Annotated in this window: 48 protein-coding genes and 2 tRNA genes (2 of these 50 only partly in view); 8 read left to right on the forward strand and 42 right to left on the reverse strand. The window is 65.7% G+C overall.

Translation table 11 applies throughout. The features are described from left to right. A protein-coding gene (locus ABIC21_RS08445; protein WP_354350159.1) for a DAK2 domain-containing protein crosses the window boundary here: on the reverse strand, positions 1-392 show its 5' portion. The gene continues 670 nt to the left of window position 1, outside the view; only the first 392 of its 1,062 coding nucleotides appear in the window; its start codon is at positions 390-392; the stop codon falls past the left edge of the window. A gap of 22 nt (positions 393-414) precedes the next feature. Further along, the gene (locus ABIC21_RS08450) at positions 415-1,455 is read right to left on the reverse strand and encodes a thiamine-phosphate kinase (protein ID WP_354349962.1); all 1,041 of its coding nucleotides are present in this window, start codon (positions 1,453-1,455) and stop codon (positions 415-417) included. Positions 1,456-1,586: 131 nt separating this feature from the next. Between ABIC21_RS08450 and ABIC21_RS08455 the strand changes: the two genes are divergently transcribed. From ABIC21_RS08455 to ABIC21_RS08470, 4 genes are all read left to right on the forward strand, one after another. Then, entirely contained in the window at positions 1,587-2,183 is a 597-nt protein-coding gene (locus ABIC21_RS08455; RefSeq protein WP_354349963.1) for a YdcF family protein, read from the forward strand. Between the two features lie 411 nt (positions 2,184-2,594). Then, positions 2,595-3,740: a non-hydrolyzing UDP-N-acetylglucosamine 2-epimerase gene (gene wecB, locus ABIC21_RS08460; protein WP_354349964.1), complete on the forward strand. Its 1,146-nt coding sequence runs from the start codon at positions 2,595-2,597 to the stop codon at positions 3,738-3,740. 144 nt (positions 3,741-3,884) lie between these two features. Then, positions 3,885-4,739, forward strand: a complete 855-nt coding sequence (locus tag ABIC21_RS08465) for a glycosyl hydrolase (RefSeq protein ID WP_354349965.1) — start codon at positions 3,885-3,887, stop codon at positions 4,737-4,739. 183 nt (positions 4,740-4,922) lie between these two features. Then, positions 4,923-5,786, forward strand: a complete 864-nt coding sequence (locus ABIC21_RS08470; protein WP_354349966.1) for a glycosyl hydrolase — start codon at positions 4,923-4,925, stop codon at positions 5,784-5,786. A gap of 115 nt (positions 5,787-5,901) precedes the next feature. On the opposite strand, the gene ABIC21_RS08475 is transcribed toward ABIC21_RS08470, so the two are convergent. Next, positions 5,902-7,248, reverse strand: a complete 1,347-nt coding sequence (locus ABIC21_RS08475) for a UDP-glucose dehydrogenase family protein (protein ID WP_354349967.1) — start codon at positions 7,246-7,248, stop codon at positions 5,902-5,904. Between the two features lie 413 nt (positions 7,249-7,661). On the opposite strand from ABIC21_RS08475, the gene ABIC21_RS08480 reads away from it, so the two are divergent. Continuing rightward, the gene (locus tag ABIC21_RS08480; RefSeq protein ID WP_354349968.1) at positions 7,662-8,963 is read left to right on the forward strand and encodes a glycosyltransferase family 4 protein; all 1,302 of its coding nucleotides are present in this window, start codon (positions 7,662-7,664) and stop codon (positions 8,961-8,963) included. 95 nt (positions 8,964-9,058) lie between these two features. Here ABIC21_RS08480 and ABIC21_RS08485 read toward each other — a convergent pair whose 3' ends face one another. The 15 genes from ABIC21_RS08485 to ABIC21_RS08555 form a co-directional block, all read right to left on the reverse strand. Then, the gene (locus tag ABIC21_RS08485; RefSeq protein WP_354349969.1) at positions 9,059-10,141 is read right to left on the reverse strand and encodes a glycosyltransferase; all 1,083 of its coding nucleotides are present in this window, start codon (positions 10,139-10,141) and stop codon (positions 9,059-9,061) included. Positions 10,142-10,163: 22 nt separating this feature from the next. Continuing rightward, complete coding sequence (locus ABIC21_RS08490) at positions 10,164-10,829, reverse strand: hypothetical protein (protein WP_354349970.1); 666 nt, start codon at positions 10,827-10,829, stop codon at positions 10,164-10,166. Positions 10,830-10,831: 2 nt separating this feature from the next. After that, a complete protein-coding gene (locus ABIC21_RS08495) occupies positions 10,832-12,979 on the reverse strand; it encodes a glycosyltransferase family 2 protein (protein ID WP_354349971.1) in 2,148 nt (715 codons plus the stop codon). Further along, on the reverse strand, positions 12,976-13,443 hold the full coding sequence (locus ABIC21_RS08500) for a hypothetical protein (RefSeq protein ID WP_354349972.1): 468 nt from the start codon (positions 13,441-13,443) through the stop codon (positions 12,976-12,978). Before ABIC21_RS08500 ends, ABIC21_RS08495 begins: the two co-directional genes overlap by 4 nt. A 188-nt stretch (positions 13,444-13,631) precedes the next feature. After that, a complete protein-coding gene (locus ABIC21_RS08505; RefSeq protein ID WP_354349973.1) occupies positions 13,632-14,543 on the reverse strand; it encodes an alpha/beta hydrolase family protein in 912 nt (303 codons plus the stop codon). Next, on the reverse strand, positions 14,540-16,831 hold the full coding sequence (locus tag ABIC21_RS08510) for a glycosyltransferase family 2 protein (protein ID WP_354349974.1): 2,292 nt from the start codon (positions 16,829-16,831) through the stop codon (positions 14,540-14,542). Before ABIC21_RS08510 ends, ABIC21_RS08505 begins: the two co-directional genes overlap by 4 nt. Positions 16,832-16,843: 12 nt before the next feature. Beyond that, positions 16,844-18,736: a glycosyltransferase family 2 protein gene (locus tag ABIC21_RS08515; protein ID WP_354349975.1), complete on the reverse strand. Its 1,893-nt coding sequence runs from the start codon at positions 18,734-18,736 to the stop codon at positions 16,844-16,846. 4 nt (positions 18,737-18,740) lie between these two features. Further along, positions 18,741-19,577, reverse strand: coding sequence for a hypothetical protein (locus ABIC21_RS08520; RefSeq protein WP_354349976.1), 837 nt, complete (start codon positions 19,575-19,577; stop codon positions 18,741-18,743). Beyond that, positions 19,570-20,880 (reverse strand): UDP-N-acetyl-D-mannosamine dehydrogenase, encoded by a 1,311-nt coding sequence (gene wecC, locus ABIC21_RS08525; protein ID WP_354349977.1) that lies wholly within the window; start codon positions 20,878-20,880, stop codon positions 19,570-19,572. Before wecC ends, ABIC21_RS08520 begins: the two co-directional genes overlap by 8 nt. Before the next feature lie 6 nt (positions 20,881-20,886). After that, on the reverse strand, positions 20,887-22,809 hold the full coding sequence (locus ABIC21_RS08530; RefSeq protein ID WP_354349978.1) for a glycosyltransferase family protein: 1,923 nt from the start codon (positions 22,807-22,809) through the stop codon (positions 20,887-20,889). 3 nt (positions 22,810-22,812) lie between these two features. Beyond that, positions 22,813-23,703, reverse strand: a complete 891-nt coding sequence (locus ABIC21_RS08535) for an ABC transporter ATP-binding protein (protein WP_354349979.1) — start codon at positions 23,701-23,703, stop codon at positions 22,813-22,815. After that, entirely contained in the window at positions 23,690-24,568 is an 879-nt protein-coding gene (locus ABIC21_RS08540; RefSeq protein WP_354349980.1) for an ABC transporter permease, read from the reverse strand. Before ABIC21_RS08540 ends, ABIC21_RS08535 begins: the two co-directional genes overlap by 14 nt. Beyond that, the gene (locus ABIC21_RS08545) at positions 24,565-26,277 is read right to left on the reverse strand and encodes a glycosyltransferase (protein ID WP_354349981.1); all 1,713 of its coding nucleotides are present in this window, start codon (positions 26,275-26,277) and stop codon (positions 24,565-24,567) included. The genes ABIC21_RS08540 and ABIC21_RS08545 overlap by 4 nt, the downstream gene beginning before the upstream one ends. A gap of 23 nt (positions 26,278-26,300) precedes the next feature. Then, complete coding sequence (locus ABIC21_RS08550; protein ID WP_354349982.1) at positions 26,301-27,536, reverse strand: glycosyltransferase family 4 protein; 1,236 nt, start codon at positions 27,534-27,536, stop codon at positions 26,301-26,303. Positions 27,537-27,559: 23 nt separating this feature from the next. Then, complete coding sequence (locus tag ABIC21_RS08555; RefSeq protein ID WP_354349983.1) at positions 27,560-27,718, reverse strand: hypothetical protein; 159 nt, start codon at positions 27,716-27,718, stop codon at positions 27,560-27,562. 693 nt (positions 27,719-28,411) lie between these two features. On the opposite strand from ABIC21_RS08555, the gene ABIC21_RS08560 reads away from it, so the two are divergent. Beyond that, a complete protein-coding gene (locus tag ABIC21_RS08560; protein WP_354349984.1) occupies positions 28,412-28,915 on the forward strand; it encodes a DUF3515 family protein in 504 nt (167 codons plus the stop codon). 4 nt (positions 28,916-28,919) lie between these two features. On the opposite strand, the gene ABIC21_RS08565 is transcribed toward ABIC21_RS08560, so the two are convergent. The 6 genes from ABIC21_RS08565 to leuC form a co-directional block, all read right to left on the reverse strand. Next, positions 28,920-30,065 carry a D-alanine--D-alanine ligase family protein gene (locus ABIC21_RS08565; RefSeq protein WP_354349985.1) on the reverse strand — a complete coding sequence of 382 codons (1,146 nt, stop codon included), beginning with the start codon at positions 30,063-30,065 and terminating at the stop codon, positions 28,920-28,922. A gap of 2 nt (positions 30,066-30,067) precedes the next feature. Further along, positions 30,068-31,120, reverse strand: a complete 1,053-nt coding sequence (locus ABIC21_RS08570) for an NAD(P)H-dependent glycerol-3-phosphate dehydrogenase (protein WP_354349986.1) — start codon at positions 31,118-31,120, stop codon at positions 30,068-30,070. After that, complete coding sequence (locus ABIC21_RS08575; protein WP_354349987.1) at positions 31,117-31,911, reverse strand: lysophospholipid acyltransferase family protein; 795 nt, start codon at positions 31,909-31,911, stop codon at positions 31,117-31,119. The genes ABIC21_RS08570 and ABIC21_RS08575 overlap by 4 nt, the downstream gene beginning before the upstream one ends. A 10-nt stretch (positions 31,912-31,921) precedes the next feature. Beyond that, positions 31,922-33,247 (reverse strand): UDP-N-acetylglucosamine 1-carboxyvinyltransferase, encoded by a 1,326-nt coding sequence (gene murA, locus ABIC21_RS08580; protein ID WP_354349988.1) that lies wholly within the window; start codon positions 33,245-33,247, stop codon positions 31,922-31,924. Between the two features lie 218 nt (positions 33,248-33,465). After that, positions 33,466-34,068 carry a 3-isopropylmalate dehydratase small subunit gene (leuD, locus tag ABIC21_RS08585; protein ID WP_024367317.1) on the reverse strand — a complete coding sequence of 201 codons (603 nt, stop codon included), beginning with the start codon at positions 34,066-34,068 and terminating at the stop codon, positions 33,466-33,468. 9 nt (positions 34,069-34,077) lie between these two features. After that, a complete protein-coding gene (gene leuC, locus ABIC21_RS08590; protein ID WP_354349989.1) occupies positions 34,078-35,532 on the reverse strand; it encodes a 3-isopropylmalate dehydratase large subunit in 1,455 nt (484 codons plus the stop codon). A gap of 124 nt (positions 35,533-35,656) precedes the next feature. Between leuC and ABIC21_RS08595 the strand changes: the two genes are divergently transcribed. Next, entirely contained in the window at positions 35,657-36,376 is a 720-nt protein-coding gene (locus ABIC21_RS08595) for an IclR family transcriptional regulator (protein ID WP_056426387.1), read from the forward strand. 71 nt (positions 36,377-36,447) lie between these two features. Here the strand turns inward: ABIC21_RS08595 and ABIC21_RS08600 are convergent, their stop codons facing one another. Beyond that, the gene (locus ABIC21_RS08600) at positions 36,448-38,064 is read right to left on the reverse strand and encodes an HNH endonuclease signature motif containing protein (RefSeq protein WP_502935982.1); all 1,617 of its coding nucleotides are present in this window, start codon (positions 38,062-38,064) and stop codon (positions 36,448-36,450) included. A 404-nt stretch (positions 38,065-38,468) separates the two neighbouring features. Between ABIC21_RS08600 and ABIC21_RS08605 the strand changes: the two genes are divergently transcribed. Beyond that, positions 38,469-39,005 carry a DUF1697 domain-containing protein gene (locus ABIC21_RS08605; protein ID WP_354349990.1) on the forward strand — a complete coding sequence of 179 codons (537 nt, stop codon included), beginning with the start codon at positions 38,469-38,471 and terminating at the stop codon, positions 39,003-39,005. 66 nt (positions 39,006-39,071) lie between these two features. Here ABIC21_RS08605 and ABIC21_RS08610 read toward each other — a convergent pair whose 3' ends face one another. The 17 genes from ABIC21_RS08610 to ABIC21_RS08690 all read right to left on the reverse strand — a co-directional run. Further along, positions 39,072-40,688: a GTPase gene (locus ABIC21_RS08610; protein WP_354349991.1), complete on the reverse strand. Its 1,617-nt coding sequence runs from the start codon at positions 40,686-40,688 to the stop codon at positions 39,072-39,074. Next, positions 40,685-42,430, reverse strand: coding sequence for a dynamin family protein (locus ABIC21_RS08615; protein ID WP_354349992.1), 1,746 nt, complete (start codon positions 42,428-42,430; stop codon positions 40,685-40,687). Before ABIC21_RS08615 ends, ABIC21_RS08610 begins: the two co-directional genes overlap by 4 nt. Before the next feature lie 98 nt (positions 42,431-42,528). Next, positions 42,529-42,601, reverse strand: a tRNA-Glu gene (locus tag ABIC21_RS08620). A 130-nt stretch (positions 42,602-42,731) separates the two neighbouring features. After that, positions 42,732-42,803: transfer RNA gene (locus tag ABIC21_RS08625), tRNA-Gln, on the reverse strand. A gap of 161 nt (positions 42,804-42,964) precedes the next feature. Continuing rightward, on the reverse strand, positions 42,965-44,377 hold the full coding sequence (locus ABIC21_RS08630; protein WP_354349993.1) for a sialate O-acetylesterase: 1,413 nt from the start codon (positions 44,375-44,377) through the stop codon (positions 42,965-42,967). A gap of 187 nt (positions 44,378-44,564) precedes the next feature. Then, positions 44,565-45,311, reverse strand: coding sequence for an HAD family hydrolase (locus ABIC21_RS08635; RefSeq protein WP_354349994.1), 747 nt, complete (start codon positions 45,309-45,311; stop codon positions 44,565-44,567). Continuing rightward, entirely contained in the window at positions 45,311-46,843 is a 1,533-nt protein-coding gene (gltX, locus tag ABIC21_RS08640; RefSeq protein WP_354349995.1) for a glutamate--tRNA ligase, read from the reverse strand. Before gltX ends, ABIC21_RS08635 begins: the two co-directional genes overlap by 1 nt. Before the next feature lie 129 nt (positions 46,844-46,972). Continuing rightward, positions 46,973-47,749 carry a fumarylacetoacetate hydrolase family protein gene (locus ABIC21_RS08645; RefSeq protein ID WP_354349996.1) on the reverse strand — a complete coding sequence of 259 codons (777 nt, stop codon included), beginning with the start codon at positions 47,747-47,749 and terminating at the stop codon, positions 46,973-46,975. Positions 47,750-47,776: 27 nt separating this feature from the next. After that, positions 47,777-48,550, reverse strand: a complete 774-nt coding sequence (locus ABIC21_RS08650) for an MBL fold metallo-hydrolase (protein WP_354350161.1) — start codon at positions 48,548-48,550, stop codon at positions 47,777-47,779. Between the two features lie 66 nt (positions 48,551-48,616). Further along, entirely contained in the window at positions 48,617-48,991 is a 375-nt protein-coding gene (locus ABIC21_RS08655; RefSeq protein WP_354349997.1) for a DUF1304 family protein, read from the reverse strand. A 151-nt stretch (positions 48,992-49,142) separates the two neighbouring features. Then, on the reverse strand, positions 49,143-50,255 hold the full coding sequence (locus tag ABIC21_RS08660; RefSeq protein ID WP_354349998.1) for a branched-chain amino acid aminotransferase: 1,113 nt from the start codon (positions 50,253-50,255) through the stop codon (positions 49,143-49,145). A 125-nt stretch (positions 50,256-50,380) separates the two neighbouring features. Continuing rightward, positions 50,381-51,433 (reverse strand): 3-isopropylmalate dehydrogenase, encoded by a 1,053-nt coding sequence (locus ABIC21_RS08665; protein WP_354349999.1) that lies wholly within the window; start codon positions 51,431-51,433, stop codon positions 50,381-50,383. Positions 51,434-51,515: 82 nt separating this feature from the next. Beyond that, positions 51,516-52,298: a sortase domain-containing protein gene (locus tag ABIC21_RS08670; protein ID WP_354350000.1), complete on the reverse strand. Its 783-nt coding sequence runs from the start codon at positions 52,296-52,298 to the stop codon at positions 51,516-51,518. 99 nt (positions 52,299-52,397) lie between these two features. Continuing rightward, positions 52,398-53,570, reverse strand: coding sequence for a hypothetical protein (locus ABIC21_RS08675; protein WP_354350001.1), 1,173 nt, complete (start codon positions 53,568-53,570; stop codon positions 52,398-52,400). A 476-nt stretch (positions 53,571-54,046) separates the two neighbouring features. Then, on the reverse strand, positions 54,047-55,606 hold the full coding sequence (gene metG, locus ABIC21_RS08680; protein ID WP_354350002.1) for a methionine--tRNA ligase: 1,560 nt from the start codon (positions 55,604-55,606) through the stop codon (positions 54,047-54,049). A gap of 9 nt (positions 55,607-55,615) precedes the next feature. Then, positions 55,616-56,383, reverse strand: coding sequence for an ABC transporter ATP-binding protein (locus tag ABIC21_RS08685; RefSeq protein WP_502935976.1), 768 nt, complete (start codon positions 56,381-56,383; stop codon positions 55,616-55,618). Beyond that, on the reverse strand, positions 56,380-57,671 hold the 3' portion of the coding sequence (locus ABIC21_RS08690) for an ABC transporter permease (protein WP_354350003.1). It continues 1,498 nt past the right edge of the window; only the last 1,292 of its 2,790 coding nucleotides appear in the window; its start codon lies off the right edge, out of view; its stop codon occupies positions 56,380-56,382. The genes ABIC21_RS08685 and ABIC21_RS08690 overlap by 4 nt, the downstream gene beginning before the upstream one ends.

Genomic DNA, 57,671 nt, shown 5'->3' on the forward strand with positions numbered 1-57,671 from the left:
AGCTGGGCCCGGTTCAGCGCGGCGGCCAGCAGCGGGGCGCTGAGCCGGGGGTGGCCGGCGAGGGGTTCGGCGGCGGCGCACAGGAACACGGCAAACAGCGTGCCGGAGTTGCCGCGGGCCGTTTCCATGGCGGCCAGGCCGGCCCTGGCGAGGAGGGCGCCGACGTCGTTTTGGGCTGGATCCGGCGGACCAAAGGAACGGACCGGCGCATCGGTGGTGATCTGGGGTATCGCGGCAGTGTCCAGGCCCTGGAGCGACTGGGCGGCGGCGCGCACCGTGAGGTAGAGGTTGGTGCCGGTGTCGCCGTCGGCGACCGGAAAGATGTTGATGGCGTTCAGGCGGTCGCTGTGGTTCCCAAGCGTCGTTTCTGCCTTGCTCAACCACCGCTTCATCGCTTGCGCGTTGGCGGCAATTTTAGTCTGCAAAGTGATCCCATCCCACAGTGTCAGCGGGCCTGCCCGCTATCTTGACGCCCGTGCTGTCCGTTGGTGCAGGGGCTTCTACCGAGCCTATCGCAGTGAAACCGTGAGGCAGCTGAAGACCTGGTGGGAATGTGGCCAGCAGTCCGTGGTCTTCCCCGCCGCCCAGGACCCAGGCCATCGGATCAATGCCGAGCAGTCCGGCGGCGGGCAGGAGCGGAACCGCAAGTTGCTCCAGTACCGCCGCGTCCAGGTTCAGGACGGCATGGCTGGCGGACGCCATCCGGTTGCCGTCGCGGACCAGTCCGTCGGAAATGTCCATCATGGCCGTGGCGCCCGAATCCCGGGCCAGCGGCCCTCCCGCCAGCGGCGGCAGGGGCCTGCACTGGGAGTCCATGAGGGCGCGTTGGTCCTTGGTCAAGGCCTCAACGGGGATGGCCGATTCCAGCAGCGCCAGACCCGCCGCGGCACGCCCCACCGTGCCGGCCAGCGCCAGGGTGTCCCCCGCGCGGGCGCCGGAGCGCAGCACGGGGGACCTGCCGTCGAGGGTGCCCAGAATCGCCACACTGACAGCAAGCTCGCGGCCCCGGCCGAGGTCGCCGCCTGCCACGGCACAGTCCGGGGCGCCCAGTTCCCGGATGCCGGCACTGAGTCCGTCGGCGAAGTCCTCGACCCAGGCGACCCGGGTGTCCGGGGGCATCGTGAGGCTGACGACGAGGGAGGTGGCCCGGGCCCCCATGGCGTTGATGTCACTGAGATTTTGCGCGGCGGCCTTCCAGCCGACGTCGTAGCCGGTGGTCCGGTAGCCGTTGGCCCATTCGAGCCGGAAGTCCTGGTCGGCCACCTGGGTGTCGATGCTGAGGACTGTCCGCCCGTCCGGGGCGGCCACGATGGCGGCGTCGTCGCCGGGGCCGAGGATCAGGGACGGGTTGTGTTCCTGGCCGTAGTGCAGGCGAGGGAAGATGCGTTCCAGGAGTTGTGATTCGGAGAGCTCGGCTACGGTCAGGGGCGCTGGTCTATTCAGGCGTTCAGGCACAGCCCTACGCTACAGCGGCAGGGTGACAACGGCGGCGGACCGGGACATAAGGCGTCCGTGACACAGCGCCGGGACGCCCTGCGCTGAACCGCTTTTCACCGCACAGCAATGCGCATGCGAAACTCATAGGCATGCCCCCGCCACTGCCCGCGCTGAATATCCTGCCCCGGCGTGTCCGCTGGGGTTTGGCCTTTGCCTCCGGCGGAGCGGCGCTGTGGCTGATAATCGCAATCCAGTTGTTCGTCAATGTGGACCCTTTGAGCGCGCACCGCACGGATGCCGTGATCATGCTCGGCGGCGCCGCGGCCGAACGGCTTCCGGCGGCGCAGAGAATCCAACACGACCTTGGCGTCCCCGTGCTGGTGCTGTCCACCACAGATACGTTCGGCAACCGGGCCGCGGACGGTATCTGCAGTTCGGCCGCCTTCCCGAACGCGTCGTTGATCTGCTTCCGGCCCTCGGAACTGGACACCCGGGGCGAAGCGCAGTCAATATCCCGGCTCGTGGCGATCAACGGCTGGAAGTCCATCACCGTGGTCACCTCGAGCTACCACGTGACCCGCGCAGGACGGCTGATCAACCAGTGCACGACGGCGGACGTCCAGATGGTTGCTTCGCACCCGCAGCTGAGTTGGGGGCAGTGGCTGAGGCGTTTTGTTGTCGAAACCGGGGGGCTTGTAGACGCTTCCCTGCGCCCCGAATGCGCGGATCAGCCAGCAGCAATGTAAGAATTGAAGCTCATCCGGTTGAACTGGTCAGCCGGTTCGGGATTCCGGCCGAGGCGAGGAGGTCATGTTGGAGCACACTCCGGACGACGCTCCTCCGCCCGTGGCCGCACCGCGGCACCTCCGCCGGCGGCGTTTTCACACGGAGATTCCGGACACGCTGCTGGTGCCCGACGCCGAACCCGTTTCCCTTTCGCCCCCGGCCCCCCCGCCGCGGGCGAAACCAGCGCAGAGTTCCGATGCCGGGCTGCTCTCCCGTGATGCGGTCCACCGCCGAAAGCGGCAAGTTGCCCGTCTCATTGTTCTCTTCGTCGCAATTATCGTGCCCGCCCTGGTGCTGGCGCTGCTGTTGTTGGGGTGAACCCGCCCCGACGCCCTGCCGACCACCGCTCGCTTACCAATGGGGAAATATCCATGCACAGCATCATGCCAATCTTCGGAACCCGGCCGGAGGCCATCAAAATGGCTCCGATCGTCAGCGCTCTTCAGGAGTCCCCGCATTTCCGCTGCGTTGTCACCGTCACGGGTCAGCACCGCGAGATGCTGGACCAGGTCAATGACCTCTTCGGCATCGTTCCCGACCATGACCTGAACATCCTGCAACCGGGCCAGTCCCTGTCGGGCATCATGACCCGCACCATCGACGGCCTGGAGAAGCTCTTCGCCGAGTCCAGGCCGGACGCCGTCGTTGTCCAGGGCGACACCACCACCTCCACGGCCGCGGCCATCGCGGCGTTCTACCACGGGATACCGGTGGTGCATGTGGAGGCCGGGCTGCGCAGCGGAGACCTGCTCTCGCCGTTCCCCGAGGAAGCCAACCGCAAGATCACCAGCCAAATCACCCGGCTGCACCTGGCACCGACCGCCACCAGCCGGGCCAACCTGGTGGCCGAGGGCATCAACCCTGCAGACATCGTGGTCACGGGTAACACCGTCATCGACGCCCTCCTGGCCACGGTGGACAAACAGCTCCCGTTCACGGATCCCCGCCTGGAATCGCTGGCCGCCGACGGCCGCCGGATCCTGCTGGTCACAACGCACCGCCGTGAGAACCAGGGCGACGCGATGCGCGGCGTCGGCCGGGCGCTCGCCCGGCTCGCCGAGGCAGAGCCGGAGCTCATGATTGTCCTTCCGGTCCACAAAAACCCGGTGGTACGCGAGGCGGTGCTGCCTGCGCTGGAGGGCAGGACCAACATCCTTGTCACCGAACCGCTGGCCTACGGGGAATTCACCCGGCTCCTGTCGCTGGCCCACCTGGTGCTGACCGACTCCGGAGGCGTCCAGGAGGAGGCTCCCAGCCTGGGCAAGCCCGTGCTGGTGATGCGGGACAACACGGAGCGGCCCGAGGCGGTCGACGCCGGAACCGTGGCACTGATCGGCACGGACGAGGAGCGGATTGTTGCCGAAGTGACCCTTCTCCTGAACGATGACGGCCATTTTTCCGCCATGGCGAACGCAGTAAACCCTTACGGAGACGGCAAGGCGGCCATCCGGACGGTGGCAGCCATCGAGGAACTGCTCGGCGTGGGATTCAGGACGGCGGAGTTCACCGGATCGTAGGAGACGCCGGGGTGCTGTACTCGGCAGTACCCCGGCCGATTCCCGCAGGTCACACGGGTGCTCCGTGGGCCCACGAACTGACAGCGGCCGGTCAAATCATGGCAGAATAAATCACAGCCGGGGGAAGCGAGAGTGGACGTGGGGATGGACCGCAGGAACTTCTTACAAGTGTCATTGGCGGCGGCTGCCGCCGCAGCTCTGGCCGCCTGCACTCCGGACCCCAATTTCGTTGGTCAGGGCCGGGAGGCCGGACCGCCGATCCCGTTTGGGGCACGCAAGGGCATTGGCCTGGGCGTGGGCAAAACGCACCGGATCGAGCAGCTGGATGCCTTGGACGTGAACTGGTTCTATACGTGGGGTTCCTCCTTTCCCGCGGTCCGCCCGACGCAGGATTTTGTCCCGATGATCTGGGGCCGGGAGAGCGTCCGCCGCAACGATCTCGAAGAGATTCAATCGGAACTCCACCTGACCCGTGCCTCGGAGCTGCTCGGGTTCAACGAACCGGACCATCCCGAGCAAGCCGACATGAGTGTGTCCTCGGCCATCAAGCACTGGCCGGAACTGGAGGCGTCCGGGCTGCGGCTGGGTTCCCCCGCACCTGTACGGGCCCTCGGCGACTGGCTGAAGGAGTTTATGGATCGGGCTGCTTCGGAAGATCTCAGGGTCGACTTCGTCGCCATGCATTCCTACCCCTCACCCGACTCCGAGTCCTTCCTCGACAGCGTCCGGCAACTCTACGATCTGTACGGCAAGCCTATTTGGATCACCGAGTACGCCGTGGCGGACTGGGAAGCCACGGCAAACTCCCCCAGCCGGCATTCGGAAAAAGACATCCTGGCCTTCATGAGCGAGACGGCCGCCGGGCTGCGGCAGATGCCGTTCGTCGAGCGGTTCGCCTGGAAGACCCGCGCCGAGGGTGACCCCATCATGGGTGCCTCGGCGCTGTTCCGGAAAGACGGATCCCTCTCACCCGCCGGTGAGCTCTACCAGTCCCTTTAGGCCCGGTCACGGCTGCCCGGCACCACGCGGAGAGCCCCGGGACGGCACTGCGGGACGTCACAACTGACTCAACGGGACTGGGCAACTCCTGCGTTTCGCTGGTGGGTTCCCTGTGTCTTTTCTGTGCTACTTTGGCTCGGACCGTAGCGCTGCTGACGATTCAGCCACTATTGAAAGGCACTCATGGAACGCCGCAAGTTTCTTACCGTGCCCTTGGCGGCGCTGGCCGCCCCCGGCGCCCTGCTGGCCGCCAACACAGGATCGGCCCAGGCGGCTTCGGCCCCGGCCGCAGTCTCCGCGTATACGTCCCCTGCCAACACCCTGAAGGGTTTCGGGCACGGCGGAAAGGACGCCCTGGCGCTCACGCAGATCAAGAGCCTGAACCTGGACTGGCACTACACGTGGGGCTCGCACCCCAATGTTACGACCACGCCGCCCTTCGTCCCCATGATCAAGAGCGCCAGGACCCTGCTCGAACAGGACGCAATCGGCTACGTCACCCGCCAGCTGGCGCAGACGAAGACGAAGCACCTGCTGGGCTTCAACGAGCCCGACGTCAAGGCCCAGGCGAACATGAGTGTGGACCAGGCAATCAGTCTGTGGCCCAAACTGCAGGCGACGGGACTCCGGCTCGGATCTCCGGCGACGGCCAGCCCGGGCAGCGCGTGGCTGGCGGATTTCATGGCTAAGGCCAGAAATAAGGGCCTTCGCGTGGACTTCGTGACCACGCACATTTACGCCTGGCCCAGGGCCGACGACTTCCTGAACAAAATCACGATGCTGCACGAGAAGTACGGCAAGCCGATCTGGGTGACCGAGTATGCCGTGGCCGACTGGGGCGCGACCGCAGCAAACCCGTGCAAGTACAGCCGGGCCGAAACCGAGGACTTCATGCGGGCCACCGTCGCGGGGCTGCGCGCGATGCCGTTTGTGGAGCGCTTTGCGTGGAAGACCCGGCCGGCCGGCGACATCAAGATGGCCTGCTCATCCCTTTTCCATACCAGTGGCAGCCTCACCAGCACCGGACGCCTGTACGCGTCGCTGTAAGAGTCCTGGAGCCTCCCGGCGAGGCCGGGCACGCGTTAACGACAGAGGCCCGGTCCGGACGAGATGATCTCGTCCGGACCGGGCCTCTGCGTATGCTCGGGTTTGGGCGCTGCCCCTAGAGGGCCGGAGCGACTTCCAGGAGTTCGCTCTTGTGGCCAAGGGAAACGACGTCCCAGCCGGCCGCGTTCCAGACCCCATGGTCCAGAACGTTGCGTCCGTCAACCATCTTCTTGTGCGTGACCGCACTGGAAAGCTCGGCGGGGTCGATGTTCACGAATTCGGACCACTCAGTCAGCAGCATGACCAGATCCGCGTCGGCAACCGAGGTAGCCAAGGAATCAACGTAGTTCAGCCGCGGGTACCGCTTGGCAGCGTTGGCGTTGGCCGCGGGGTCGTAGACGCTGACGTCTGCACCGCTGTTGAAGAGCCTTGCCGCTACGTCCAGCGCCGGAGAGTCACGGACGTCGTCGCTGTTGGGCTTGAACGCGACGCCGAGGACCGCAATGCGCTTGCCCTCGAGATCGCCGAGCAAAGTCTGCGCCACGTGGACCGCGCGGTCACGACGGCGGAGGTTCACTTCGTCGACCTCGTTCAGGAAGCGCATGGTGCTGTCCAGTCCAAGTTCGGAGACCCTGGCCTGCAGTGCCCGGATGTCCTTGGGCAGGCAACCGCCGCCGAAGCCAATGCCGGCATTGAGGAAGCGCCGGCCGATCCTGGCGTCGAGTCCGATCGCGTCCGCGAGTGTCCGGATGTTGCCGCCGACGGTCTCGGTGACCTCAGAGAATGCGTTAATGAAGGAGATCTTGGTGGCCAGGAACGCGTTGGCCGCGACCTTGACCAACTCGGCCGTCTCGAAGTCGGTGGAGATGAACGGGGTGTTCCGGCTGATGGCATCGGCGTAGACCGTGCGCAGGATCTGCTCAGCGGCTTCGGAGTCTCCACCAATGACCAGGCGGTCAGGACGGAGGGTGTCCTCCACGGCAAATCCCTCACGCAGGAATTCCGGATTCCACGCGAAGTTCACGGTGACGCCCTCGCGGGATTCCTCGGCAACGAGGTCCCTCAGGCGGCGCGCAGACCCCACAGGAACAGTGGACTTCCCGACGATCAGGGAATCCTTGGTGGCGGCCCGTGCGATCGCGGTGACGGATGCATCCACGTAGGTCATGTCAGCCGCGTGCTCGCCCGCCCGCTGCGGTGTGCCGACGGCGATGAAGTGGACGTCTCCGAATGCGCCGGCCTCTTCGAAGGAGGTCGTAAAGCGAAGCCGTCCCGAAGCCGTGTGCTTGCGCAGGAGCTCCGGAAGGCCGGGCTCGTGAATGGGCAACTCACCCCGGCTGAGGCTGTCGATTTTTTCCTTGTCCACGTCAACGCCCAGAACTTCGAATCCGAGTTCTGCCATGCATGCCGCATGGGTAGCGCCAAGGTATCCCGTACCGATCACGGTTAGTCGTAGTGTCACTAGTCCCCCAGTAGCCGCCGTTGATTTCTTATCTTGGGCGCAGGAAGCGCAACCAAACGCGTCCCACTATATATCGTCCGCACCGGATAACCCATCTCGTGTCGCTGGAGGTGGGTGGGGTTGACTTCCTCAACCGGCCGGCCGCCGGGGTTTTTCCGCTCTTGGGACCGTCGGAGGAGGTCCGCCGGAGATGCTCGTCACGTCCCGTGGCGGGACTACGATGGATCCGTGCTCCAGGCGCGGTCCGCCGGCGGTTCCCGGCGGCCGATGTCGCCGCACATTCGGACCTGGCCCGGCCCCACGCCGGGCACGCACCGGTCGGGCCCCAAGGTACACAGTGGCCTTACTCCGGTGACGCAACGCACATTCACCGGAACTGCAGCTCTTGAATCAAGAAAAAAGGATAACTCTAAGTGGTCGAAGACAGGCATTTGATTATCGCCAACGCTTACCCTGATGATCTGAATATTTACAACTATGGGTTTCTTCATCGGCGCGTCAAGAACTACCTGACATCGGGATTGAGCGTCGATGTATTCCGCATAGACACGAATGAGTCAGGGTTACGGACCTACATTTTTGATGGCGTCATGGTCACAACGGGGAACAGAGATGATTATGAGCAGTACATCTCAACATCCACCCATGCGAGTTTTCTGATCCACTTCCCGCTGGAATACATCGTTGCACCGATACGTCGCCATCGATCATCCACGCCGATCATTGCCTGGCTTCATGGCTATGAAGCCCTGAGCTGGCACCGGCGATGGTATGACAAAGTCGACTCGCCCGTTTTTATGGACAGGGTGAAAAGCCTTCGAACCAACGTAGAGAATTACCGGGTGCCGTTTCTTCGCGGGCTGTATCGCGCCAAGGATCTGGACATCCGGTTTGTCACAGTCTCCGACTGGTTCCTGAAGCACAACGTCGAACCTGATGCAGGGATCCGCGTTGCCAACATCAGCGTCATTCCGAATGTGGTTGACGCCAAAGTCTTTCCCTATGTCGCAAAAAGTCCTGAGATGCGCTTCAGGGTACTGGTCGTCAAACCCTTCACCGCGCAGAAATATGCCAATGACCTGGTAGTGAAAACCATCCTGGCCTATCGGTCGTCACCGAACTTTGACAAAGTCCAGTTCACAATTCGGGGCGACGGACCGATGTTCGATGAAATCCTGGAACCCCTCCGCGGCCTGGAGAACGTCGACATCGCCAAGTCGTTCCTCCGCCAGGACGAGATAGCCCGGCTTCACCATGATCACGGGGTTTTCCTGAGTCCCACGCGCTGGGACTCCCAAGGAGTCTCCATTGGGGAAGCCATGAGCTCTGGATTGGTGCCGGTCTCCACGGCAATATCTGCCATTCCGGAATTCGTTGCCCACGGAGAGAGCGGCCTGCTGGCCGGTCCAGAGGACCCCGAAGGTCTGGCGGCCTGCCTGGAACAGCTGGTCGGATCACCCGAGACGTTTAGTCGCCTGTCCGAACAGGCAGCGCGCCACTCCCAGGAAAAGTGCGGCACCCACGCCACGACCGACAGGGAAATTCAGCTCATCCAGGATTCGAACTTGGGGAGGACCGAGGAAGAGGGCGACGTCGCCTGGGACGTCGCCTACGCAGACCTGCAGGATGAGCTGTTCTCGGTCTTCCAATACTTCTCTGACCGGCTTGCCGCCCTTGACGTACCGGACTCTGGCCAAACCCCCACGAGTACGTAGCCGGCGTGGGCCCGGGCCGGGCGGGCGTGGTCGCCCGGCCCGGCGTCCGGCGTGTCCGAACGCGGCAGCAACGACTCGTCAGTTAGCCCTGGGTGCTAACCGGAAGCTATATCCGTCAGCGCCTTGACCATCAACTCGGCGGTACTCTGCTGGCTTCTCTCCGCAAGCATCCTGGCACGTCCTTCGACCTGCGCGGCAGCGTATGCTCCGGAACTCAACATGCGTCCCAAGTCGGACTCCAGATCGGAAATCTCGCGGCCGACCAGCGGATAGTCCGCAAAGTTGGACCAGACGCCTACATCAAGGTTTGGCCCGACCTGAAGTCCCGCAATGCCCCGCGCCCCGGCGGCCAAACACGGCGTTCCGACGGCCAGGCTCTGCATTGCTCCGCGCCCGGCAGAGACACTGAAGACTGCCCTGTTGAGCAGGAGCGGCACGACGTCGGCACCCACCCACCCACACATCTCCAGAGTCACGTTCGGGTGGTCGGCGAGGAACATGTTCAGTTCCCGCTCCACCCGGTGGCGTTCGGGTCCGTCGCCGAGGATTTTTATGTCCCACTGGATGTTGCTGCCCAGGTTTGAGAGCCCGCCAACCAAGTGCTTGAGAGCAGTCACCTGGCTGCGTTTGTCCTTGTCGATTCTCGACGCCATGACAATCGAACCGCGTCCGTCCGTTATCTTCTCATCAAGGCTAAGGAGTGGATACTCGAACCGGTCCATGCCTACACCGTTGGGGGCGACGTGGACGCGTTCAGGCTCTATTCTGCACAGATCCACGAGCAGATCGCCGATCTGCTCAGTGGTCACCAGGAACCCGTCGACCAGGTGCTGCCACGTGTAGACAAAATCGTGGTGGAACCCATGGAACATCGCGACCACTTTGGTCTTCATGACCTCGTTGACGAACAGGGCGAACTTCCGCGACTGGAAGGGTTGCGCGAACACCAAGTCATATCGGGGCCCGTTCCGCACTTCCTCGGCAACGTCGGTCCAGTCGGCCCAGTCAACGCGGATCACCCGGGCGCCGGCTTCCTCGCCCTTCTCGGCAACGAGTCCGTCCTGCACCACCAGGGTTACGTCGTGGCCCCGGGCCAGCAGCGTTGCTGCGGCACCGATGACGTATTCGTGGAGCCCACCCCACTCGGCAACCGTATAGGCCGGTATTAGAATCCTCACGAGTGCTCCTCTTCGATCACGGTCAGCGGGCGGGCTCGGGGCGGTCAAACTCCAGACCCAGGCCGACCGACCCCAGGAGATCAACGAGAGCCGCTATCTGGCCGTCAGAGTTCGTGGCCCCGGGCCCGCACACGATTGTGGACACCTGGAGATCGGCAGCGAACAGGACGGCGACGGCAAGGAACGGGTACAGCTGTTCAACCCCGGAACGCTGCTCCGCGTGCAGCCAGGCGTTACTGGACAGTGTCAGACGGTCGAACGAAAAGAAGCGGCCGGTTGCCAGATCGGAACGCACGACGTTCAGGCCGATTCTCCGGGTCTCATCCAGCGTATTAATTCGCTCCGACCCCATGGCAGCGTCTTTTTCCAGCGCAAGCTCAAGTCCGCCCAGCCACGTGAGCGTTCCCGCGCCGGAAGATACGTTGGTGGGCACGATCGGCCCGTTACAGGAAAACCGGCTAATAGCACTTGCAACAGCCGACGACATGGCGAACGGCGCGTGGAACCGTCCCCCCATGTGCTGGCCGAAGACCAAAGTTGCGGCCACTGCCGCCCTGTCGGCCCAGTTTTTTGTCGGCGAGGCATCCATCCAGAATTCCGAGACCACCGGGTAGGTGTCGAAAGATTCCAGGTCATGTGCCACGAGCCCACTGCGCCCTGACTTGTCATTGGTCCAAGAAATCTTCATTATCAGTTCACCAATTCCTGAATGCGCAGTCCTGTTACTTCCGTGTCCAGCCCATCGCCGTTACGCCGGTAGAGCGCCAGATCGGCCTCACTCCGGCCGTCCACCGCAAGGGCAAAGGCCTCAAGCGCCTTTGGCTCATCCTCGAAGACATAGACGGTGAAGGCGAACCTGTAATCGTGGGAGATGGACAGCGTGATCTGCCGTTTGCGGTCGGCCACCTCCGCCACCACGGCCGGCGGTTCGGCGTCGTCGGAATTGGTCCAAATGATGGCTGCCGGTACCCGGCCCGGCTTCGCCAGGCTTCCGGTCAGCCCTTGGAGCCGGCCGCGAAGGGCCCGGTCCAGGATCTCCGCAGGGGACTCCGTCGGGAGCTCCGTTGAAGGGCTAAGCATGCCCTCCAGCCGGCCGACTACGCCCAACTGCCGCATGGCGGCGAGGTCCTCCAGCGTGACGTTAAGGAAGTCGGCATACTCGCCGACGACCTTTCCGGTTTCATCTTCCTCACACAGGATGTAGCTCGTGCTCTTGAGCTTCTGCAGGCGGCTGGCCTTGTTGGCTACATTGCCCTGGACGTGAAGTGAACGCACCGCGAGATGGTCGGGCAGGTACTTTCCGAAGCTTTCCTCGAGCTTGCCTTTCTCCGCGATCTTGGGCCAGAGGATAGCCTTGCTGTCTTCCTTAAGGGAGGCGATGTCGCTATCAGAGCCGGCGAACTGGAGCATAAACCGGGACAGTTCGGCAGCATACTTCTGCCGTGTCCCGTCAGAGTTGCTGACCTGGGTGGGGTGCATGCGGCGCAAAAACAGCACCCTGCCCGTGTGCACCCACGACACGCCGGACCTCATCATGCGCAGCGCCAAGTTGTGATCCACGGCGCTGGAGATTGTCTCGTTGTAGCGGAACTGCCGGATGAGGCGGGTTTCCACGAGCCACGTGGCGTGGCCCGGAGTTTGACCGGTCGTCAGGGACACGGGCATGCAAAAGCGTTCCCTGATGACATGGAGGACCATTTCGCCGGTGACGTCATCGAAGTTGACCCAGGAACCGTAACTGGCCTGCACGCCGGCCTTGATCCCGGAAAGGCTAACTTCAAGCCGCCATGGCAGCATGATGTCGTCGTCATCGTGGACGGCGGTGAAGGTGCCCCGGGAAATATCGGCGACTGCGTTCCGGGCTGCGGCGATTCCGAGGTTTTCCTGGTGGACATATATAACGCGCTCGTCGTCGAACGACTCGACGACGCTCCGCGTGTTGTCAGTAGATCCGTCATCAACGACGATGAGTTCGAAGTCGCCCACCGTCTGCATCAGGACGGAGTTGATGCTGTCCCTCAGGTAGTCCGCCCGGTTGAACGTTGCGATCGCGACTGTCACCAGCGGAGGCGCATCAGCCGGGCGGTTCTTCCAGCTGGTCACGTTGCGGATGTAGGACTCGTCCTGCTCAAGGGCGGTGAGCCGTTCCGCTATGTCTGCGGCCGAGTCCGCCCTGGCCGCGACCGTGTCGGTCTCGTCCACAGTCGGTGCAACGAAGCAACGGACGGCTTCGGCGGCGCGCTGATCGAAGACCACACCCATGCGCTTCATGCGCAGCTTCAGGTCGCAGAAAGCGCGGGCCGTGTCTTGTTGCTTTTCGTCAAACCCGCGGAGGCGCAGCAGCGAGCCGCGGTCAACGATGATGGGGCTGCCTGGCGCCCAGACGGAACGGCTGGCAGGGACGAGGGCTGCATCAGTCCAGTCCAGTGTGTTTTCCAAACCGGCGGCGAGCTGAGGCGAAAGTTCCCGGCCGGGGATGAGCACCATCCGGCCCGGTGCAGACCGGACCCGCTCGACGACGTCCCTCAGTCCGTCCGGACTGAACATCAGGCAATCGTCCAGGGCGAGGATGACCTCGCCGGTGGAACTGGACAGGCCGTTGTTCAGCCGGACACCGGCACTGTCCTCAGGGCCGCATCCGACGACCTGCAGCCCGGTCGTTGACTGTGACCCCAGTTCCCGTTCGATATCGTCAACAAAATCGTCTTCAACCAGCAGGATAATTTCGTGATTAATCCCGGCGAGTGCGGCTTCGATTGTTTTCGTCGTAAGTCTTATTCGATTTGCGCCAGAGCTTGTGGCATTAACAATGACCGAAGCCGTCACTCGCGTGCTCAATTGAAGCTCCCTAGTGGAATAGTGCGAACTATGCTGTGGACCGGACCCGAAGCGGTGGTCACGCTTGGCAGGTCCAGTTGGGAGTACCAGAGCCGGCTTATGACGGTCGGAATCAGCTCGGGGGCCAGCTCCGTCCGCCAGGCCCGGACGCCGATCCGCACGGAGTCAAACGGCGTCTCGCTGCTGAGGAGGCGCGGAATTCTCGTGACCGTCCCGGACTGCATCTCCGGCACATAGGCGAAAGCCCGCTGCAGTCCCTTTGAGTAGTTCCAGTTCATGTCCCGGGGATCCAGCGGCTGGGAGCCGCTCAAGACGTCCTCCAGTGTGAGGACAAACTGCTTGTCGGCACGCACATCAGCCCGCGCCTGGATCCCAATCGATAAGGAAGTCCTCGGCACAAGGAGTTTTATTTCGAAGCTGTGCAGGCATTCATTGTCGCCAGTCAATCTGTATTCCCTCGTCATAGTAGATTTCTTCGGCGCGCGGCCGATCTGCAAATCCGCATGTTAAATAGGGAGGACCCCCAGAATGTCATCGCCATCCACCCTACACGATGGCGCTGAAAGACCCTGAACAGCGTTTCGCATGCACTTTGCATTCGTTCGGTCGCGCGCCCGGCACTAGATGCCCGATCTATTGAGCAGAGAAATTTTCATTCACTGTTCATCTTGGAGTCGCCGAGGGGTGTCGCGAAGACTTCCTCATGCGCCTCTTTGAGATGCCGCAGGAATCGGCCCCGCGAGGGCGGCTCGTGCCCTTGCTGCATCGGCTCAAGCACGAGGCGCAGTCGCCCGTTGGGATCGACACCACCCGTCGCTGGATCCATGAACCGCGCTGCGGCGAAGGGTGCATAGTGATCCTCCACATGGCCCGTGTCATTTGAATTCTGGACGTAGCGCACGTAGTTGGGGATCTCGGGATTTGCGTAGAGCCTGCGGAGGTTGACCCTCTCCGGAAACTCCTCTTCGACTGCGTCGATTGTGTCGTAGCCGGGGAACGCCGCGTTCACGAAAACCTTGTGGACCCAAGGGATGTAGTCCCCCACACGGGTCTGCGGGGAGAAGCTCACTGCCAGGGAACCCGGCAGCCGGTGCGAAACGGCCATTGCCGCAAAGCCACCGCCGCTGGATCCGGTGAGGACTACGTGTTCGTAGCCGCCGTCGGCCGCCACCTGCCGGACAAGGTCCGCAATGTCGTCGGGAAGGTTCTGCTCCGCGGTTCCGATGTACCAGCACAGCGGCAGGTTTTCGCCCAGCTCGAGGGTCGAGTCCGCTATGAGGAGGACACCGGCGTCCAGGTCCGTGAGCGTGCGCCGCCATTCGAATCGGGGGAGCTGGTACTTGGACCGCTGAAGCGAGCCGTGGAAGGTTACGATCAGCGTCTTCGACGCGCTGGGGGCGTAGAGACCGACAATGTCCAGGGGCCCGCCGGAGAGGCCCGGCACGACGAATTCGTAAGGCTCCGCCGGTTCGTGGCTGATCTCGCTGGCCGAGCCGATGCGGCGGATCTCTACATTGTTTCGTTCATCCCAGGCCGTGTCGGCGGTGGTGTTCGGTAAATTCACGGAGTCTCTCCTGCTTCGAAAGCGCCCACATTGGAGCCTGTCAGTGCCAGCGGAGCTTCCTCCGCCGGGGAATCGGGAATTGTCAGCTTATTCGGTTTTTCAACGTGGTCGCCGATGGACTTTTGTCCGTGCCCGGACTGCAAGATGATCCGCTGTGTCCGTTCGTTGAGCGGAACCCACCGAATGGAGCCGTTGAATACGGACAACAGGTTGCGTTCAACCGTCCCGACCTCGTACTTGTGTTCGTCCGTTTCCCAGTTGTAGGGCGGTTCGTCCGTCCACACGGACACGCGGTCCGCCGCATGTCCGCTGCGCAGCTCGCGGCTGTACTGGAAGGCTGTGGGATCGTACACGTTGACCACCGCGGACCGGACACGGTCCGTCACTTCGACCCGGATAAGACGGCCGTCATGGAAGGCGTCCTTGAGGCTCCTGGAAAATGACCGGTCGATCGAGGCGGTATGGAGGATGCTCGGATAGTGCATAAGGCCGACCCGTTGCCCCTTTCCGCCCGCAGCCGAAATATGTTCCAGCATTAGCTGGGCCACCGCGGTTTCGGCGCCGAAATCGCCGACAAACAGGATATCAAGTTCCAGGTCCTGCTGTTTCGCACCCGTCGGGAGGAACCGGGACGGTGCCGGGAACGCCCGCTCGGCAAGCGGGAAGTCCAGGTAGCCGGAGTGTTCCCCGGAATGGATCTTCTTGTGCCAGTGTTCGTACGAGTCCCGGTACGAGACCCGGTCCGGAGACCGGTAGCCGAGCCGGAAATCTTCCATGGAAAGGTTCGACTCTCCGACCAGGGACAGCGTCAGGGGCGCCTCGCACACTTCCAAGGGTTCCTCGCCGTTCACGAGTGCCTGGTAGCGGAGAATGAACTCCGTGTCCGCGGCCTTCCGGACGGAGTCCCAGTGGCCAAGGTGCTCGCGGATGGTGGGTGTGTGGAACATGGTGGAGACGTGGGCCGGCGTGATGAACGCCCCACGCCATCCGCGGTAGTGGAAGAACAGGTCCTCGTCCGCGCGCGTCCATGGAGCGGAGACGAGCCGTCCATCGGTCTGCTGCTGGGCCCCGCGGACCAGGAGCTCAATCTTCTGCGGGTGCTGCCAGTCGTCGCCGTCGAAAATCGTGATGTACTCGCCGTGGGCCATCGAGTAGCCGATGTTACGCGACGTGTAGGCTCCGGCGTTGGGCTCGTTGAGCACCACCTGGATGCGCCGGTCCACGGCCAGCCATTTGTTCAACCGCTCAGCGGCGTCCCCGCCGGAGCCGTCGTCGACAATGATGATTTCAAGGTTCTGGTAGCTCTGGTCGATCGCGGACTGAATGGCGAGATCGGTGAACTCGTCCGGCCGGTAGACCGGCATCACGATGGTGACGAGGGGTCCGTCCGTGACAGGGGCGGGGGTTTCCGCGCTGAGGCGGAGGAAGGCGGAGGACGGGCCGTCCGTCAGCGTGATCCGTGACAGTCCTGCCCGCTGGTACATGTCGTTGATGCCGATCAGCCAGGCGTCGAGGCTGGCTGTTCTGTCCTTGAACGGATTGGACGCGTTGGCAAGATACAGGTGCAGGTCATTCGAATTGTTTTCGTCGGCGTTGTAGAGACTGAGAAACCGCACGACGTCCTCCCCCTGCCCGGTCCGGGCCAGGGCGTCGAGGAAGAACTCGGCACGCCGCTTTTCTCGGAACGGCTTCGCTCCGAGCCGCTGGAAGACGTACTTGTACAGCGTCGCCGCATTGAGGATGTCGTCCTGGAGAATGTTCTGGCGGAAGCACAGGTCGCCCAGGTGCAGCAATACCGAACGCGGTGTCTTGTCCAGGATGGGCTGTACTGTCCGCCGGCTCTTGCCGCCGATCCGGTACATTTCCAGGGCAACTGACATGTCCCGCCAGCCCCAGCGGCCCATGGTGGCCGAGGCGACCAGGACATCACGGCCGTCAACTGAACGCAGCTTGGTCAATCGCTGGGCAAGCCTTGCCTCGGGGATCCGGGCGCGGGCGCCCCATTCAACAAGTGCCCCGGGGCGCGGGTCCTGAAGAGGAGCCGGCTTGGCTAACTCCGCGGCTGCCCGCTGCGCTGCCCGCCGGGACGTCTTGAGAAGCCTGTCCATGTACAGTGCTCCCACGGCAAGCGCGGCCGCGAAGGCCAGGCCCAGCAGCCCCAGGAGCCACGGATTGCGTGCATAGGCAGCGACGACCACCAGGGCAAAGAGGATGGCAAAGACGGCGGCGGCCGCCTTCTTTTTTGGGGACAGGCGAGCAAGCCTGCGGAGAGTTTGTTGGAGTTTCATTCCGTGAGCCTTCTAAAGATTCGGATGAGTCAGGTGGGCGGATTGATCCGGGTGCTGGACCTGGAGTGCGGCAAAGTGGCTCCGCATGGCATCGAGCCGCGTTCCGCAGGGACCGCCCGGAACGGTGCCGATCTGCGGCGGCGGCCGGAACCCGTCCCATTGTTCGGCCACGCTTTGCAGGAACACGCTGTCGTCGGGATTCCAGGTATGTCCGCCATGCGAATCCGCGCCCGAGCGGCGATGCATGACGTAGTTCTGGCCGTGGGAGCGGTACACCAGACCTCCCGCGGCCTGGACGGCTTGCAGGAGGCAGCGGTCGACGGCGCGGTGCACCGGCCGCCATCCCCCGAGTTGGCGCAGATCGTCCCGGCCCAGGAGCATAGTGCCGCCTGCCACGTGGTCCGAGTACTGTTCCCCCTGCGGTGGCCTCCGCGTGGTGATGTCCAGGCTTTCCAGATAGACGAATTCGACCTGCGCACCGACCAGGGCTGCACCACTGAATTCCTTCGCGTGGACAAGGTCGCGAATGTGGTGCCGGCCGTACCAGTCGTCGTCGTCCATCTTGCACACGAAGTCGCCGCTCGCGGCACTGACCCCTGCGTTGAGCACGTCGCCGAAAACCATGTCGGCGGGTACCGACCGGACCTGCAGCTCGCCGCGATAGCCGGCGATGGCGCGCCGGATCTCCGGTTGCCCGGCGTCGAAGCCGTGCAACACCACCACGACTTCCAGAGCATCCCAGCTTTGGCGGGAGAGCTGGTCCAGCGCGGATGCCAGCTTCTCGGGCCGTCGCGTGGCCAGGAGCACACTGACCGAGGGCACGGGCATCGGCGGCTTACCCAGCTGGCCCAGCAACGTGTTCCACACCGCCCGGGGACTGTGGAGATCCAGTGCCGTCCGGCGCAGGTCGATCGATTTGGATTCACGCACGACATTCGGATCCGTGATGTCGAAAACCTGGAACCGATCCACCAGCTGCTCCCCCAGCAGGGACCGGACCGGTGCTGACAGCGACCGTGCCAGGACAGGCACGCCGGCGACGGCGAGCTGCGTCAGGCGCTGTGCCAGCGGTCGGTCCAGTTCGCCGAACCGGGCGCCGTCGACCTCCAGATAGCTGTGCGGCCTCAGGGCGGCGACGTCGGCCTCGCTCAGCCCCCGGCCAAGCTCGAGGGGGTTCAGGGCGCGCGTCGGCTTATCAGGGTAGGGCAGGAACCCCATGGGTGAGATGACAGCGGTGTCGACAGGAGGCAGTGCTGCCACCGGTGGAGTCAAGACCGCCGGGGTCACCCGTCCTGGCTGGTGCGTCAGCGCCCCGCTCCCGAGGACGATATCGACGGAATAGATGTCATCCGGGTCCGGCTGCAAGAGCTCTTGCGTCATGTAGCTCGCCATCGGATCGCCGGCCAGCCAGTCCGCTGCCAACGGATCCGTGATGCCGACGCGCAGTCCGCCAAGCACGGTCCGCGGCGCGGCAACAGAACAGCAGTTCAGCGCGGCCACAGCCGCGGCATGGACGTTGAGCCATTTGCCGCCTTCCACGACGACTGCGGTGCCCAGCCCGGGGACGGTCAGGGCCGCGGTGCTGGCCTTGACCTGCAGCATGCGGGGATTCCAGACCTGGAAGTCGTCCGCCGGGAAGTACCCCCGGATGACAAGGACGAAGCGCTGTGCCCTTCCCTCGCTACGGAACATGGGCAGCAGCTTTCGGGCTGCGGCCAGGGACTCCGCCTGGACAACGTAGTTGTGCCACCACAGCTGATCCGCACCGACGGCGTGCTCCCAGTCGGATCCGATCTGCGGATCGCGGTGCTCCCAGTCCGTGCGGGCGTAGTCCAGGCCCAGGTCCAACGCCAACTGGGCCATGGGATAGTCTCCGGAACCGACGGAGACGCTCTTGATGTGCATGCGGCTAGCTCCCCGACCGGCCGGCGCGGGACTTGAGCCGGTTGAGGACATAGGCCGGCCCCTTGCGGGCAACCGCGCGGACGCGCGAGAGTCCCCGGTTCGGCGCGATCCCTTGTTCGAGGCGCCGGCACTCGACAGCCGACCTCTTCAGCCGTGCCTCCAGTTGCCGGATCTGCTGCTCATAGTCCAGGCGCGTGGCGCTGTCCGCCAGGTCCCGGACCACGATATTCAGGTCAAGGGTCGCTGCAGCGCCTTTGCGGAGATGCAGTTTGGGCTTGGGACGCCGGTAGTCGTACAGGCCCAGGGCACTGCCGGACGCCCACCGCTCTCCCCCGGCGCTGCGCGCCGATTTCTCCGGGTCCCCGGTTGCCGCAAGGGTCCGCAGGGTGGCCGTCTGCCACAGTTCGACCGCGCCTGGTTGTCCGTCGACCAGGGCCCGCAGGACCAGCGCGTGCGTCTGCTGCAGGCTGTCGATCATCGCCTCCAGGGAGTGCGTGCCCAGGGCCGTGCCGGCCCAGAGGACCAGCGTATAGGTGGCCTCCGCAACCTGTTGCCCGTCGGTCCGGACGAACGAAAAGCGGCTGTCGGTCGCCAGCCAACCCTCCAGCCTGGGCCTGCGCCCGTCCGCCACGAGAATGTCGACTGCGAAGTCCTGGCAAGCGGACCCTAAGAGCGACGCCACCGTCCCCGCAATCTCAAGATCGGCCGCTTTCGCGGCCCGGACCAGGATCCGGACAAGCGGAGTCCCACGCCGCGGTGTGTGCAGCGCTTTGAGGTCAAAGCCGGCCAGGCGCAACTCGTCTTCGATGGACTCTGAGGCTGTTTGGTTTGTCCTATCCACCAACGTTGGCCCCTACGGGGACAGGCGTCCAGGCGGAGTCCACGGGATCGGCCTCGTTCCAGATCCCCTTGGTGTCGATGACCAGCTTCCCCTCCAGCGACGCGGGCTGGATCGCCAGGAACTCGTCATGGTCCACCAGAAGCAAGACCAGGTCTGCGGCCGCCAGGGCCTCATCCGTTTCGTGCAGCCGGGAGATGCCCGTCGTGGCCAGGGCCGAGGGGAGTTCGTCGACATTGGGATCGACCACCAGCACTGTGCGACCCGGCAGCTGCCGCACCAGCTCCTCGACGATCGTCACCGACGGCGATTCCCGGACGTCGTCGATGTTTGCCTTGAAGGCCAGTCCGAGGACGGCCACGGTGGCTTCCGGCATTTCCGCGAGGGCCTCGACGGCCTGGCGCACGACGTGGTGCGGCTTGGCGTCGTTGACTTCGCGGGCCGTCCTGATCAGGTCGGAATGCTCCGGAACTGCGTCCACGATGAACCACGGGTCGACGGCGATACAGTGGCCCCCGACCCCGGGGCCGGGCCGAAGGACGTTAACACGGGGATGGTGGTTCGCCAGTTCGATCAGCCTCCACACATCGATGCCCAGCTTGTCGCAAATGACGGAGAGCTCATTGGCAAAGGCGATGTTGACGTCACGGAAGGTGTTCTCCACCAGCTTGGTCATTTCGGCCGTGGTGGCGTCCGTCAGCAGGATTTCCCCCTGGCAGATGACCTCATAAAGCCGTTTCGCGAGCTGGGCGCCCTCATCGGTGAGCCCGCCGATGACGCGGTCGTTCGTCACCATTTCAATCATGATCCTGCCCGGCAGAACGCGCTCGGGCGAGTGGACGATATGCACCTGTTTTTTGCCCGGGGCGTCTTCGAGTGACAGGTCGGGGCGCAGCTCCATAAGGAACGTTCCCAGCCGCTCCGTGGTGCCGGGCGGGGACGTCGATTCCAGCACGACAAGCTCACCCCCGCGGAGCCTGGGCGCAAGGGCCTCAACGGCGCTGTGGAGATAGGAGAGGTCAGCGCCCTTGCCATCCGCCAGGGGCGTGGGAACAGCGATGATGAACGCGTCGGCCTGGGGGACAGTGGACATGGCGACCAGGTTTCCAAGGCTCACCGCGCCGGAAACGACCACGCCCATGTCGGGTTCCACAAACGGAACCTCGCCACGGTTGACGGCGTCGACCGTTGCCTGTTTGACATCGATACCGGCCACGCGCTTGCCCTTCGCAGCAAAACTCGCCGCGGTGGGCAGGCCGATGTATCCAAGTCCGATGACCGCAATATCAAAAACCGTCTCGTCCATGTCTCCCTAAACTAAAATATGATCTGCGGGCGAACCGAAGAATTGGATCTGTGAAGTAGCCAACAGCTCTTCATTGGTAATGGGCCAGGTGTGCGACGCCACATCGGAGCCGCGCATCTGGCAGTAATTAAACCGGTCGGCGGAGTAGATTCTTGCCCCCGACTCGACGATGTCCTCGAGAAACCCCGAGTCTTCCCCCCGCTGGACCTGCCGGAAGGGAAAGCCGCGGAACGTTTCGGTGGCCGCGAAGATGGTGGGCCCCGACACGGCACTTACGAAGCGGTGCTCAAGGTGGGGGTTTCGAAGGATCGTGGCCCCCGGACCCGCCAGGTGCATGAAATGGGCACGCTTTCCGACGACTTCGGCTTCGGAGTACATCATGGTGTTGACCTGATCGGCCAGGTACAGCGGACTGTACAGGTCGTCGTCGTCCCATTTCGTGGCGAGGCGGCCGTCGGCATGCGCCACGAGGGAATTCAGGCAGGCCCCCAGTGGGGTTTGCTTCGGTTCGTGGAGAACCACGACGTCGGCGATGCCGGCGAGCTGGCACTGCCGCCGCAAGGCGGCTTCATCGACGTCGAACCCATGCGCCAGGTAGACCAGCTGGACGTCAACCCCGTGCTGGGCGCCGACGCCTGCAACCACGTGCTGCAGCTGCTGGGGGCGGAAACTCGAGACCAGCACCGACACCTGGGCGCGGGAGGCGTCCACGGCCAGCTCGGGGCGGGCTTTGGCAATAATCGACTCGGCCCGGTGGCTGAACGTATGTTCCGCCCAGATAATGCGCTGGGCCTTGTGGACGAGGCGCTGGGCGTAATCCGGGTTGGCTGTCAAAGCTTTCAGGAGATGCGTGGCCTCGTCCCGCGTGGTCGCCGTGGGAATTTCTTGGTCCGGGAAGAACTCAGCAATTGCGGCACTGGGCGTCGAGACAACGCAGGAGCCAGCGGCGGTGATCTCGAAAATTCGCCGTGCGCACATCGACGGCGAGTCCGTCACCGAATTGACGTTGAGGAACACTTTGTACGCCTTGTAGGCAGTGAGCATCTGTTTGTAGGAAAGCGAGCCCACCACGTGTTTCTTGAGGATTCCGGGAAACTGGTACTGCGGCTGCTTTCCCAGTTGCCTTGAGAAGATCTCAAATCCGGACTTCTGGCCGGCGGTGGCGTCGACGGCGGCGCCCAGAAGGTAGTCCATCTGCCGCCGGCGGTCCTCGTATTTGTGCGCAAAATACATGCCCGCAAAAGCGATGTCCCGGGCCTGCCACCCGTGTCTGGGCCTCACGGGGTTGTGGATGCGGGGCTGCGCGGCAAACGGCAGCACGGAGATCCGATCGTGGCCAAGATCCGACCGGTAACGGGGCAGCATGTTGGCATCGGTGGTGAAAACGTGGTCGAACAGTTTCGCAGCGGGAAGGAAGTCCTCGTAGTGGGGCGGGTCTTCCTTGTTCCAGAAGACCGCCGGAAGGCCGGCGGCCCGGCACCCCCCGACCAGTTCACAGAGTGCCGGCGAAGGTCCGGCCGGGCCGGTGATCTTGCCGCGCCACAGTCCGCTGTTGCCGGCCCAGGCCGATTCAACCACAACAAAGGACAAGTCCTCATCGCGCAACTGTTGCTGCCAGGTGTCCGGCCGGAGGGCCACGACGGTCCACTCGGCGGCAAATGCGGCCACGGAGAAGTCGTCCATGATGATTCCGACGCGAACGGCTGAATTTCTGGGAGCGGCAACGTTGGCGGCCGCCTCCCGGAAAATCAGGTGGCGGCCCCGTCCGAAGCCGCGCCAGGCACCTTCCGCGCCGCGCACGCCGGACAGGCTCGCTTCATCCCGTTCCGTTGTACTGCGGTGCAGGTAGCTCTTGACCTGCCCCAGGCCGCCCTGGCGGGCGTGCCACAGCGCGCGGCGCCAATACACCGCCCTGTCTCGAAGTCCCATGTCCTATCGGGCCCGTTTCCAGCCGTTGGGAAGCAGGGTGGTCCGAATTTCCGGGAGGCTGGCCATGAGGTCGGCCCGGATCTTGCGGCCATAGTCTGCGTTGCCCTCGTTGATGCGCCAGATGAAGTTCCGGTACTCCTTGACAACGTCCTTGGGACTTCCGTCCATGATGAAGTCCCCCTTATCGATCCAGAAGGCACGGTTACACGTTGAGGTAATGGTGTCGAGGCTGTGGCTGACGACAAAGACAGTACCGGCGTTGCTCGTCACCTGCTTCATCCGCTTCTTGGAACGCTCCTTGAACTGTGCGTCGCCTGTGTTGAGCGCCTCATCGACGAGCAGGATTTCGGGGTCCACGGCAGCCGCGATCGCGAAGCGGAGGCGTGCACCCATGCCCGACGAATACGAGTTCATGGGGTGGTAGATTTCGTGCTCCAGCCCGGACATCTCCACGATGTCGTCAAACTTCGCATCGATCTCGGCGTGGCTCATGCCCATGGCCAGGCAGCCAAGCCGAATGTTCTGGGCGCCGGAGATGGAATTGATCAAAGCCGCGTTGACGCCGAGCAGGATCGGGTTACTCGCCGCGTAAACGCTGCCGGAGTCCGGGATGATCAGTCCGGCGAGGACCTTCATCAGGGTGCTCTTGCCTGAGCCGTTGCGGCCAATGACGCCGATGGCGTCGCCTTGGTTGGCGACGAAGGACAGCTTGCTCAAGGCAGTGGTTCGGACCGCGCCATCACCGCGTCGCGGTCTCCGCAACGTCTGGAGTATGGAGTTCCTGCTGTTCGTCCTGCCCCCGGACTGGTTCTTGGTTCTGTAGACGACGGAGATGTCGTCCACCACCACGGTGGGCTCCGAAGCCGGGCTCACGGTCAACTTAGGCACGTCCATAGCTTTCCTCTCCACGCCAGAAGACAAAGAGCCCGGCGGCCACGGAACCCAGCGCCCATACCGACAAGACAGCCCAGGTGCGCCAGGACGGCGACGTGTCGTAAAGAACTGAATCGCGAATAATCTTGATCACCAGAAATATCGGGTTAAAGTCCATCAGCGTGCGGATTACGGGGTAGTTGTCGAAACGGTCCTCCGAGAAAAATACCGCGGAGGCGTACATCCACAGGCGCATCACGAAAGACAGCAGCATTCCGAAGTCCTGGACCCGAAGGATCAGTGGAGCGAGCAGCATGCCGATCCCGAGGTTGAGCAGAAACTGCAGCAGGATCGCCGGCACCATCAGCAGCCACCGCCAGGAGATCACCTCGGACGGCGCCGCGAAGATGATCAGAATCAGCATAACGATGGTGACGGGGATGTTGGACAGCAATTCCCGCACATTGAGGGCTATGGGCAGGGCCGCCCGGGGAAACTGGAAGGCCCGGATCATGGACGTGTTGCTGGTGAGCGATTTTGCCCCGCCAATGATGGACCGCGTGGACATCTGGAATGTGAAGACTCCGATGATCAGGTAGCCGATGAAGTTCTCGATGCCCTTGCTGGTGTCCAGGAGAAGACCGAAAATCAAGTAGAAACTGAGGCCGGTAAGCAACGGCGTCAATACCAGCCACGCGACTCCCAGGTTGGTCTTGTCGTGGCCGCTTTGAACGCGGGCGCGGGCGTCGAAGAAGATGAAGCTCCGGCGGTCCCACAGTTGCACGATGTAGTCGAGCAAGTCGGGCCTCTGTCCGACCTTGCTGAGCCGGACGAGGTTTACAGGCACAGAGACTGCGGGCGCCTTGGTTTGTTCTTTGGTGCTCATTTGATAGTTACTCCCAGCATTTCCAACTCTCGTGCCAGGGCAACCGCGTTGGCGGCCCATGTCCTGTCGCGCAGCACGCGTTGCCGGCCTGCTGACCCGAACTCGGCTGCGAGCTGCGAATCTGCCAGCAACGCCCGAATGGCGGCGGCGAACGCCGCCGGCTGCCCCGCAGCCGCCAGGAAGCCTGTCACCCGGTCCTCCACAATCTCGGCCAAAGCGGGCAAGTCGCTGGCTACTACGGGCCTGGCGCACGCCATGGCTTCGACGGGCTTGAGCGGTGTCACGGAGCGCGTCACGTCCAGATCCTTGCGCGGCACCACGAATACATCCAGCGCTCGATGATACAGGGCAGCGTGGCTCCGTGGCACACGTCCGGTGAATATAACCCGATCGGCGTACCCGCTCCGGAGCGCCTGGATCTCCAGAGACGGCCTGGCAGACCCGTCTCCAACGATCAAAAGACGGAGTCCGGGCATGTCCGGCGCGAGCAGGACGAACGCCGCCAGAAGATCATCAATCCCTTCATAGGCTACCAAGCTGCTCACGGTGCCGATGAACTGTCCGTCTTCCGCGAGACCAAGCTCACGCCTGGCGCTGGCCGTATCCAGCGGATCGGAGAGATAGTCACCGCCCACAGCATTCGGGGCGAGGAGGACCTTTTTTTCAGGGATGCCGGCAGCAACGATGTTGGCCTTCATGGCCTCCCCGAGAGTCAGCACGAGGTCCGCGTCCTGCATGACTTCGGTTTCCCGGTCCTTGAACAGACGGTACTTCTCGCTGCTGAGAGCCTCGGGTCCGCGGGTGGAAGCCCACGTGTCGGCAAGTTGCCCGCGGACCTCGTAGACCCACGGGATTCCAAGGGCCTCGGCCACGGCCCGGACCACCAGCCCATTGACGTAGTGCGTAGTGGTCTGCAGTACGCTGGGCTTGAATTCCAGCGCCACGGCAAGGAGCTCCTCGGCCTGCTGCTGCAGCCGGGCATCCGTGGTTGGGGCCATCTTCGCTGGAAGGAGCCTGAGGTAGCGGACGCCGTCCACCGTGTCGGCGGCTTTCGCCAGGAGCTTCCCCACCATCACGGGATAGCCCATCCTGGTGACCGCCAACACCTCGAATCCGGCCTCCTGCTGCGCCAGCAAGGTGGAATGGGAGCGCTGGGCGTAGCCGCTGGCAGTGTGCGGCAAGGAGTTCGTCAGAAGGTGAAGGATGCGGCCCGGAACGGGTGCGTAGGGGCGCCGTTCCAGCGACGGGGACGCGTCCTGCAGAACCGCCGCCTCTGCAGCCAGCCGGGACTGCTGCCTCAATCCTGCCGTTCCCGAGCCCGTCAGCGCCTCGACAGCCCCGGTGATGGAGCCGTCGTGCCACAAGCGGCGGGCGCGCGTCTGCTTCAGGCGCTGCGCGCCGCCGGCCTTGGCAAGGAAACCGTCCGACAGCACAGGAAGGTTGGCGGCGAGGGCGATATCGGCCAAGTGCCGCGCGTGCTCGCCCCCGATGCTGTTGGCGGCTGCCAGACGCAGACGGCGCTCCACATCGGCGTTGTCTCCAGCCGCAAGCGCGGCGAAGAGAACAACCGTGGCGGCGGAGTCCCTGGGCGCCCAGCGGCAGAGCCGCTTCGCCAAGGGCATCACCGCTGCGGGAAGCCGGCGGGAGATTTGCAGGAAAAGAATGACGGGATCATCAGTGAGCTGCTGCCGGACAGAGCTCCCTGCCAATCGCGCGTTTTTGAAGAGCTGCATCATGCTTTCGAGCGGGATTCCGCGACAAGTTCGCTGATCAGCCCCAGGTACCGCCCGGCCAACTGGCCGTATTCGGCGTTGGCTTTGACCCACTGCCGGCTGTCCCCATTGCGGACCAGCCGCCCGCGGTCCGCTGCCAGCTCGCGCCACAGGGCGGCCAGGGCTTCGGGGTCGCTGGCCACGATGTCCCCGGCTTCGGCGTCGGAGATAATCCGCGCCGCCTCCCCGCGCACGACGGCCGTGACGTGTCGTCCGATCGACAGGACCTCGTAGGTCTTGGATGGAACAGTAGTTTCGAAGGATTTCCAGTCATCACGCAGTGACACCAGGCACGTATCGGCGGAAGCGTAACGATCCATCATGGCGTCGCCGGTGAGGGGTGCATGAAAAGTCACCGGAGCGTTGAGCTCGCGCGCCAGTTTCTCCAGTGCGGGGCGCTGCGTGCCGTGGCCCACCATGTGCAGATGCATGGAGTTCCCCACCAACGCGCTGGCCCGGATCGCGACGTCCAGCCGTTGGCTTTCGCCGTGGTTTCCCAGGTACAGGGCCTCAAACACAGCGCGTTCCGGGTCGGGAGGTCCGACGACGGCAATGGCGTCCAGGTGAACGCCGTTGCTGACTGTTGCCACGTTGCGGATGCCGCGGGACCGCAGCGTGGCTTCGAATCCCTCCGTGACGGTAACGACGAGGTCGGCGCGGTGCTGGACGAAGTCAACGACGTGCTCGATGACGCTCTTGACCTTTCCTTGCACCAGGCGGGCGTCGCGGGCTAGGTCCGGCCAGGCGTCCCGCATCTCCACGATCAACGGCACGCGGCGCAACTTGGCCAGGGCATATCCGGCGGCCAGTGAGGGCAGACCGGGGGCGGTAACAATGACGACGTCGGGTTTTCGGACCATGAGTCCAGCCGGGACCGACAACGCGGCGGAGAAACACTGGTCCAGCAGGCGTGCGACACGGGAGTTTCCATGACGCAGGTACGGGACGTGGAGGATCTTCTCGGTGAACTGGCCGTTGCGCAGATGGAATGGCCTGCCCGCCATCCAACGCGGCAGGGCACGCCGGCCGAAGGGATAGTGGGCCACCGGGGTAATGACATCGACGTCCCAGCCCGCATGCGAGAACTCTTTGATCATGGCCGTCCAGCGGCGCTGGGGAGGGCTCTGTTCGGGCCAGTAGGAGTGGGTGATAAGCGTGATCTGCAGCCCCTCCAGCTTGGGCGCAGGTGAGTTCACTGAAACGTCATCCTGCATGGCTCTCAGGACTTACCGGTTCCGGGTGAGCCGCTGACTTTTTTGGAACCGAGGAAGCGGAAATAGGCGTAGCCCAAACCCAGGAGGAACACAACTGTGATGGCCTGGACCGCCAGCGGGCTGCCGGTAGCGACTGCGACTGCCGCCTGAACCTGGGACTTCATGATGAGTTGGGACGCCGGAGCCTCCACCGCTGCCGCTTCAATCGATTTGACCGGCTCAGGGGTAGGCGTCGGCGTTGGCGTTGGTGTGGGAACCGGCGCAATCACCACAGGCGGGACAACGGCGGGGGCAACTGCGGGCGGCCGGACAGGCTCAACGACCGGAGGCGTCTCGACCACGGGCGCAGGCTCCACTACCGGCGGGGTCTCCTCAGGCGGAGCCGGAGGCGGCGGGGTCTCCGCGGGCGGGGGTGTGGGTTCCGCCGTGGGCGGGACGGCGGGTTCCGTCGTGGGCGGCGCGGTCTTAGTCGGCTTGGGCTTGGGGGCTGCCGTCGCCGTCGGTGACGGGCTGGGAGTGATTGTCTCCAAAGTAGGAGCGGCCGGCGCGGCATCCTCGGCGTGGGCGGCAGCGGCCGTTCCCGCGATCAAACCGGCCAGGAGCAGTGCTCCAAGCCCGGCGCGTACTGACTTAAGTTTTCGGCTGCGCGACTTCATATCGACAGTCCCTCCCCCAGGTGCGAGATTGAATCTAGTGTGCCCCACGCGGCCATCACTAACGTCGTTGTAGGCAGAGTCTGAGTGGTACACGAGATTCCCAGTCTACTCGAAGGTAGGAGCCAGCCTGCCAGACATGACGTTACCGCCGCGTCCCGTCCGTGGCCACTTTAGCCGCTCGGCCCGGGATAGGCTGGGTGAATGCCCCGTTTCCGTCGCCCAATTTCCTCGCGTCTTGTCCCTGTCGCGGCGGCCGCAGCAACCGCGAGCCTTGCCTTGGCGGCCTGTTCTCCGGTTGTCGACGTCGCCCCCGCCAAAGACGCGGCGAACGCCGCCTGTGCCCCCATGATGGTGGCGCTGCCGGATGCGATCGGCGAGGCCAAACTGCGCAAGACCAACAGCCAGGCGACGGCGGCCTGGGGCGACCCGTCCCTCGTCGTCCTGCGCTGCGGGGTGAATGTTCCGGGGCCGACGACGGACCGCTGTGTCAACGTGAACGGCGTCGACTGGGTCATCAAGGAGGGCGACCCGGTGTGGACCCTGACGACGTTCGGGCGCGAACCCGCCACCGAGATCCTGATGGATCCGGACAAGATCAGTTCCGCCACCGTCCTCGCGGACCTCGCCGCCGCGGCGGCGAAGGTACCGGCGGCGCGGAACTGCGTGGGCCAGGCGGACCTGCAGAACCTGCCGCCGAGCCAGTAGGGCCCTACCGCAGACCGGTCCTGCGGTGCAGCGCCAGGTAGATCAGTTCGTCGATCAGCTCCGCGTAACCCAGGCCGGAGGCCTTCCACATTTGCGGGTACATGCTCTTGGGCGTGAACCCGGGCATGGTGTTGATCTCGTTGATGATCAGCTCGCCCTCGGGGGTGTAGAAGAAATCGACCCGGCTCAGGCCCTCGGCTCCGACGGCGTCGAACGCGACAGCGGCCAGTTCGCGGACCCGGGCGATGGCTTCGTCCGGGAGGTCGGCCGGGCAGCTGAGGGCCGCGGCGTCGTCCACGTACTTGGCGTTGAAGTCATAGAACTCATGGCCGCCGCCGGCCACGGAAATCTCGCCGGGCATGGACGTCCGGGGAGCGTCGGTCCCCCGGCCTTCCAGCACCGCGCATTCGATCTCGCGGCCGACGATGCCCGCCTCGATGACGAGTTTCGGATCATGTTCCCGCGCGGCTTCAATCGCGGCATCCAGGCCTTCGAGGGAGTCGACCTTGGAGATGCCCATGGAGGAACCAGCCCGCGCCGGCTTGACGAAGACCGGGAAACCGAGCTGGTCCACACGTTTGCGGACGGTTTCGGGGTCGTTGCGCCACTGCCGGTCCGTCACGGCGATGTACGGGCCCACGCGGAGCCCCGCGGATTCAAACACCACCTTCATGAAGTGCTTGTCCATGCCCACGGCCGACGCCAGAACACCGGCGCCCACGTAGCGGGTGTCGGACAGTTCCAGGAAGCCTTGGACGGTGCCGTCCTCGCCGAACGGGCCGTGCAGCAGCGGGAACACCACATCCACGGCGCCCAGTTCCTGCGGCACCTCGTTCGGGGAGGCCACGATCAGCTGGTGTTCGCCGCCGATTTCGGTCAGCGCCACGGTCCGGGCCGCGGCCGCGACCTCGGGCAGGGATGATGCCGAGAGCGACCAGTCGTGGGTGTCCCCGGAGGCCAGCACCCACTGGCCGGTTTTGGCGATCCCGATCGGGATGACCTCGTACTTCGTCTGGTCGATCGCGCCCAGAACCCCGGCAGCCGTCACGCAGCTGACCGCGTGTTCGCTGGAGCGGCCACCGAAGAGCACCGCCACCCGGGGCCGTGCCTGGGCGGATCGGCCCTCTATGCTCACGTTTTCTTCAGACACGCTCAGTAATCGCCTTCAGGTTTCAGGTCCCGGGACAGCAGGAGCGGCCCCAGTTCATCGACGGACAGTTTTCCTGCCAGCACGGCAACGACCGCCGCGGTGATGGGCATTTCGACGCCGAGCTTGCCGGCCAGCTCCTGGACGGCCTGGGCGGATTTGATCCCCTCGGCCGTCTGCGTCATTTCGGCCGCGACCTCATCCAGGGTCAGCCCCTTGCCCAGCAGCCGTCCGGCCGTGTGGTTCCGGGACAGCGGCGAGGAACAGGTGGCCACGAGGTCGCCGAGGCCGGCGAGGCCGGCCATCGTCTGCGCCTCGCCGCCCAGGGCAAGGGACAGCCGGGAGGTCTCCGCGAGGCCGCGCGTGATAACGGAGGCCTTGGTGTTGTCACCCATCTGCTTGCCTTCGCAGATGCCGACGGCCAAAGCGATGATGTTCTTGACGATCCCGCCGATTTCGACGCCGACGACGTCGCCGGTGGTGTAGGGGCGGAAGTACGGGGCGGTGCAGCTGCGGGCGATCCAGCCGGCCGCAATCGGGTCGGAGCAGGCCACTACGGAGGCGGTGGGTTCTTCCCGGGCGATCTCCATGGCCAGGTTGGGTCCGGACACCACGGCGATCCGGTTGGCGGGAATGCCGAGCTCCTCGGAGATCACTTCGCTCATCCGGGCGTCGGAGTGCAGTTCGAGTCCCTTCATGAGGGACACCACCAGGGCGCCGGGCGCCAGGAGGTTCTTCCACTGGCGCAGTTGCGGCCGCAGGGTCTGCGCCGGGACGGCCAGGACCACGAGCTCGGCGCCGGCCAGGACCTCGGCAACATCGGTGGACGCGGTGATGCTCGGCGGCAGGGCAATGTCCTTGAGGTACTGCTCGTTCCGGTGCTTCAGGTTGATCTGGTCGACGACTTCACCGCGACGGCCCCAGAGCCGGATGTCGCGTTCGACGCCGGAGGACGTGGCGGCGTCAGCGAGGACCTTCGCAAAGGTAGTCCCCCAGGATCCGGCGCCGAGTACCGCAACTCTCGTGGCCGACAGTCCTCGCGTTTGGTCGAATGTCATTCGTCGGTATCCCCAAGTTTCTCTTCCGGTGTTGCAGAACCGCCGGTTTTGCCGCCTTGCTCAATGAAGCGGCCGTGCGTGGACTGGTTGTGGGCCGAAGGGTCCCAGCGGACCAGCGGAGGCTGTCCGCCCCGGAGGGTGGCCAGGAGTTCGGTGATGGCCTCCATGATGACGTTAGTGGCCTCGGTGAGGGTGGCCTTGTCCAGTGGGCGCCCGGCGAAGGGACTGAGGTCAACCGGATCGCCCACGACCAGTCGCGAGGTCTTCCGGGGAAAAAGGTGGAACCGTTTGGCATAGCGCGGCAATACCTCATGAGCTCCCCAGTGGGCCATTGGCACTACGGGGATTCCGCTTTGGAGCGCCATCCGCGCGGCACCGGTGTGGCCTTTCATCGGCCACAGCTCGGGATCCCTGGTGAGCGTGCCCTCGGGGTAGATGATGATGGCTCCGCCCTCGTCCACCACGTCCTTGGCGATCTGCAGCGAGCGGTTGGCGCCCGCCGTCGAGCGTTCCACCGGGATCTGTTTGGTAGCGCGCAGCACGAATCCCAGCACGGGCACCTTGAAGAGTCCGGACTTGGCCAGGAAGCGTGGCATCCGCTTCTGGTTGTAGAGCATGTGCCCCACCACCAGGGGATCGATTTCGGTGCAGTGATTGGGTGCTGCGATGAAGCCGCCGGCGGGCAGCTTCTCGAGGCCGATCCATTCCTTCCGCATCAGAAGGTTCATGACCGGCCGGACAATCCCGGCCACAACGACAAAGGTGATGTGGCTCTTAGCCGATTCCTTCACTTGGCCCCCGCTACTCGGCCGAGGTGATGTCGAAGTCGGCGCCCAGGCCCGCGAGTTTCTCCGTGAAACGCTCGTAGCCGCGGTTGATGATGTCGATGCCGGTGACCCGGGAGGTGCCGTTGGCAGCCAGCGCCGCGATCAGGTGGCTGAATCCACCACGCAGATCGGGCACGTCGATGTCGGTGCCGGTCAGCTGGGTGGGGCCGGAGATCACGGCGGAATGCAGGAAGTTGCGCTGGCCGAACCGGCAGGGCACGCTGCCGAGGCATTCGCGGTGGACCTGGATATTGGCGCCCATCCGGATCAGCGCCTCGGTGAAGCCGAAGCGGTTTTCGTACACGGTTTCGTGGACGATCGACACGCCTTCGGCCTGCGTCAGGGCGACGATGAGCGGCTGCTGCCAGTCCGTCATGAAGCCGGGGTGCACGTCCGTCTCGAGGACCAGCGGGTTGAGCTTGCCGCCCTTGTGATAGAAGCGGATGCCGTCGTCGCCGATGTCCATCCCGCCGCCAACCTTGCGGTAGGTATTGAGGAAGGTCATCATGTCGCGCTGGGTGGCGCCCTCCACGAAGATGTCGCCGCGGGTCACCAGCGCAGCGGACGCCCACGACGCCGATTCGTTGCGGTCCGAGAGGGCGCGGTGGTTGTAGCCGCCGAGGTCCGGGACGCCCTCGATCCGAATGGTGCGGTCCGTCTGGACACTGATGATCGCGCCCATTTTCTGCAGCACCGCGATGAGGTCGACGATCTCCGGCTCCGTGGCCGCACCGGAGAGCTCGGTGATGCCCTCGGCCCGCGTGGCGCTCAGCAGCACCTGCTCGGTGGCGCCGACGGACGGGTAGGGCAGCGAGATCTTGGCGCCTTTGAGGCCGCCGGGCGCGGAGATGTGGATGCCGCCGGGACGCTTTTCCACCACGGCACCGAACTGCCGCAGGACGTTCAGGTGGTAGTCGATCGGGCGGTCTCCGATCTTGCAGCCGCCCAGGTCCGGGATGAATGCCTCGCCGATCGCGTGGATCAAGGGACCGCACAGCAGGATCGGGATGCGGGAGTCGCCGGCGTGTGCGTCGATCGCCGTGTGGGACGCCGTCTTCGCGTTGGTCGGATCGAGGGTCAGATCCCCGGTGATGGGGTCTTTCTCGACGGTGACGCCGTGGAGCTGGAGCAGGCTGGTGACAACCTCGACGTCCTTGATTTCAGGGACGTTGCGCAGCACGGATGGCTCGTTGCCCAGCAGGGCGGCCACCATGGCCTTGGGGACCAGGTTTTTGGCCCCCCGCACGGTGACGCGGCCAGTCAGCGGGACGCCTCCGCGGATTGTCAGAACACTACTCATATACCGGTTTCCTCACGACTACTCGCCCCCAAATCCTTAGAAAGGCTCCTGCTAAGCATAGGAGCTTGCGTTACCGATCTGAAATACGGGGCACGCCGGCTCGCCGTCTCCGCCGCAGTCACTGCCGTCGAAAACGAAGCAACGCGGGGTCACTTGCGGCCGGTCCCGGGGCCCGGGACGGGCTGTAGGTGACCCCGCGTTGCAGTGTTGCGCGCCAGTCAGGACAGTTTGGCCGGCAGGGTTTTGGGCATAAACGCCGGCCGGGTGGCCTCGAAGGCGGTGATGTCTTCCTCATGCTTGAGGGTCAGGCCAATGTCGTCCAGGCCCTCCAGCAGGCGCCAGCGGGTGTAGTCGTCAATCTCGAACGGCGCCACAATGTTGCCGCACTGGACCGTCTTGGAGACAAGGTCTACGGTGACCGCGGTGCCCGGGGCGTTCTCCAGCTCTTTCCAGATAAGTTCGATGTCGTCCTGGGCCAGCTCCGCGGCGAGCAGGCCCTGCTTGCCGGAGTTTCCGCGGAAAATGTCGGCGAAGCGTGAGGACAGCACGGTCTTGAAGCCGTAGTCCTTGAGCGCCCAGACCGCGTGCTCGCGGGAGGACCCGGTGCCGAAGTCGGGGCCGGCCACCAGGACGGAACCCGCGTTGAACGGCTCCTGGTTCAGGATGAATGCCGGGTCCTTGCGCCAGGCCGCAAAAAGAGCGTCTTCGAAGCCGGTGCGCGTGATGCGCTTGAGATAGACGGCCGGAATGATCTGGTCGGTGTCGACGTTACTTTGGCGCAGCGGGACGCCGATGCCGGTGTGGGTGGTGAACTTTTCCATGGCGGTCTCCTAGGCGGCGTCGGTGCGGATGGTTGCGGACTCGGGAGCGGGGTCCAGGTCCGACGGCGAGCTCAGGGTGCCGCGCACCGCCGTCGCCGCTGCCACCACCGGGGAGACCAGGTGGGTGCGCCCGCCCTTGCCCTGGCGGCCCTCGAAGTTGCGGTTCGAGGTAGAGGCGCAGCGCTCCCCCGGTTCCAGCTGGTCCGGGTTCATGCCCAGGCACATGGAGCAGCCGGCAAAACGCCATTCGGCTCCGAAGTCCTTGAAGACCTTGTCCAGACCCTCGGCCTCGGCCTCGAGGCGGACACGGGCCGAGCCGGGAACCACGAGCATCCGGATGTTGGGGTCCTTGGTGCGGCCGCGGATGATATCCGCCGCCGCGCGCAGGTCCTCCATCCGGGAGTTGGTGCAGGATCCGAGGAAAACCGTGTCCACCCGGATCTCCTTCATCGGCGTCCCGGCTTCCAGCCCCATGTACTGCAGCGCGCGTTCCGCCGCGGCCTTGGCGTTCTCGTCGCCGAAGTCCTCGGGAGAGGGAACCTTGGCGGAGAGGGACACGCCCTGGCCGGGATTGGTCCCCCAGGTCACGAACGGTTCCAGGGTGTCGGCATCGAGGTCCACCTGAACGTCGAATGTCGCGTCGTCCTCGGAGCGCAGGGTGTTCCAGTACTCGACGGCGGCATCCCACTCGGCGCCCTGCGGCGCATGCGGGCGGCCAAACATGTAGTCGTAGGTGGTCTGGTCCGGGGCGACGAGTCCGGCACGGGCGCCGGCTTCGATGGACATGTTGCAGATGGTCATCCGGGCTTCCATGGACAGCGCCCGGATCGCGGAGCCGCGGTACTCGAGCACGTAGCCCTGGCCTCCGCCGGTGCCGATCTTGGCGATGACGGCCAGGATGATGTCCTTGGCGGAAACGCCGGGACGTAGGGTGCCCTCGACGTTAATGGCCATGGTCTTGAAGGGCTTCAGGGACAGCGTCTGGGTGGCCATGACGTGCTCAACCTCGGACGTGCCGATGCCCATCGCCAGAGCACCGAACGCCCCGTGGGTTGAGGTGTGCGAGTCGCCGCAGACCACCGTCATGCCGGGCTGGGTGAGGCCCAGCTGCGGGCCCACGACGTGAACGATCCCCTGCTCGGCGTCGCCGAGTGAGTGCAGGCGGACACCGAATTCCTGGCAGTTGTTGCGCAGGGTCTGGATCTGCGTACGGCTGGTGAGATCGGCAATTGGTTTGTCGATGTCCAGCGTGGGAGTGTTGTGGTCCTCGGTGGCGATGGTGAGGTCGGGCCGGCGGAGCGGGCGCCCGGCCAGCCGGAGGCCCTCAAAGGCCTGCGGCGAAGTCACCTCGTGCACCAGATGGAGGTCGATGAAGAGAAGGTCGGGCTGGGCATTGGCTCCTTCGCCGTCGCCTTTGCGCACCACGTGCGCGTCCCAAACTTTCTCGGCCAGTGTCTTTGCCACGGCCTGCTCCCTTCACTGCGGTATCCGTACTTCCCGGCTTGTTCTCTCCACTGAATCAGCACTCCCGCGTAATGCGCCAGCGAGTTGACTTGCATCTCAGATAATGAGACGGCAATATCATTACATGGACAATTCTAGTGGAGTCGGTGTCATCGATAAAGCGGCCCATGTGCTTGACGCACTTGAGGCCGGACCTACCACCCTGGCCCAGCTTGTTGCGGCTACGGGACTGGCGAGGCCAACCGTGCACCGGCTGGCGCTGGCGCTGGTCCATCACCGGCTGGTCAGCCGCGACATCCAGGGCCGTTTTGTCCTGGGCAGCCGCCTCGTAGAGCTCGCCTCCGCGGCCGGCGAGGACCGCCTGATCGCCTCCGCCGGACCGGTCCTGATGCAGTTACGCGACGCCACGGGCGAAAGCGCCCAGATTTTCCGCCGGCAGGGTGACTGGCGTGTCTGCGTGGCCTCCGCTGAGCGGCCCATTGGCCTGCGCGACACCATCCCGGTCGGCACCCAGTTGTCCATGAAGGCCGGCTCCGCCGCGCAGGTGCTGCTCGCGTGGGAGGACCACGATCGGCTCCTGGAAGGCCTGCAGGCCGCCCGCTTCACCCCCACTGTCCTGGCCGGAGTACGACGTCGGGGCTGGGGCCAGAGCCTCGGCGAACGCGAGCCGGGGGTCGCCTCGGTGTCGGCCCCCGTGCGCGGTCCGTCCGGCCGGGTGATCGCCGCCGTATCGATTTCCGGGCCGATCGAACGCCTGACCCGCCAGCCGGGCCGGCTGCATGCCGAAGTGGTCTGCAACGCGGCCCGGGTGCTGACCGAGGCACTGCGCAAGACCAACGACTAAAGCCATCCCCGTTCGTCAAGGAACGCCACCGGGGCGCGGACCCACTGGGGCGCGGACCCACGGAAGATCAGTCACTGTTGAAAAGTGCTATCCAGGCATGCGTCGTCTGCGGACCCTGACCAGCCCGGATCGATTCTGTCCGCGGCGGCCCACGGATATCCGGACATAAGGTCGTGCCAGTCCGGGCGGGGGTCCGGGGGCAGGTCCAGATCCGAATCCCAGCCGGGCTCCGCGGGCAGGTCCAGATCCGGATCCCAGCCGGGCTCCGCGGGCAGGTCCAGGTCCGGATCCCAGCCGGGGTGAGCGGGCAGGTCCTGGCCCAGGCTCGGGTCCGCGTGCGCGGGTAGACTTCCGTCCGTTTCCAGGATCCCGGGTGGCCAGTGGGGTGGTTCCCAGTCCTGCTGTTCGCTGGGGTAGTACCTTCCGGACGGGGAGGTCCAACCGGGCGGGTTGTGCTTGTTGGCCCCGGAGGGTGTCCAGGCTGAGGCGTGTTTGAGGCGGTGGTGTTTGCGGCACGGCTGGCCGAGGTTGGAGATGCCCGTCGTGCCGCCGTCGGCCCAGGCCAGAAGATGGTCGGCGTCGTTGTCCAGGGACGGGTTGTTGCACCCGGGGAAGGGGCATCTGCCGTCGCGGAGCCGGAGCCATTGGCGCATGGTCTTCGTGAGGCGGTAGCTGGTCCGGCCGATTTCCAGCGGGGCCCCGTCGCGGGGATCGATCAGGACCCGGTGGAAGGAGTCGGCGCCGTCGGCGACCAGGCGGCGGGCCATGGACGGCGGGATCGGACCGTATCCGTCGAGCATCGCCGGTTCCTCCGTGGCGCCCAGGAGGGACAGGACGGGGACGGTGATGAGGACCTGTGCGCGCGGGACCGGCACATCCCCGGTAAGGCCGTTGCCGTCGGTGCCGGCGTCGGTACCGGTGTTCAGGAGCAAGGTGGCGGCGATGTCGGCGCGGAGCTGGGTCAGGGTGCGTGCCTCGTCCGGGCCCTGGAGGGCGCGGGCGGCGGCGGTGGTCCGGTCCCAGATCCCCGCGGCGGTATCGGCCGGCAGGTACGCGGAGAACCAGGCCATCCCGTCAGAGTCCGGGCGGAACTCGACCCGCCGGTCCTTGGCGCTTTTGCTGTGGCGTTTCTCGATGCTGTCCGGGTGGTGGCGTTCCCGCCAGGTGCGGGCTTTGCCGCGGAACCGGTACGGGACGAGGTCCCCGGCCGGGCAGCCTCGGGCGGGGTTCGGGGCGTCGGGGTCCAGGAAGTGCGCCTCCAGTGCGGCTGCGCCAGCCGGGTCCAGGTTCGCGGTTTCATTCACCATGGCCCGGGCGTGGGCCCAGGAGATGGTGCCGGCCTGCAGCGCCGCCAGGGTCAGGGGCAGCGACGTTGTCAGGGCCTCGGACTCGGCCAGGAGGGTACCGGCGGTGTGCTCGCTGACGGTCAGGGCACAGGCGACCTCGGAGACCATGACCATCTCCTGGACCGAGTGATCATGCGCGGACACCGTCGGGGGCGCCAGAGCCCGGGTCGCCTTCGCATAGTCCGCGGCCAGCAGTACCTTCACCGCCGCCATCCCGGCTTCCACCCGGGCCGCCCCGGTGAGACCGTCCAGGCAGGCATCCGCCAGAACCTGCAACGGATTGTCCCACAACGGATCACACTCGGACTCCCGGAGCGGATCGGTGTCCAGCAATAGATCCACGTCCCGCAAGGGATCGTTCTGGAGCGGATCGGCGTCCAGCAATAGATCCACGTCCCGCAAGGGATCGTTCTGGAGCGGATCAGACTCGGCGCCCCGGAAGGATCAATGCCTGACGGATCAGCCACGGACTCCCCGGCGCCGGCGAAAGCAGCCAGCGCGGCGACTGACGCCGCGAGAGCCGCCAGGGCTTCCCGGCTCTCCACACTCCAGACCGTGCCTTCCATATCCTCATCAAATCACCGGGGTACGACCAAAAGACGACCGGCCGGCCTGGCACCGGCACTGGACCCGATAGCCGGAAAGGGGTCAGTCGCAAGAAAAGACGGGCGTCCGGGTCGCTGAACTCCTCCCACACCCGCGGCCCCTTGCTGACTTCGGCTCTGCCGGAAGCATAGGCTGTCCGCATGAGCAGTTATGCGGTTTTCCTGCGCGGGGTCAACGTCGGCGGCATCACCATCAAGATGGCCGAACTGAAGACAGCCCTGGAGTCCCGCCCGTTTTCGGGCGTGAAGACGCTCCTCGCCAGTGGAAATGTTGTGCTTGCAAGCGAGCTGTCCTCCGCCGGGGTCAAAAAGGAATTCGAAGCCTGCCTCCGGGAGTCATTCGGCTATGACGCGTGGGTGGTGGTTCTGGCCGCGGACCGGGTGGGTGAATTGGTGGCGGCGTGCCCCTACCCCGCGGACGACGCATCCACCCACACCTACCTGACGCTCGGCTCGGATGCCGGGGTGCTTACTGAGCTGTATGAAGCCGGCAGTGCACTGGACGGTGCGAGGGTGACTGTGCTGGGGCCGGAGGCCCTGGCGTGGCTGGCGCCCGCCGGCGGCACGCTGGACAGTCCGTTCAGCAAGGTGTCCTCGAAGCCGAAGTACAAGGCGTCCACCACCACCCGCAACCTGCGTACGATGATCAAGGTCCGCGACGCCGCGGCGCTGCTGTAGGCCCAGCCGGAGGTGCAGCGCGGGCATCTGGGCGGCACGGCGGCAGCATGACACGCAGGTGAGCGGTCAGCCCGCCGCCGCGTGCAGGGCCCTGCTGAAGGACGCCAGCCGGCTGACCTCGAGTTCCACCGGTTCCACCACATAATCCTCCGCCACGGCCGCGACGGATGCCTTGAGCCGCTTTCGCGCCGCCGCCCCCCGTGCCCGGGCAGCGGCCCCCGCGATGAGCTTCGCCAGAAGAGCCAGGACAATGCCGAGCAGCGCACCGCCAGCGATCATGACGGTCGGCACGGGCCAGCCCTGCACCATCGGGACCTCCGGGACGGGGAGCTGCAAATACCCCAGCGCGGCAAGCACCCCGAGCCAGGCGAAACCGCCGAGGGCCGTCAGCAGCGCCAGCCACTGCACGATGTTGAACGGTGTCCACCACCACGCCTTGCCCGCGGCTTTCAAATCTGTGGACGCGATGGCCTGGTCCAGCGCATCCGGCAGCCGGTCGCGGCCCTCCCGGGCGGCGCCGCGGATAACGGCCCGCCAGGGGCCGGGGGCGCCGTCGGACGCTGCATCGGCGAATTCGCGGACGGCGGCATCCGTTCGGGCCCGCTCGGGGGCGCCCGCAGGCGGCAGTGACGTGCGGTTCACTTCGGGCCGGGATCCCTCCCGGCGCAGGTTGAGCCGCCGCAGCGGGTCGGGCCGGAACCGGACCAGCCAGCGGGTGACGGGCCACCCGGTGCGGCGGGTAGACTCCAGCCGGTACGACCCGACGACGGCTTCCACGACGAGCGGGACGTTGGCCGCGACTGCCAGTTCCTCGGCCAGCCGGGCCTTTGATGCCGCCTTAACCCCGGCCGCCCCGCCTGCTCCCGACGCCTCAGCAAGGCGGGCGCACGCCTGCGTGACGTCGGCGCCGAGGCGCTGCGACTGGGCCTGCCGCTGCGTGGCCACCTGGCGGATGGCAGCCCGGACCTTGTCCACCCCCGTGCCAACGACAGCGGAGGCGCCAATGACCTGCACCTTGCCCAGCCCGTCCCGCGCCAGGATGCCTTTCAGGGACTCCAGCACCGGGGGAATGTCCCGGTCCGGGAGCCGGTCGATCTGGTTCAGCACCACCAGGGTGACGGCGCCGTGCGAGGCGAGCGGGGTGAGGAAATCGTTGTGCACCGCGGCGTCGGCGTACTTTTGCGGGTCGAGCACCCAGACGAGGACGTCGACAAGTCCCACCATGCGCTCCACGATCTCGCGGTTGGCGGCACGGGTGGAGTCAAAGTCGGGAAGATCCAGCAGGATCAGGCCCGTGCCGTCGTCGGCGAACCCGGGTACCGGCGTGGCGTGGTGCCGGTTGCGGACGTCCAGCCAGTCCAGCAGCTCGTCGCTGCCCTCGGCACCCCAGATGCCGGCGAGAGGCTCGGAGGTCGTCGGCCGCCGCGCGGCCGCCGTCGCGATTTCCTCGCCGCTGACGGCGTTGAACAGGGACGACTTGCCGCTGCCCGTGGCGCCGAAGAAACCGACGACGGTGTGGTCCCCCGAGAGCGAGCGCCGGGAACTGGCCCGGTCCAGCACCTGCAGCACGCCGTCCAGGACGTCGTCCGGAAGTGCGCCGTCGGCTAGTTCGCGGGCCTCGTTCAGGGCCTCAAGCCGGCGGTCCAGGCGGGAGGCCTCGGCGGCGGCACCATGGCGGCTCACGCGGAGGCCGCCAGCTGGCTCAGCGCCACGGCATGGCCGGCGAGCACCGCAGGCGTGGCCCCGCCGGAGGTCTCGAGCCGGGCCAGGAAACGCTGCTGTTCGTCCTGGAGCAGGCTCTGGCAGCGGGTGTGGAGATCCTCGCGGGCCGTCTTGGCGAGCCGGCGCACGGCGTCCTCGCCGAACACCGCCTCCAGCAGCCGCTGTCCAGCGACAGCGGTTCCACCTGCGACACCGACCTCCAGCCCCGTGAGCCCTGCCGTCATGGAGAACACCACGATCATCAGGGCGGCACCGAGGCCGTTGATGCCAAAGGACAGCCAGCGGGCCTGGGTCCGCTTGCCCTGGCCCTCGGTCCGGATCAGCTCCATAAGGCTCCCCTGCCAGGCCCGGATCTCGGCAGCAGCCTTCTCGGCGAAGCCATCGGAGGTTCCGGACAGGTCGTCGCTGCCAAGCAGCTGGCGGCCGGCCGGATCGGAGCGCCACCGCCCGTCGGCATCTTCGGCCGCGTTGGCGGCCTCATCGACGATGACCGCCTGCAGGCCGGTTTCGATCGCTGTCTCGACCCGCACCGCCGGCGCCGGTTCGCCCCGAAAGAATGCACCCACCCGGTCGCGGAAGCGGCCAATGTTCTGCTCCATGGCCCGGAAGAACTCGCCGGTGCCCACGAAGTCCTGCCAGCGGGCCAGCACCTCTCCCCGCAGCAGGGCGCCGTCCCGGGTGGCCTCCAGGATTCTGGCCACGGCGTCCCGGTAGGCGTCCCGCGCGTCCCCTGCGAGGACGTCGGCCGCGTGTTCCTGGTCCCCAGCGGCCTTCGCCACCGCCTCGACGCGGCTCCCCAGGGCCTTGACTGTCCCGTTGAGCGTCCGGCGCGCGATGCCGGCGCGCCCGGCGGCGTCCGCGGCGAGTTCCTGCACCCAGAGCCGCAACGGCTCCACGACGGCGGGCGGCAGCATGCCCATGCCGTCCAGGGCCGTCTCGGGGACGACGAACAGGCGGGACCCGCCCAGGCCTTCCCTGCTGAGCATCGACTGCAGGTCGGCACTGACCTCCGCTTCAGCGGCGGCCGGCACCCGGTCCAGGACCACGGCCACTGTGATGTCCCGGGAGGCCGCGTCCAGCAGCAGCCGCCACGGAACGGCGTCGGCATACCGGTTGGCGGTGGTGACGAACACCCACAAGTCGGCCGCAGCCAGCAACTGCCCGGCTAGCTTGCGGTTGTCCGCGGAAATCGAGTCGACGTCGGGAGCGTCCAGCAGCGCGATTCCTTGCGGCACGGCCGCATCGGAGACCAGCACCAGCGAAGTGATTGCGGCAGCGTCAGGGGTGGGGCCGGCCTGGCTGGCTGGCAGTGGCTCGCGGTTCACCGCGCCGCGGATCCGGCTCAGGCTCGGCAGGACCCGCTGACCCTCGAACCATCGCCCGTCGGCGGGGTGGTGCAGCAGGATGGGCTGGCGGGTGGTGGGACGGATGGCGCCAGCGCGGGTGACAGCGTGCCCGACGAGTGCGTTGACGAGGGTTGATTTCCCTGCGCCGGTCGAACCGCCGACGACGGCCAGCAACGGTGCGTCCAGGCTGCGGTAGCGCGGCAGGATGTAGTCCTCGAGCTGGGCCAGGGCGTTGCGGATGTCCCGCCGGGCCTCATCCGAGCCGGGCAGGGCCAGGGGCACGGAGGTGGCGGCCAGGTCGCGGTGGACGGCTTCCAGCAGTTCAACGGCATGGCCAGTGGTTTCTTCGGAGCTCACCGCAACATCATGCCAGTTCGGGATCAGGCCGGTTCGGCGCCACGGACGGCGGACAACGAAAAACGGCCCCGGGCTGATGCCCGGGACCGTCTCATCTGTGACCCCAGCGGGATTCGAACCCGCGTTACCGCCGTGAGAGGGCAGCGTACTAGGCCGCTATACGATGGGGCCGCGTACTCTCCAGAACAGCATTTCTGCTATTCGCGCTAAGCGATTATTTCATACACTCAGCAAGTGTTTCAAATCGGCGAACCGGCATGAAACCCCTGATCAGCCGCGGAAATCCGCGGATTTTTCAGAGCTGGGATACCAGGACTCGAACCTAGAATGACGGTACCAGAAACCGTAGTGTTGCCAATTACACCATATCCCAATGGAACTTTCGGGCCGGATCCGTGGGTCTAAACCCGCGCTCCCGGCGCCTCAGCACGAGTAATTACTTTACCCGAGAGTTTTCGTCTGCACAAATCGAGGCACGCGGAAGCGTATTTAGCCGGGAGGGCGGAGCAGCGCTCACGCCTCCCCCCTCGGGGCCTATCGGGCGATTTTGACGCCCGCGGACGTTCGGGAGGTCGTGGTGTAGCCGGGTTTGGACCCCGTTACTTTCACCGTGATGGTCCGGTCATAGTCACCGGCAACCGGCTTGTATGTATAGCCCGTGGCCCCGCTGATGGCAATGTGTGACCGGTACCACTGGTAGGACAGGGTTACCGGGGACGGCCCCCAGGTGCCGGGCACCGCGGTAAGGGTTGACCCGACCTTCGCCACGCCGCTAATCGTCGGAACCGCGGCCGTGAGCGTGCCGGGGGTAGTGATCTTCAGGCCCGCGGACGTTCGGGAGGTCGTGGTGTAGCCGGGTTTGGACCCCGTTACTTTCACCGTAATGGTCCGGTCCAGCTCGCTGCCGCCCGGAGTGTATTTGGCCCCCGTGGCCCCGCTGATGGCAATGTATGACCGGTACCACTGGTAGGACAGGGTTAGCGGGGACGGCCCCCAGGTGCCGGGCACCGCGGTAAGGGTTGACCCGACCTTCGCCACGCCGCTAATCGTCGGAACGGCGGCCGTGAGCGTGCCGGGGGTGATGCCGGCGGCCCGCATGTATGCGGACAGGTAGGTCTTCCCGAGGTATTCGATACCGGTCCGGTTGAAGTGGCTGGTGTCGCCCCCATTGAGCGCACCCGCCATGGAGGGTGCAAAGCCGGTACGGGGGACCCGGCCTGGAGTTTCGGAGTGCGCCCTGTCCACGTTTTCCCGGCCCGGCGTAGCCGCAATTCCCTCCGGCGCCATGCGTCCGACCACAAAGGGTAGATTCGATGCCGACAGACGGGACCTGAAGCTGGCAATCAGTTGGTCCAGCTTCGCACTGTAGGTCGAAGTGGACATCGATGAGTTGTTTTCCCCCTGGTGCCAGAGGACGCCCTTGAGAACAACGGCGTAGCCAGCCGCTCTGGCCGCCGAAATGCCTGCCAGCGTCTGCTTCACTGCCAGGCTCGGCAGGTCGTACTGCGGCGAGGAGGCGGCACCTACGGTCCAGGTGCGCGTGGATGTCGCACTGGTAAATCCCGTGGAACCGTGAGCCGCCGGGATGATGAGAACGCCGACGTTTGTGGGCTGGGTCGACAGGTACTCTCGAGCAAACGTCGTGGCGGGCGAGATTCCACTGGGGCTGTCCAGCATGTCCAGCGGAACAGTCGCAGCCCGGAGTGTGGGATTTTTGGCGCCGTATTGAAAGATCCGGGGGTTCACCGGGTCCCGACTGCCGCCAGCCGGTAGACCCCGTCCGGACATATTCGACTGCCCAGCCGCCAGAAACACATGCAGGGCCGTAACCCCAGTTTCGGCCTGCACAGGCGAAATGCCGGCCAGCATCAGGGCAGAAACCGCAAGCCCGATCAGCATTCCTCGAAGCCACGCGGTGATCCCGTTCACGAATCCCACCCCCGTCATCGGTCGGGCGGCACCTGCAACAAGCTTCCGAGCGGAAACCGAGCCCCAAACCAGCCGTGAGTGACAGTGTTGTCCGGGGACCTTGGATTTTTCTTGCCCAAATGGCCTCGGGCACCGCACCGGGGACCCTGCGCTGAGCGCCGGTGTCACGGTGACCGCTGGCTGCCGGGCAGCCCCCGGCGGAATATCAGGCCAGCAGCTCCAGCAGGGAACCGATCTCACGGCCGGCGAAACCCGGGGCCGGTTCCCCGCCGCGGTTCAACCAGACACCCAGGAGGCCGGCCGCCGTCGAGCCGTCAGCGTCAAGGAGGCGGTTGTCCCCCACGTACAGCGTCTCGCCGGCGCCCGTGCCGAGCCGGCGGACGCCCTCCAGGTAGATGGCCGGATCCGGCTTCGCCGCACCGACGGTGTCCGTCCCAACCAACACACTGATACGTGCCAGTCCGGCGGCGTCCAGCTTGACCCGCTGGTAGTCGTGGACGTTGTTGCTGACGGCGCCGTAGGGGATGCCGGCGGAATCCAGCGCATCCAGCATCGGCGTGACGTCGTCGAAGGCGCGGATGTAGCCGTGCTGCCGGCTGGCGTAGGAACTGACCCAGTGGTGGGCCTGCTCGCCCTCCTCCAGCTCAACGCCGAAGTGCCCCAGGGCGGCCCGGCCGCGGAGCAGGCGCTGTTCATTGAAGCTCAGTTCACCGGCCAGGTAACGGTCGTAGAAATGGGTCGTCTCGCGGGTGAAGATCCGCCCGAACTTTTCCCACCCGGCCTGGTCCAGGCCGGGCAGGAGATGTTCACTGACGTCGCGGAGGGCTGCCGTCATGGCGAATTCGAGGTCCACGAGGGTGTCGTCGATGTCGAACAGCACGCCGCGGATGCCGCCCAGGCCGGCGGCCAGGGCGCTGGTCCTGACGTTGTTATGCGCTGAGGGCGAGCTCATCAGCCGCGGAATGCGCGCAGCCGGGCCAGGGACGAGTCCTTGCCCAGGATCACCATGGATTCGAACAGCGGCGGGGAGATCCGGCGGCCGGAGATGGCAGTGCGGACCGGACCGAAGGCCAGCCGCGGCTTGACGCCAAGGCCCTCCACGAGGGCCTCCTTGAGCGCGGCCTGGATACCCTCGGCATTCCAGCCGGCCAGCGGCTCCAGGGCGGCCAGGGCGGCGTCGAGCACCTCGGTGAGGTTCTCCGGAAGCCCCTTGCGGGCGTCGTCCGCGACGTCGATCGCGTCGTCGGCTTTGAACAGGAAGGCGAGCATCTCGGGCGCTTCGCCCAGCAGGGAGATGCGCTCCTGGATCAGCGGGGCCGCCTCGGCGAGGATCTCTTCCTGGCGCGCGGTCAGAGTCTCGCCGACGAATCCTGCGGTGCGCAGGTACGGGACCAGACGGCCGCGGAAGTCCTCGGCGTCGAGCATCCGGATGTGCGTGCCGTTGATGGCTTCGGCCTTCTTGATGTCGAAGCGGGCGGGGTTGGCGAGCACGTCATTGACGTCGAAGTGCTCGATCAGCTGGTCCACCGTGAAGATGTCCTCGTCGGCGGAGAGGCTCCAGCCGAGCAGCGAGAGGTAGTTGAGCAGGCCCTCCGGGATGAAGCCGCGGTCCCGGAGCAGGAACAGGTTGGACTGCGGGTCGCGCTTGGAGAGCTTCTTGTTGCCCTCCCCCATGACGTACGGCAGGTGGCCGAAGACCGGCAGGTAGCTGGCGACGCCGATGTCCATCAGGGCGCGGATCAGCACCACCTGGCGGGGCGTGGAGGAGAGCAGGTCCTCGCCGCGGAGCACGTGGGTGATGCCCATCAGCGCGTCGTCGACGGGGTTGACCAGGGTGTAGAGCGGGGAGCCGTCGGCGCGGACGATCACGTAGTCCGGAATGCTGCCGGCCTTGAAGGTGATGTCGCCGCGGACCATGTCGGTGAACGTGACATCCGAATCCGGCATCCGCACGCGGAGCACCGGCTGCCGGCCCTCGGCCTTGAACGCGGCCAGCTGTTCCGCGGAAAGCTCGCGGTCGAAGTTGTCATAGCCCAGCTTGGGGTCCCGGCCGGCGGCGCGGTGGCGCGCCTCGACTTCCTCCGGGGAGGAGTAGCACTCATAGGCGTAGCCGGCGTCGATCAGCTTGGCGACGACGTCCTTGTACAGGTCCAGGCGCTGTGACTGGCGGTACGGCTCGTGCGGCCCGCCGACCTCCACGCCTTCCTCCCAGGTGATGCCGAGCCATTTGAGGGCTTCAAGCAGCTGCTGGTAGCTCTCCTCCGAGTCGCGCGCCGCGTCGGTGTCCTCGATGCGGAACACGAACGTGCCCTTGGTGTGGCGGGCGTGGGCCCAGTTGAACAGGGCCGTGCGGATCAGGCCGACGTGCGGCGTGCCGGTGGGCGACGGGCAGAACCGGACACGGACCGGGGTGTCGGCAGTGACTTCGCTGGTCACACTGGGGGCGGAGCTGGAGACGGCGTCGGGCGCAGAGGGAGTAGTCATAGTGACTCCAACATTACCAACCCCGACCATCGCCGGCCGCCCGGGGTTTCTGCCACGAAAACGGACAGCCGCACCGTGGATCCACGGTGCGGCTGTCCGAAACCGGAGCAGCTTCTTTCTGAGGTACCGCTAGCGTCGGACGACCGGGTTGGAGAGCCGGCCGATTCCCTCGATCTCGACCTCGAAGCGGTCACCGGCCTGGACCAGTCCGACCCCGGCCGGGGTTCCGGTCATGATGACGTCGCCGGGCAGCAGGGTGAAGGCCTGCGAGACGATGGAGACGAGTTCGCGGACGCCGCGGATCATTTGGCTCGTGCTTCCGTCCTGGCGCAGCTCGCCGTTGAGGCGGCCCTGGATCTGCAGGTCATCGGTGTTCAGTTCGGTCTCGATCCAGGGACCCAGCGGCGCGGACGTGTCGAAGCCCTTGGCCCGTGCCCACTGCAGGTCCGTCTTCTGGACGTCGCGGGCGGTGAGGTCGTTGCCGCAGGTGTAGCCGAAGACAACGTCGTCGACACGCTCCTCGGGGACGTCCTTGCAGATCCGGCCGATCACGACGCACAGCTCGGCTTCGAAGGAAACTTCCTCGGAGAACTCCGGCAGGACGATCGGATCGTTGGGCCCGATCACGGAGGTGTTGGGCTTGAGGAAGAGCAGCGGCTGCTTGGGAACCTCGTTGCCGAGTTCCCGGGCGTGCTCAACGAAGTTGCGGCCGACGCCGATGACCTTGCTGCGCGGGATGATCGGGGCGAGCAGGCGCACATCCTCCAGCTTGTGCCGCACGGCGGTTCGTTCCACGCCGTGGAAGAAGGGGTCGCCGTTGATGACAGTGATTTCCTCACTGCCGGGCTCACCTTCAACAATGCCGTAGAGGGGATCAGAATCGACTACAAACCGGGCGATACGCATGGCTCCAAGCGTACCGTCTCCAAACGGCTAGGCGGTGCCGCCGTCCAGCCTCAGGTAGTGCAGCTGGGCGGCCACGGAGAGTTCCGCCGCGGGCCGCACGGCGGGATCGACGGCGGCGTACACGGCGTCGGCCACCTCGGCCACCTCGGCCCCGGACCCCAGGTTCTCGAGGGCGGAGCGGATCTGCCCGAGCCGGTCCTCGCGGTGGTCCCGGTAGGCGCGGACGATCGTGTCCAGGGCGGGCAGCATGGGACCGTGCGCCGGAAGGACGGTCGCGGGGCCCAGCCGTTCCAGCCGGTCCAGCGAAGCCAGATAGTCGCCCAGCGTGCCGTCGGGATAGTCCAGGACGGTGGTTCCCAGGCCCAGGATCGTGTCGCCGGTGAGGACCGAGCCCCGGGCGCCGTCCTGCGGCAGGTGGAAACAGACCGAGTCGGAGGTGTGGCCCGGCGTGGCGAGGACCCGGATCTCGGCCCCGGCGGCGTGGATGACTTCGCCGTCCACCAGGGGGCTTCCCCCGTGGCAGTGTGCGGGATCCTTGGCGCGCACGGGCGCTCCCGTCAGTTCGGCGAAGCGGGCGGCGGCGGCGGTGTGGTCCGCGTGCCGGTGCGTAATCAGGATGAGCTCGACGGCGCCGGCCTGGGCCAGTTCCTGCAGGTGTGGCTCGTCGAGCGGGCCGGGATCCACCACCACGGTGCCGGCGGCCCCGGGAGCCGCAATCACATAGGAATTGGTCCCGTGCAGGCTCATTGGCCCCGGGTTGGGGGCCAGCCTGAAGCGGGTCAGCTCTGTGCTGCGCACCATGGCGCGGGGGTCGTCCGGGATCACAGTTCCATCTTCCCACCGAAGAGGCACTCACACGAGCGGCCGTCACACGAGCAGCAGCACCGCAATGACCGCCGGCAGGAGCGCTTCGGCGATGCCGCTGGCCCACAGCCGCCGTTCCGACAGCACCAGGATGATGCCCAGGAGCACGTGGCCCACGCTCGTGAACAGCAGCAGGACCCGCCCGGCCGACGGCTCCGCCCCGGTCAGCAGAACCGCGCCAACGATCGCGCCCACCCCCCAGATCATGTTGTAGAACCCCAGGTTGAAGGTCCACATCCGCACGGTCTCCGTGTCCTCCGGCTTGATCAGGAACAGCCGGTGGAAACGCTGGTCCCTGAAGAAGAACGACTCAAGGATCCCCACGAGGATCAGCAACACCCCGAAAATGACACCGAGAACCTGAATAAGCCCCGTCATGCGCCATATTGTGCCGCCGCGTCCGGGGACACGCTAGGGACTTCCGGCCGGTCTCACCTGGCCAATTGCCGGGCTGTTAACGACGACGGCGGCCCCGCACCGGAAGGTGGGGGCCGCCGTCGAACGCTGCCTCCGACTGAGGCGCTGCCGCTTAGGCGAGGCGGGTCAGCCAGCCGTGGGTGTCCTCGACGGCGCCGGTCTGGATGCCCAGAAGCTGTTCGCGGATGGCCATGGTGGTCTCCCCCGCCTTCGCGTCCTCGGAACCGATGAATTCAGTATCATCCTTGAGCACGCCAATGGGGGTGATCACGGCGGCCGTACCGCAGGCGAAGACCTCGGCGATCTCGCCGGAGGCCACGCCGTCGCGCCATTCATCCAGCGTGATCTTGCGTTCGGTGACCTCGCGGCCCATGTCCTTGGCAACCTGGATGACGGACATCCGGGTGATGCCCTCAAGGATGGTGCCGCTCAGCGCGGGGGTCACCAGGGAGCCGTCCTTCATCACGAAGAACACGTTCATGCCGCCGAGCTCTTCCACGGCGTTGTCATTGAACTGGTCGAGGAAGAGCACCTGCTTGCAGCCGTGGGCCTCGGCTTCCTGCTGCGCGATCAGTGATGCGGCGTAGTTGCCGCCGCACTTCGCGGCGCCGGTGCCGCCGCGGCCTGCGCGGGCGTATTGGCGGGAGATCCAGATAGAGACCGGCTTGAGCTCGCCGCCGAAGTAGTTTCCGGCCGGGGAGGCGATGACGCGGAAGGACACCTCGCGGGCGGCGCGGACGCCGAGGAACGCTTCGGTGGCGATCATGAACGGCCGCAGGTACAGGGCTTCGCCGTCGCCGGAGGGGACCCATTCCTTGTCCGCCGAGACGAGTTCGCGGATGGCGCCCAGGAAGTACTCCTCGGGGAGCTCGGGGAGCGCCAGGCGGCGGGCCGACTTGCTGAGGCGGGCGGCGTTGGCCTCGGGGCGGAACGTCCAGATGGAGCCGTCGGCGTGGCGGTAGGCCTTGAGGCCTTCGAAGATTTCCTGACCGTAGTGGAGCACGGCGGCAGAGGGGTCCAGGGAGATGGGACCGTAGGCCTCAACCCGGGCATCGTGCCAGCCGCCCTTGCCCTCGGCGTCGACGCTGTAGTCGACGATGGCCGTGTGGTCGGTGAAATAGTTGCCGAAACCCGGGTTCGCCAGGATGGCAGCACGTTCTGCAGCGGACTTCGGGGTTGCCGAAAGATGCTGGGTGAATTCGACGCCATGGGCAGTCTGAGTCATGGTTCCTCCACGGTCGGCTGCCTGGCGTGTGAACGTGGTTCAGCGTCGGACCACGGCAGCATATTGGTGATTCGAAACAAGCTTACGCCCGTTGGCGGGGCCGCCGGCCCGGTGCCTCGTGGCGCCTACAGGGCAGCGGCGATGGCGTCGCCGATCGCGCTGGTGCTGCGGACGGCGGTGCCGCGGCCCGCGACGTCGGCGACCACGGCCGCTTCGATCTTGCGGGCGGCGCCCCCGTAGCCCAGGTGGTCCAGGAGGAGTGCGGCGGAGAGGATGGCCGCCGTCGGATCCGCCTTCTGCTGGCCGGCGATGTCCGGTGCCGAGCCGTGGACCGGTTCGAACATGGACGGCGCGGTGCGTTCCATGTTGATGTTTCCGGATGCAGCAAGGCCGATGCCTCCGGTGACAGCGGCGGCAAGGTCGGTGATGATGTCGCCGAAGAGATTGTCCGTGACGATCACGTCGAACCGCGCCGGGTCGGTGACCATAAAGATCGTGGCGGCGTCGATGTGCAGGTAGTCGTGGGTGACCTCGGGGAACTCCTGGGCCACGGCCTCCACGGTGCGCTTCCAGAGGTGGCCCGCGAAGACCAGGACGTTGTGCTTGTGCACCAGGGTGAGCTTCTTGCGCGGGCGGTCGTTGGCGCGGCGGAAGGCATCACGGACGACGCGTTCCACGCCGTGGGCCGTGTTGAGCGAGACCTCCGTGGCGACTTCGTGCGGGGTGCCGGCACGCAGCGTGCCGCCGTTGCCCACATAGGGTCCCTCAGTGCCCTCGCGGACCACAATGAAGTCGATGTCGCCGGGGTTGGCGAGCGGGCTGGCGACGCCCGGGTAGAGGCGTGCCGGGCGCAGGTTGACGAAGTGGTCCAGGCTGAAGCGCAGCTTGAGCAGCAGTTCACGCTCGATGATGCCGGAGGGGATCCGGGTATCGCCCGGGGCTGCACCGACCGCACCGAAGAGGATGGCGTCGCGGGTGCGGAGATCGGCGAGGGTTTCCTCCGGCAGGGTCTCCCCCGTTTCGAGCCAGTGCTGCGCACCGAGCTTGTAGTGGGTCTGCTGCAGCACAATGCCCTCGGCGGCAGCAGCCTTTTCAAGGACCTTCAGGGCCTCGGCGGTGACCTCGGGGCCGATGCCGTCGCCGGGAATAACGGCCAGATCAATCGTGGATGCGCTCATGTTTTCAGCGTAGCCAAGAGATCCACATGCTGGTCAACTTGTCTCATTATTCGAACAGCCGGGTTCCCCGTTACGGGACCCGTCAGGGGCCGCGGGCCGGGCTGGCGACCACCACAACGTTCTTGCCCCAGGGATCCTCCGTGTAGCAGCTGATCAGGACCAGGCGGTTCGGGACGGCATCCCAGACGGCACTGTCCTTCAGGGTGGACTTCGTAAAGGTGGTGACAGAGTCCACGGCGTAGCGGAGGACCCCCGTCTCCGTGGTCATGGTGAGTTCGTCTCCCGGTGCGGCGGCCGAGCTCAGGTGGTTGAACGGCGCGTCCAGGCCCTCCCAGCTGTGGCCAACGACGTAAGTGGTGTTGTCGGAGCCGGCCCCGGGGGTGCCGAAGGGGGTGAGCCAGTAACCGTCCATCGTCTCCGGCGGAACAATGCTCCGGCTTTCTGCGGCGCCGCCCTCCGGTGCCAGGGGGTGAACCGCCACGTCCATGCCGGCCGCCGGGTAGGTGATGCGTTGCGGGACAGAGACAGCAGGAACATCCACGGCGGGCTCCCGCGCCGGGGGCGCCTGACCCGCTGACGGGGCAGCGGTACCCCCGCCCGAAAGCAGCCCAGAACTGCTTCCGGCCGGGACAGAGGACGGAGACGACGTCGCCTGTGGCGTGACGGCACCGCCCGGTTCCTTCGATTCTCCAGCTTCCAGGCCGTAGGCAGGATGCCCGCTCCCCGGGCCGCTCGCCGCGTAGAACAGCCACGCAACGACGAGACCCAGTACGCAGACGGCCAGGATGAGCATGTCCCGCGGGCTAAGCACCAGCCCACGGGTACGGCGTACCCGGCGTCCGTGGTTCTCACGGTGACTGCTCATCGGCGCTCCTGTGTGGTGCCTGCGGTGGCCTGGCGATGCGGAAGCGGACCGTGCGGGGCGGGCTCTGCAAACCCGCACCCACCCCTGCCCTGCCGTCCGCTATCCCACGGAGTTCCTGGCGCGCCTGCTGCCTTGCCAGAGCACCGTTGCCGCTCCCGCGGTGAACACAGCGGTCAGCGCGGTCAGCCAGACGGGCATGCCGTTATCCGGATTGCCGGCCACTGCGGTCTGGACGTTGTAACCGACATTTGACCTCTTGGCTGCCGGCGCTGGGGTTTTCGCGGCCGGAACAACGGCTTTCGGAACCACAACATCGCGTGCCAGCGGCGTGATAGACAACACTGGCGTCGTGTCCGACTCCGCCGTTTCGTCACCCGATGTCTCGTCACCGGTTCCAGGCGATTCATCACCTGGCTCCGGATTTTCGTCACCCGCTGTCTCGTCACCGGTTCCAGGCGATTCATCACCTGGCTCCGGATTTTCGTCACCCGCTGTCTCGTCACCGGTTCCAGGGGTCTCATCACCTGGAGTCTCATCACCCGGCGGCGGCGTTTCGTCCCCGGGTCCCGGAGTCTCGTCAGCCGGCACCGGCGTTTTGCCCCCCGGCACCGGAGTCTCATCACCCGGCACCGGTATTTCGCCCGCGCCCGGCGTTTCACCACCCGGCACCGGAGTCTCATCGCCCGGCACCGGCATTTCGCCCGCGCCCGGCGTCGCACCACCCGGCTCCGGCATTTCGCCCCCCGGCACCGGCGTCTCACCACCCGGCTCCGGCGTTTCACCGCCCGGCACCGGCGTCTCACCACCCGGCACCGGAGTCTCATCGCCCGGCACCGGCGTCTCACCACCCGGCACCGGAGTCTCATCGCCCGGCACCGGCGTCTCACCACCCGGCACCGGAGTCTCATCGCCCGGCTCCGGCGTTTGGTCGCCCGGCGTTTCGCCCCCCGGCACCGGAGTCTCATCGCCGGGCACGGGACCGACCGGCGGGACCCCGGGCGGTACATCCGGACGAACAACGACGGCGACGCAATTGTTGGCCAGCAATGCAAGGTTCGCCGCGGTCAAGTTCTGGCCTTTGGGGAAAAAGTCCCCGTCGTTGGCCGGCACGATGTCGAGCGTGTCGTTCGCGTGGGTCCGCAGGGAATTTAAGTTGACGGTCGCAGCAACGAACGGGTTCCCTGCCGAGCTGGTCGCATGACAGATCGTGATCTTCTTTTCTGAAGGTGCCGCGTTGGCAGTGACCGCGGCCGACATGATCCCCAGCCCCACAACCCCCACTGTGGCAATTGTTCTTCGCATTTGTCCGTCGCTCCGTCCAGTCAGATTAACAAACTGGCTTGACCGCGCGGAGTAACCGTCATCGAGACCCGGGAAAGACCACTATTCGAGACCTCCAACAGCGAATTGATTGGTGACAGTTACTCCCCAGCAGTGTCGTCAGTTCGCTTGCTATTTCAGGCTAGGCGGGCAGCCTCAACCTGGTCGCGAGTAGTGACTACTCGTCTAATCGATGGACTAACACCCTGGCTTCCGTCCGGGGTACTCAGTCCTGGGGTGATTCACTACCTGCCGGTAGCTTCTAGCCACAAGACCTCCGGAGGCCCGGCCATTGAACCGGCTGAATTACCCCGAAATTCGCCCGCAGCTCCCGCGAGTACAAAGCGAACGCTCCCTCACCTTTCTTCAGTGGTGAGGGAGCGTTTCGCGGGGGGCCGCCGGATCTGAGGGCGCGTTGGGCGGGGCCGTCAGGCCTCGGCGGGTTCCTCGTACTTCGGGAAGACCGGGGAGGGGGCCGGCAGGGCCGTGCCCGCAGTAATCGGTGTGCCCAGGGCGGCGAAATCCCGCGCGTCCCCTTCCGGCTGGCCCAGCGTGTCCAGGATGGCCGCCGCCGCCGCCGGCATGACCGGCTGGGCGAGGATGGCGACAATCCGCAGCACCTCAAGCGTGACGTACAGGACGGTGTTCATGCGCTCAACGTCGGTCTTCCGCAGCACCCAGGGCGCCTGCTCGGCGAAGTACGCGTTCGTGTCCCCCAGGACAGTCCAGATCGCCTCCAGGGCGCGGCTGAACTCCTGCTTTTCGAACGCGGCGCGGGAAACGTCCAGCAGCCCGTTGGCCTGGCCCAGCAGCGCGGCGTCCTCGGCGCTGAAACCCCTGGGGACGGGGACGGTGCCGCCGCAGTTCTTCGCGACCATGGACAGCGAACGCTGGGCCAGGTTGCCGAAGTTGTTGGCGAGGTCCGCGTTCATCCGGCCCACGATCGCGTCATGGCTGTAGTTGCCGTCGGCGCCGAACGGCACCTCGCGGAGCAGGAAGAAACGCACCTGGTCCAGGCCGTACTGTGCTACCCAGTCCGCCGGTGCGACCACATTGCCGAGCGACTTGGACATTTTCACGCCCTGGTTCTGCAGGTGGCCGTGGATCATAACGCGCTTGGGCAGTTCCAGCCCGGCCGACATCAGGAACGCCGGCCAGTAGACGGCGTGGAAGCGGGAGATGTCCTTGCCGATCACATGGACATCCGCGGGCCAGTACTTCCGGAAGGACTCGGACTCGGTGTCGGGGAAGCCGACGCCGGTCAGGTAGTTGGTCAGCGCGTCCACCCAGACGTACATGACGTGGTCCGGGTTCCCCGGGACGGGGACACCCCAGTCGAAGGACGTGCGGCTGATGGACAGGTCCTCGAGCCCGCCCTTGACGAAGCTGACGACCTCGTTGAAGCGGTTGTGCGGGGCGCCGAAGGACGGGTGGTCCGCGTAGAGGGCCAGCAGCCTGTCCTGGTAGGAGGAGAGCTTGAAGAAGTAGCTCTCCTCTTCGGTCCAGGTCACCTCGGTGCCGGTTTCGGAGGCGTAGCGCAGCCCGTCGGCCTGTACCTCGGTTTCGTCCTCGACGAAGTACCGCTCGTCGCGGACCGAGTACCAGCCGGAGTACTTGGAGAGGTAGATGTCCCCGTTGGCTTCCATCCGCTGCCAGAGCGCTTTGGCCGCCTCGTAGTGGTCCGGGTCCGTGGTACGGATGAAGCGGCTCAGGGAGATGCCGAGGTCATCGCTCATCTGGCGGAACGCGGCGGAGTTGCGGTCGGCAAGTTCCTTGACCGGAATGCCTTCCTTTTCCGCCGTCTGCTGCATCTTGAGGCCGTGCTCGTCCGTGCCCGTCATAAAGAAGACGTCGTAGCCGTCGAGGCGCTTGAAGCGCGCCATCGCATCGGTGGCGATGACCTCGTAGGCGTGGCCGATGTGCGGCACGCCGTTGGGGTAGCTGATGGCCGTGGTGATGTAGAACGGGGTCTTTTCGGAAGTTGTCACAGCTTTAACCTAGATCAGTTCGGTAAGGGTATCGCTCTGGCGGACAAGTTCGTGGTCATGTGAAGCCACCAGGACGGCGATTCCGTCCGAGGTGGTGTCCTTCAGGATGCTGATGATGCGGTTGGCCGAGGAGCGGTCCAGGCTGGCGGTCGGCTCGTCGACGATCAGCACGCGGGTGCCGAGGATCAGGGCCCGGGCGATCGCCACGCGCTGGCGCTCACCGCCGGAGAGCTGGGCCGGGCGGTGGCGCATGCGCCGGCCCAGGCCGACGAGGTCCAGGAGGTCCTTGGCCATGTCGCGGCGCTTTTCCACCTCGCCGTCGGGCACGGCCGGCAGCAGCACGTTCTCCAGCGCGCTCATGCCGTCGATCAGGGCACCGCCCTGGTCGACGTAGCCGATCAGGGCGCGTCGTCGGTCGGCGATTTCGTCGTCGCCCATGGTCTCGAGCGAATCGCCCTCCCAGAACACCCGGCCCGACGTCGGCAGGGTCAGTCCCGCGCCGACCGTCAGGATGCTGGTCTTGCCGGAGCCGCTGCGGCCGGCGACGCAGTGCATCTCGCCGGCGTGCAGTGTCATGTTGAAATCGTCCACCACGTTGACGGCTTCGGCGCCGCCCTTGCCGCCGCCGTAGTGGATCGTGATGTTGCTGAGCTCCAGCGGCGTGGCGTGGTCCGCGGCCTTCACGATCGTGTTGGCGCGCGTCTGGTGAGCGCCGCGGCGGGTGCTCGCCGTCATCCGCTCGTGAGCCTCACGGTCAAGGTTCAGGTCGTTGTTCATCGGACCACTTTCGTTGCAATTGGAATCCAGCAAAGTACAGCCACGAGCCCGGCGACCGCGGCCCAGAGCGCGGCATAGGGGGCGAGGAGGAGGCCCACGCCCAGGGCGCCCAGGACACCCAGCGGCAGTGCGACCGTCCCCACCATGGCATTTTCGAAGAAACGGACCTGGCCCAGCATGTCCGGGTTCCAGCCCATGGCCTGCAGCGTGCCGAGGTACTGGCGCTTGGCCTGCAGTTCGAAGCGGCCCGTGACCATTGTCAGGACCAGGCCGACGGCCACACCGGACAGGCCCAGAACGATGCTGGGCAGCGCGATGCTGGCGGCAGCCAGTCCGCTGAGCGCGCTCGCCCCGGCGGCCCGGGGAATGTCGATCAGCAGGGCCACCATTCCGCCGACCGCAGCCGCGAAGACGCCAACGGCGACGGCCAGGGAAATGGTGTTGAACTTGTTGGTGCTCAGCTGCCGGTTTGCGAAGGTCAGCGGTGAGTCCACGGCGATGAGCCGTTCATCGTGCTGCGGTTCCTGGTCGACCTCTTCGCGGTGGCGCAGCTGCTGGGCGGCGAAGAAGGCCGCCCCTGCGTAGAGCGCGAGCACGGAGGCCGAGACGATCGCTGTGGCCGGATTCCAGCTGACGAGGCTCAGGAGGATTCCGGCGACGGCCAGCAGGGCCGCGCCGACACCAAACTCGGCGAGCACCCAGGACCGGATCCGGCGCTGCGTCCAACCCATGGCGCGCAGGGTTCCGGCCTCGCTGCGGCGCTTTCGGACATAGCTGACCGTGGAGGCGCCGGTCAGCAGGGCAGCACCGCAGAGGGTCAGGAAGAGCAGGGTCAGGTTAGTGCCGGTGAGGGAGCCGGAGACGGCGTCCGCAGCATCCTGGCGGACCCACGACTGCTGCACTGTGCCGAGCGGGGATTCCTTGCCGGCGTCGTCCTTGGAGTAGCCGGGGACAAATATGCTGGCGTCCTCGCGGGCTGAGCCGGCCACGACGGTTGCCTGCAGGCCCATGTCCCGGATCTCGTTGGCGAGCTTCTCCACCTCGGGCTGCGCCTCCTTCCAGCTGCCAGGCACCTTGGCCCGCACCCGGACGGCGTCGATCACGGAGGCGTTTTCCTCGTAGCCGCGGGCGGCGGCGAGGCCGTAATAGTCGGTGATGGCACCGGCGGACTGGCTGGCCAGGCCCGTGGCGCTCAGCGAGGGCTTGAGTTCGGTGTTCTCGACGTCTTTGCCGGAGGCGTCCTTGGTCAGCGTGAACGGTGTGGGGTCATAGCCGCCCAGTGGCAGGC

Source organism: Pseudarthrobacter sp. PvP090 (assembly GCF_040547365.1).
Taxonomy (GTDB): Bacteria; Actinomycetota; Actinomycetes; order Actinomycetales; family Micrococcaceae; genus Arthrobacter.

What these genes read in the sequence shown, in the direction of transcription:
- ABIC21_RS08455 (WP_354349963.1), top strand. Translation starts at nt 1,587, where the DNA reads ATGCCCCCGCCACTGCCCGCGCTGAATATCCTGCCCCGGCGTGTCCGC.
- wecB (WP_354349964.1), top strand. Translation starts at nt 2,595, where the DNA reads ATGCACAGCATCATGCCAATCTTCGGAACCCGGCCGGAGGCCATCAAA.
- ABIC21_RS08465 (WP_354349965.1), top strand. Translation starts at nt 3,885, where the DNA reads ATGGACCGCAGGAACTTCTTACAAGTGTCATTGGCGGCGGCTGCCGCC.
- ABIC21_RS08470 (WP_354349966.1), top strand. Translation starts at nt 4,923, where the DNA reads ATGGAACGCCGCAAGTTTCTTACCGTGCCCTTGGCGGCGCTGGCCGCC.
- ABIC21_RS08490 (WP_354349970.1), bottom strand. Translation starts at nt 10,829, where the DNA reads ATGAAGATTTCTTGGACCAATGACAAGTCAGGGCGCAGTGGGCTCGTG.
- ABIC21_RS08500 (WP_354349972.1), bottom strand. Translation starts at nt 13,443, where the DNA reads ATGACGAGGGAATACAGATTGACTGGCGACAATGAATGCCTGCACAGC.
- ABIC21_RS08510 (WP_354349974.1), bottom strand. Translation starts at nt 16,831, where the DNA reads ATGAAACTCCAACAAACTCTCCGCAGGCTTGCTCGCCTGTCCCCAAAA.
- ABIC21_RS08515 (WP_354349975.1), bottom strand. Translation starts at nt 18,736, where the DNA reads ATGCACATCAAGAGCGTCTCCGTCGGTTCCGGAGACTATCCCATGGCC.
- wecC (WP_354349977.1), bottom strand. Translation starts at nt 20,880, where the DNA reads ATGGACGAGACGGTTTTTGATATTGCGGTCATCGGACTTGGATACATC.
- ABIC21_RS08530 (WP_354349978.1), bottom strand. Translation starts at nt 22,809, where the DNA reads ATGGGACTTCGAGACAGGGCGGTGTATTGGCGCCGCGCGCTGTGGCAC.
- ABIC21_RS08535 (WP_354349979.1), bottom strand. Translation starts at nt 23,703, where the DNA reads ATGGACGTGCCTAAGTTGACCGTGAGCCCGGCTTCGGAGCCCACCGTG.
- ABIC21_RS08540 (WP_354349980.1), bottom strand. Translation starts at nt 24,568, where the DNA reads ATGAGCACCAAAGAACAAACCAAGGCGCCCGCAGTCTCTGTGCCTGTA.
- ABIC21_RS08555 (WP_354349983.1), bottom strand. Translation starts at nt 27,718, where the DNA reads ATGAAGTCCCAGGTTCAGGCGGCAGTCGCAGTCGCTACCGGCAGCCCG.
- ABIC21_RS08560 (WP_354349984.1), top strand. Translation starts at nt 28,412, where the DNA reads ATGCCCCGTTTCCGTCGCCCAATTTCCTCGCGTCTTGTCCCTGTCGCG.
- ABIC21_RS08570 (WP_354349986.1), bottom strand. Translation starts at nt 31,120, where the DNA reads ATGACATTCGACCAAACGCGAGGACTGTCGGCCACGAGAGTTGCGGTA.
- murA (WP_354349988.1), bottom strand. Translation starts at nt 33,247, where the DNA reads ATGAGTAGTGTTCTGACAATCCGCGGAGGCGTCCCGCTGACTGGCCGC.
- leuD (WP_024367317.1), bottom strand. Translation starts at nt 34,068, where the DNA reads ATGGAAAAGTTCACCACCCACACCGGCATCGGCGTCCCGCTGCGCCAA.
- ABIC21_RS08595 (WP_056426387.1), top strand. Translation starts at nt 35,657, where the DNA reads ATGGACAATTCTAGTGGAGTCGGTGTCATCGATAAAGCGGCCCATGTG.
- ABIC21_RS08605 (WP_354349990.1), top strand. Translation starts at nt 38,469, where the DNA reads ATGAGCAGTTATGCGGTTTTCCTGCGCGGGGTCAACGTCGGCGGCATC.
- ABIC21_RS08630 (WP_354349993.1), bottom strand. Translation starts at nt 44,377, where the DNA reads ATGACGGGGGTGGGATTCGTGAACGGGATCACCGCGTGGCTTCGAGGA.
- ABIC21_RS08635 (WP_354349994.1), bottom strand. Translation starts at nt 45,311, where the DNA reads ATGAGCTCGCCCTCAGCGCATAACAACGTCAGGACCAGCGCCCTGGCC.
- gltX (WP_354349995.1), bottom strand. Translation starts at nt 46,843, where the DNA reads ATGACTACTCCCTCTGCGCCCGACGCCGTCTCCAGCTCCGCCCCCAGT.
- ABIC21_RS08645 (WP_354349996.1), bottom strand. Translation starts at nt 47,749, where the DNA reads ATGCGTATCGCCCGGTTTGTAGTCGATTCTGATCCCCTCTACGGCATT.
- ABIC21_RS08650 (WP_354350161.1), bottom strand. Translation starts at nt 48,550, where the DNA reads ATGGTGCGCAGCACAGAGCTGACCCGCTTCAGGCTGGCCCCCAACCCG.
- ABIC21_RS08655 (WP_354349997.1), bottom strand. Translation starts at nt 48,991, where the DNA reads ATGACGGGGCTTATTCAGGTTCTCGGTGTCATTTTCGGGGTGTTGCTG.
- ABIC21_RS08660 (WP_354349998.1), bottom strand. Translation starts at nt 50,255, where the DNA reads ATGACTCAGACTGCCCATGGCGTCGAATTCACCCAGCATCTTTCGGCA.
- ABIC21_RS08665 (WP_354349999.1), bottom strand. Translation starts at nt 51,433, where the DNA reads ATGAGCGCATCCACGATTGATCTGGCCGTTATTCCCGGCGACGGCATC.
- ABIC21_RS08670 (WP_354350000.1), bottom strand. Translation starts at nt 52,298, where the DNA reads ATGAGCAGTCACCGTGAGAACCACGGACGCCGGGTACGCCGTACCCGT.
- ABIC21_RS08685 (WP_502935976.1), bottom strand. Translation starts at nt 56,383, where the DNA reads ATGAACAACGACCTGAACCTTGACCGTGAGGCTCACGAGCGGATGACG.